Source organism: Saccharopolyspora taberi (assembly GCF_039534165.1).
GTDB classification, from domain to species: domain Bacteria; phylum Actinomycetota; class Actinomycetes; order Mycobacteriales; family Pseudonocardiaceae; genus Saccharopolyspora_D; species Saccharopolyspora_D taberi.
In genome coordinates this window covers 110619-158710 of the sequence record NZ_BAAAUX010000013.1, presented here as the reverse complement: position 1 = coordinate 158710, position 48092 = coordinate 110619, and the positions used below count along the sequence as shown (strand labels likewise).

Here is a 48092-nt window from a genome sequence, read left to right as displayed (position 1 = left end):
CCCCGGCCTGCGCGGCGAAGCCTTCCATCCCCGTAGTCAACGTGCCCCCTCCACGGCCATGACCAGCGATGACCACCAGTGAAGATTACAACCGCGTCAAGTCCCCCGGATGGGGTTCGCGAACATCTCGCGCGAATCACCCGGACAGTGCAGTGAACGCGATTTTCCCAGAACTGCCCGGAAAACCGTCAATCCAGCCCCGCCAGGACGTCGGCGGCCTGCTCCGGGTGGATCAGGAACCCCACGTGGCTGCTGTCCAGCGAGTGCACGTCGAACGGGTTGTCCGGCGTCAGCGCGTCGGCCTCCTCGATGAACCGGTCCTGCAGCTCGATCGGCAGGGAGCGGTCCCCGGTGAGGCGGACGTAGGTGCGCCGAACCCGGCCCCACGTCTCGGCTTTCGCCTGCGCGTCACCGACGTCCAGGCCCTCGTCCGGTTCCAGCGTGTTGAGGAACGCCCGGAACTCGTCGTCGGTGCCCTCGGCCAGCATCGCGGTCTTCAGCGTCGCGAGCAGGTCGGGATCGGCGGTGCGCCAGTTCAACCTGAGGGCGCCGAGCGCGGCGGGCTCGGCCACCAACGCGCCGCCGGTCGAGTGCAGCACGCTGGACGCGTTCTCCGGCGCCGCCAGGTACTCGGGCAGCGGCAGGTCGACGCAGCACCAGGCCGAGATGTAGACGATCCGGTGCAGCAGCTCGGGGACCTCGTTGGCCACCCCGGTGACGGTGACGCCGCCGCGGCTGTGGCCGACCAGCGTCACCGGCCCCAGCTCGGCCGCCCGGCGGACCACGCCGATCACGTGCTCGACCGCCTCGGCCGCGGTGACCCGGGCCATCCCGGACGGCGACCCGGCGAGCCCGGTCGGATCCTGCGGCGCCTGGTAGGAGACCGGGAACGTCGCGCCGAAGCCGTGTCCCGGCAGGTCCACCGCCACCACCCGGTGGCCGCGAAGGGTCAGTTCGCGTTGCAGCGCCGCCCATCCGAACGAGTTGCTGTTGGACCCGTGCACGAGAACGAAAGTTCGACTCACCCGATCATCTTAAGCACGTCATCAGTGCTCCAAGGAGCGCAAAGCCTCCCTGACGTGCCCGTCCGACACCGCGAGCGCGGCTGCCGCGCGCTCCACGCCGACCCCCGCCAGCAGGTGCACGAGCGCGGTCTTGAGATCGCCGTCGGCCGCGGTCAGCGCCGCCTCGCACACCTCGTCGGGCTCGTTGGTCGCCTCCCGCAGGATGCTGATCGTGCGCCCGCGCAGCTTCGCGTTGGTCGCGAGCATGCTGACCATCAGGTTCGAGTAGGTCCGCCCGAGCTTGACCATCACCGCCGTCGAGAACGACGTCAGCACCAGCTTCTGCGCTGTGCCCGCCTTCATCCTGGTCGATCCGGTGATCGGCTCCGGTCCGGTGTCCACCGCGATCACCACGTCGGCCGGCGCGCTGCGCGCCGCCTCCGGGTTCGCCGAGACCAGCCCGGTCCCCGCGCCCAGCCGCTGCGCGGCGGCCAGCGCGCCCAGCACGAACGGGGTCCGGCCGGAGGCCGCCAGCCCGAGCACGAAGTCCGCTCCGCTCGCGTGCTCCTCGATCGCCGCGGCTCCCGCCTCGGCGTCGTCCTCGGCGTTCTCCACCGCCCGCTGGAACGCGCTCGCCCCGCCCGCCTGGTGCGCGACGAACCAGGTCGGCGGCACGTTGTAGGTCGGGATCAGCTCGGCTGCGTCGAGCACGGCGAGCCTGCCGGAGGTGCCCGCGCCGACGTAGTGCACCCGGCCTCCCGACCGCAGCGCCGACACCGCCATGTCCACCGCCTTCGCCAGCTCCGGCAGCACCCGGCCGACGGCCTCCGGGACCGTGCGGTCCTCGGTGTTGAGCACGTGCAGGATGTCCAGCGTCGGCAGCAGGTCGATGTCGGCGGTCCTGGGATTGGTGCGCTCGGTCGGCGCGTCCACCCGGACCGCGTCGGTCGCACCAGGTTGCGCGCCGTTGGCGCTCTCGGTGCTCATGCCCCCTCCTTGCCGGAGCGCCTGCGGTCCGGCCGCGAGCCCAGCCGGTGCCCGCCGACCGCCTCGTAGGTCGCCTCCAGCGCGGACTTGGTCTGGTCGAGGTGGCGCTGCGCGACCCCGATGAACAGGCAGTCGATCACGGTGAGCTGGCCGATCCGGCTGGCCATCGCGCCCGACCGGTAGGTGGTCTCGCGGACCGCGGTGGTCAGCACGTGGTCGGCGACCTCGGTGATGGGCGAGCGGGCGAAGTTGGTCAGCGCGGCCGTGGTCGCACCGCGCTTGCCCGCCACCTGCAACGCCTCCACGGTCTCGGTGGTGGCGCCGGTGTGCGAGATGCCGACGGCGACGTCGCCGGGGCGCAGCACCGCGGCGGAGGTCAGCGCGTTGTGCGTGTCCGACCAGGCGAAGCAGGTCAGCCCGATCCGGTGCAGCTTCTGCTGCAGGTCCAGCGCGACGAAGGCGCTGGCGCCGACGCCGTAGACGTCGATCCGGCGGGCCTGCGCGACGGCGTCGACCAGCCGCCGCAGGATCTCCGAGTCGAGCTGGTCGGCGGTCTCCTCGACCGCCTTGGCGTCGGCGTAGGAGACCTTCTCGATGATCTTGCCGATGTCGTCGTCCGGGCCGATGTCGCTGCCGAGGTCCCGGTCCCGGCTGGAGGTCCGCGCGGTGTCGGCCGCCAGCGCGATGCGCAGGTCCGGGTAGCCGCCGACCCCGATCGCCTTGCAGAAGCGGGTCACGGTGGTCTCGCTGGTGCCTGCCGCCTCGGCGACCTCGGTGATGCTCCGGCGGGCGACCGACGCCGGATCGGCCAGCACGATGTTGGCCACCCGCTGCTCGGCCCGGGCCAGCCCCGGGAGCAGGGAGCGGATCCGGATCAGCGGGCTGGCGTCCCCGGGCTCTGGGAGGTTCTCGTCGGTTGCCATGTGGGAAACTTACTAACCGATATATGTGCAGGTCAATCCGCATCCGCTGTGCGACGGTCACGGGTGGGTATCGCGGCTCGTGAAGGTCGTGCAAGACGGAACACGGCTACTCCAGGGTTGCACACTTTGGCGACTACGCTCGAAATGATGAGTGGCGCCCGGGAGCTTGACACGGACCGCGACCAGCCGCCCGAAACCGTCCCACCCGGGGCCGTCCCGCCAGCGGTGTTCCCGGCGGTGGGGTGGTCGCCGCGCTCGGTGCTGGAGCACGAGGAGTTCCTGGTGCGGCAGCACGAGGCCGGGGCGCTGCGGCTGTTCGACCGGGGAAGCCTGCCGGGACTGCGCCGGTGGCGGATGACCTGGTCGCGCGACGGCGAACCGGTGCACGCGGTGCTCGCGCTGACCGACCTCCCGGACCGGCACGACGCGGTCGGCGTCTCCTTCGCCGCGCGCTGCGACCTCGGCTGGGGCTGGCCGGAACCCTCGCCGCTGGTCCGGGTCGGGCTCGGTCAGCAGGTGCTGCTCGACTCCGCCAGCGCACTGCCCGCCACCGGATCGACCCTGATCAGCGGCTCCGAACCGCTCGACCGGGTCGTCGCCGTGCTCCGCGACCGCATCGCCCGGATACCCGTGTTGTTGCGACATGTGGGTGAACCCGATCCGGTCTGGGCGCAGACGTTCCGCACGACCACGCTCGGCGCGGCGGCGGTGCTCGGACTCGACGACGAGGCGGCTGCGAAGCTCGACGCCCTGGTGCCCCCGGACCTGCGGATCCCCGAGCGCGGCGCGCGTCTGGTGCTGCCGAGCTGCTGGGCCGGCCGGATGCCGGACGTCTGCGTCGGCGAGCTCGACGAGCCCGCCTGGCGAGACCTCGCCGACTCGGCGCTGCGCGCTGCCCGCTGGCGGGACTCGACGCCCTCCGACGACGAGCAGTGGCAAGCGCTGTTCGACGAGCCGTGCAACGACGAACGCGTCGCAGGCGCCTCCGGCTGGTACCCGCTCCGGGACGACGTCGACAAGGCCGAGCTGCGCCAGCGCATCCAGGGCGCGGGCGACAGCGTCGCCGAGCTGCGCAACGTGCGGTCGCAGCGCGCGAACACCGCAACCGAACTGGATCGCGAACTCGAACAAGCACGTGCCGAACTCGCGGACCTCACGCGCTCGCGTCGCAACCTCGCCCGCGGCGCCCTGCGCCTCCGCGCGGAGCGCGACGAGGCGAGGGAAGCGCTGGCGCGGACCTCGCTGGGCGCGGCGATGCGCCGGAAGCACGCCGCGCAGCGGCTTGTGCGGGCCCGCGCGGCGGAGCTGCGGCGGCGGGAGGAGGGCGGCAGCCCGACGGCCGCGGCACCGGCGGAAGTCCGGTTCGGACCGGGGGTCCGGGAGGAGGTCGACCGGCTCGACGCGGAGCGGCGGCGGCGCTGCCTGCGGCTGGTGGACCTGCTCGGCGACCCGGACGCGATCCCGCCCCTGCTGAGGGGCACCGCGCCCGGCCCGGACCCGGCGCTGACGTTCCGGACCTCCCCGGACCGCTGGGAGTTCTTCCCGGACCACGTCCTGCTGGACCACAGCGGGCGGTACGTCCTGCACTACCTCCGCGAGGGCGGCGTCGTGCACGTCGGATACGTGGGGCCCGCGCTGTGACGCCCGAACCGCTGCCCACGACGTCGTTCTGCGCCGCGGGCCACGCCGCGCCGTCCCTGCGCGACCACGAGCGCGTCCTGGTCGGCCTGCACGAGTCCGGCGCGCTGCGGCTGATCGACGGCGGCCGGGACGGCGCCGCGCTCCGCTGGCGGATGTCCTGGGGGAAGGGCTCCTCGGCGGTCCGCGCGATGCTCGGGGTCAGCGCGACCGCGACGGACGGCGAGGTCGCGTTCTGGGTCCACGCCGAGGCTCGCCGCCCGTGGTCGATCCGCGACCAGCGCAACCCGGTGGAAAGACTGGGACTGCTCGACCACGGCCTCAAGGACCCGAGTTCGGCGTACTCGCTGACCCAGCAGAACCCGCTGGTCGGGCTCGACGACGTCGGGTTCCTGGAGCGCACCTTCAACGGCGGTGCCCGGGACACCCCGGTGCTCGTCCACAACGGCACCCGGATCGGCCAGGAGATGCTGCGCTTCCGCAACGCCACCCGGGGCATGTGCGGGCTGCTGCCGATCGACGACTCCGCCCGGGAACGGCTCAACGCGCTGTTGCCCGCCGACCGCCAGGTCCCGCACCGCGCGGTCCGCCTCTACCTGCCTCCCTGGTGGGCCGGGCACCTCGACGACATCACCGCCGACGCCGACCGGCTCGACCGGCCCGGCCTCTGGCGGCAGATCGTCGACACCGTGATCCGGGTGAGCTCGTGGCGCCCGGGCGGCAAGATCCCCGCCACCGCGCGGGAATGGCGAGCTCTGCTCGACGACCCGATGCATGACGTGCGGATCGTGCCCACGACGCCCGGCATCCGCTGGCTGCCCGCACCCGACGACGCTGGCAAGCGCATCCTGCGACAGCGCCTCGACTCCGTCACCGAGCAGGCCAGAACCGCCCGGCACGAAGCCGAGGACGCCGCGGAGCGGGTCTCCCGGCGACGCGCCGAACTCGACGAGCTGACCGCCGGAATCGCCCGCGCCCGGCGCTCCCGGCTCCGCCTCGCCGAGCTGGTCGGGCGGTTGCGGCGGGAGCGCGACAGCGCGGAGTCCGCGCTGCGCAACGGCGTGGTCGCCGAGGCGTGGCGCGAAGCGCGCGAGGCGGAGCTGGAAGCGGAGCTCTACGCCGAGGAGCTCGACCGCGCCGACGACCGGGCGGAGCCCGGGCCGGAGGCGGAGCCGCCACCGGAGGCGGAGCCGGAGGTGGTGGCGTTCGGGTCGTTCGCGGAGCTGCTGGCGACCGCGGAGCGGGAGCTGGCGGGGCTGCGGCTGGGGCCGCAGGTGGCGGCGGCCGGGGAGCTGGACGGGCACCAGCGGTCGGGGCTGTGGCTGCGGAGGTGCTGGGGTGTGCTGGAGCTGCTGTCGGAGTACGCGCTGGCCCGCCGTTGCGGGGACGGAAGTGCGCCCTGGCTGCGCGGTTTTTCCCACTACGTGCGGGAGTTCGGCGGGTCGCGCGGGCTGAGCCCGAGCCTGGTGGCGTCCGGGGAGAGCGAGCTGGTGGTCAACACGCCGCGCTTCCGCAACGCGCGGACGTTTCCGGTGCCGCCGGAGGTGCACCCGTCGGGCTGGGAGTTCTTCGGCGCGCACGTGAAGATCGACCGCGGCGGCGGGGTCGCGCCGAGGCTGCACTACTTCGACGACAGCCGGGGCGCGACCGGGTGCGTCCACATCGGATACATCGGGCCGCACCTGCCCGGCCCGGAGAGCAACTGAACGTGTCGATCACGTTCAGCCAGGTTGGAAGAACGCGAGCAGCCTCCGGCTGGCGTCCGGCGACATCAGCAGTTCGTGCAGGTCCGCGGACATCCGGGCGGCAGCGCCGGTGCGTTCGAACATCTCGCGTTCGTACTCTTCGACGGCGGCGGGAAAGTCGTCCGGGTGCGCGGCCAGCGCGAGGCCGAGCAGGGCGCCGTCGAGCAGCGCCATGTTGGCACCTTCCCCCACCGGTGGCATCAGGTGCGCGGCATCGCCGAGCAGCGTGACGCCTGGCGTCGACGGCCAGGTCAGGCCGACGGGGAGAGTGGTGAGCGACCGCGGCACGATCGTGTCGTCGCTGGCTTCGATCAGCGCGGTGAACCGGGGGTCCCAGCCGGTGAACTCCTCGACCAGCCGCGCCCGCGCGGCGGCCGGATCGTCGAACGGGATCCCGCTGGTGGCAAACCAGTCCTCGGCGGTGTTGTAGAAGTTCAGGCCGATGCGTACGCGGCCGTCGCCGTTGCGCTGCGCCGCCAGGGATCGTCCGTCGCCGAGCACCCAGAAGTTGCCGCGCCCGACCATCGCCGCGAGGTCCGGGTAGGTGCGGTCGATGTCGGAAATGCAGAGCTCGACGATGTTTTGTCCGATGTGCGCTGGTCGAGCGTCGGTGAGCAGTGCGCGGACCCGGGAGTTCGCGCCGTCAGCTCCGACCAGCAGGTCGTACGTCGCACTGCTGCCGTCGGCGAAATGCAGCACGCCGTTGTCGGCGGATTCGAACGCGTGCCCCCAGCGCACCGCGTGTTCGGGAAGGGAGTCAAGCAGCAGGTCGCGCAGATCGGCACGGTCCACCTCGGGACGCTCAAGCGGCGCGTCGTCGGGCGTGTCCTCTTGGAGCAGCAGGGTGCCGTCCGGCTCGAGAAGCCGCATGTCCTGGCCTTCACCACGGGCGATCGCGTAGAACTGGCCGATCAGACCGGCCTCGCGCAGCGCCCGCTGTCCCGAGTGGATGTCGAGCATGCCGCCCTGACCGCGCACATGGCGCGACGATTCGCGTTCGTACACCACGGCGTCGATGGCGTTCATGTGCAGCACCCGGGCGAGGGCCAGGCCACCCAGTCCGGCTCCGACGATGGCGATGGTTGCCCCTGCTTCACCGTAGTTGTCCGGCATGGGACCAATTCTGCCCGCCGAACGGCTACCGTGGAGCGCATGCAGCGCGCTGCCGTGACTACGACGCCGGAGGACGTCCCGGCGCGCTGACAGCTGTCCTAGTCCGAAGCCCCGGGGCGAGTGCCCCGGGGCTTCGTCGCGCGGTCGCTCGCTCCAGTGAGGAGACCACCGTGCACGACCACCGCAAACTCGGCCGCGAACTCGACCTGTTCGACACCGATCCGCTGATCGGCGCCGGCCTGCCGTACTGGCTTCCCGACGGCGCGGTAGTGCGGCACGCCCTGGAGGAGTACATCCGCGGCGCGGAACTCCGCGCCGGCTACCGGCACGTGCACTCGCCCGTGCTGGGCAAGCGCGAGCTGTACGAGATCTCGGGCCACTGGTCGCACTACAGCGAGGACATGTTCCCGCCGATGGATCTCGGCGGTGAACAGCTCGTCCTGCGCCCGAGCCTGTGCCCGCACCACGCGCTGATCTACCGCTCCCGCTCGCACAGCTACCGCGAACCCCCGCTGCGCATGGCAGAACTCGGCGGCATGTACCGCTCGGAGTTGTCAGGCGTGCTCGGTGGTTTGACCCGCGTGCGTGCGATCCAGCTCAACGACGCGCACATCTTCTGCACCCTCGACCAGGTCGCGGCCGAAGCCAGGGGAGCGCTGGAACTCATCCGCGACGCCTACGCCGCCCTCGGCATCGAAGCCGCCCGCTACCGGCTCTCGCTTCCGGGACCGGGCGGGAAGTACGTCGCCGATCCGGAGTTGTGGCGGCGCTCGGCGGACCTGCTCGCCGAAGTCCTCGACGGGGTGGATCACGAAGCGGTGGAAGGAGAAGCGGCCTTCTACGGCCCCAAGATCGACGTCCAGATCGCCGACAGCGCGGGCCGGGAGTCGACCCTGTCCACCATCCAGGTCGACTTCCACCAGCCGTCCCGGTTCGACCTGCACTACATCGGTCCCGACGGCGCCAGGCACCGGCCGGTCATGGTGCACCGCAGCATCATCGGCAGCGTCGAACGCGCCGTCGCCCACCTCGTCGAGCGGCACGGCGGCGCCTTCCCCGCTTGGCTCGCGCCGACCCAGCTCGTCGCACTTCCCGTCTCCGAAGGTGAACTGCCGCAGGCCGACGCCCTCGTCCGGCGCTGCGCGGAGCGCGGACTGCGCGCCGAGATCGCCCGGCCGGAACGTGGAAGCCTGGGCGCGCGCGTCCGGGACGCCCGGCTCGTGCCGTACCAGGCGGTGATCGGCGCGAAGGAAGCCGCCGCTGGTCAGGTCGCGCTGCGCCTGCGGGACGGTCGCAAGCTCGACCCGATGCCGGCCGCCGAAGCGGTCGACCGCATCAGCGCGTCGGTCGGCGCCCACCGGACCGAGCTCTGGGACTAGGTGCGGGCACACTGGCGTCAGAGGAGGGCGACAGAAAAGGAGCCGGGATGCCGGGAGGCCGCCTGAGCTACGAGGACCGCGAGCACATCGCGGCGGGGCTGGCGGAAGGGCTCGGCTACGCCGAGATCGCCCGCAGGCTCCAGCGTCCGACATCGACTGTCAGCCGCGAGGTGCTCCGCAACGGCGGCCCGGGACGCTACCGGGCCGACCGGGCGCACGAGACCACCGCGCAGCGCGCCCGCCGCCGCCCGGCCAGGACACCGGACGAGCCGGGCGGCGGCCAGGTGCGCGACTTCGAGGAGCGGTTCACCGAGATGCTCGTCCGGACCGGCTTCCCGCGGATGATGTCGAGGGTGCTGGTCTGCCTGTTCACCACCGACAGCGGCAGCCTCACCGCCGCCGAGCTCACCGGGCGGCTCCGGGTGAGCCCGGCGTCGGTCTCCAAGGCGGTGGCCGGGCTCGAACGGTTCGAGCTGGTCCGCCGCGAGCGGGACGCCGCCGGGCGCCGCGAGCGCTACGTCGTCGACGACGACGTCTGGCACCGCGCGTGGACGCTGCGGGCGCGGTCCGTCGGGGTCTGGGCGGAGGCGGCCCGGGACGGCGCCGAAGCGCTCGGGACCGGCAGCCCGGCCGGTGCGCGGCTGGAGGAGATGAGCCGGTTCTTCGAACTCGTCCAGCAGGACATGGCCAGGACCACCGAGCACTGGTGCCGGATCCGCCAGGAGCAGTGAGCTAAACAGCTTTGTAGAAGAACGTCGTCGGCTCCGGCACGCCCTTGGTGTCGGCGGCGTACCCGGGCACGGTCCCGAACGGGGTCCAGCCCGCCGACCGGTACAGGCTGTCGGCAGGGCTGCCGGTCACGGTGTCCAGCAGCAGCAGGCGCACCCCGGCCTCGACCGCACCGCGCTCGGCGACCGCCAGCAGCTCCCGCCCGAGACCGCGACCGCGGGCGTCGCGGTGCACGAGCAGCTTGACCACCTCGGCGCGGTGGCGGCCGTTCTCCTTGTCCTCGAACCGGATCTGGACCGTCCCCGCGATCCGGCCGTCCACCCGGGCGGCCCACACCACGGTCCCGCCCGCCGCGACCCCTGGCGCGACAGCGGTCCACCACGCCGTCGCCGCCGCGTGGTCGAGCGGCGCGAGGAAGCCCACGGACGCGCCGCTGTCCACCGTGTCCACGAGCAGGGAGCCGAATTCTTCGGCGGAGGCGAGGAGTTCGTCGGCTGTCAGACGGCGGATGTCGTTCATACCGATGATCCAACGCCATCCGACCGTCCGCCGTCCCCGATGTCATGCGCTGGAAACGAACACGGATCTTGCAGGCAACAACGGTCACCAACACTCCGGGCACGCGACGGGAGGAGAGTCGGATGTCCCAGGTTGCCGAGAAAGCGCAGGCCGTGCGGGAAACGCTGGAGGACTACACGCTGCGCTTCGCGCCGCGCGGCTACCGGCGCTGGCGGCCGGGAGTGGTGGCGACGACCGCGCTCGGCGGCATCGCCTACCTCGCCGACTTCTCCATCGGCGCCGGGATCGGGCTCAGCTACGGCACCCTCAACGCGCTGGTCGCGATCCTGGTCGCGGCGGCGATCATCTTCGTCACCGGCCTCCCGCTGGCCTACTACGGCGCCCGCTACAACATCGACCTGGACCTGATCACCCGCGGCTCCGGGTTCGGCTACTACGGCTCGGTGCTGACCAGCGTGATCTTCGGCAGCTTCACCTTCATCTTCTTCGCCACCGAGGGCGCGATCATGGCGCAGGGCCTCGAAGCCGGGCTCGGCGTCCCGCTCTGGCTGGGCTACCTGATCACCACGCTGGTCGTGGTGCCGCTGGTCGTCTACGGCATGAAGGCGCTGAGCAAGCTCCAGGTCTGGACGACACCGCTGTGGCTGCTGCTCATGGTCGGCCCGCTCGGCTACCTCGTGGTCGTCGACCCTGGTTCGGTGTCGGCGTGGCTGGCCTTCGCGGGCGCGGGCGGCGGCGGGCTGAACGCGGCGTCGGTGATGCTCGGCGCGGGCGTCGCGCTGTCGCTGATGGCCCAGATCGGCGAGCAGATCGATTACCTGCGCTTCATGCCGCCACGCACCCCGCAGAACCGCCGGGCGTGGTGGACCTCGGTGGTCGTCGCCGGTCCCGGCTGGGTGTTCTTCGGTGCGATCAAGCAGGCCACCGGAGCGTTCCTGGCCTTCTACATCATGGGCGTCGCGGGTGCGGCGGCGACCGAGCCGGTGCAGCAGTTCATGGGCGTTTACGGGCTGTTCCTCCCCGCCGCGCTGGCGATCCCGCTGGCGGTGGTGCTGGTCGTGACCAGCCAGCTCAAGATCAACGTCACCAACGCCTACTCCGGTTCGCTGACCTGGACCAACTCGTTCACCCGGATCGCCAGGCGGTACCCGGGCCGGAACGTGTTCGTGCTGCTGAACCTGGCGGTCGCGCTGGTGCTGATGGAGGCGGACATGTTCGCCTTCCTCAACGGGGTGCTCAGCTTCTACGCCAACTGCGCCATCGCCTGGGTGGTCACGGTCGCCACCGACATCCTGGTCAACAAGTACCTGCTGGGGATCTCGCCCCGGGAACCGGAGTTCCGGCGCGGCATGCTGCACGCGGTCAACCCGGTCGGGGTCGTGGCGTTCCTGGCCTCGGCGCTGATCTCGATCGCGATGTACTTCGGCGCCTTCGGCTCCGCGCTCCAGCCGTACTCGCCGATCGCGGCCGTGCTGATCGCCGCGGTGCTCACACCGGTGATGGCGGTGCTGACCGGTGGCCGCTACTACCTGCGCCGGACCGACGACGGCATCGCCGAACCCCGGTTCGACGCGGACGGAACGCCGGTCGACACCAGCTACCGGTGCCACGTCTGCGAGCAGGACTTCGAGCGCCCCGACGTGCTCGCGTGCTTCGCCCACGACGCGGTGATCTGCTCCCTGTGCGTCACCACGGACCGCACCGGCGAGCACGTGCTGCCCGCGGGCTGAGCTACTGCTTGGTCGTGTGCTCCGGCTCGACGTAGACGATGATGCGCTCGTCGCCGGGCTGGTCCCACGGGTAGACGTCCTCGTCCAGGTACTTCTTGGCCATGCTGTTGATGAAGGCGTTGCCCTCGTCGTCCTCGACCCGCGCGACCCGGCCCCGGACCTCGACGTAGCGGTACGGCTGGTCCGGGTCGTGCACCGAGATCGCGATCCGCGGTTCCCGCTGGAGGTTGCGGTACTTCTGCCGGGTCTTGGTCTGGCTGAACTTGAGGTGGGTGCCGTCCCAGCCGATCCACACCGGGCTCGACTGCGGTTCCCCGTGCGGCCCGATGGTCGCGACGTGGGCGAAGGCCCGCTTGTTCAGGATGTCCTCGCGGTCTTGCGGAATCGCGGACACGGCGCTTCCTTCCGTCGAAACGGGTGGTCCGCGGCCATTGTCGCTCGGTTCGGCTACTCCGACAGCGCGCGCCGCAGCAGCCGGGACAGCGCCTGCTGGTCGTCCTCGTCCAGCGCGCCGAGCGGGGTGTTCACCGAGAACCGGGAGATCAGCGCGGTCCGCTGCTGCTCGCCGTCGGCGGTCAGCACGAGCGTCTTGGCCCGCCGGTCCTGCGGGTGCGGCTGGCGTTCGACCAGCCCGAGCTTCTCCAGCCGGTCCACCACGAAGGTCACGTTCGAGGTCGCGCAGTGCATGCGCCCGGCGAGCTCGCGCATGGTCAGCGGCTCGCCCAGCTCGCGCAGCGCGATGGCCTGGGACGCGGTGAGGTCGGTGCCGGACACGCAGGAGCGGACGTGCTCGTCGATGCGGTGGGCGAGTTCGTCGATCAGGCTGCACAGCTCCCGCGCGTCGGTCATCCGCCAAGGTTAGCGCAACTCGAACAGTTGCAATTAGAAAGATTCTAGTTGTAATCTTCCGTCGCTGTTCGAACGAAGGAGTGACCGATGACGGCAGTTGTGCAGCGCTGGAACCAGGTCGCGGGCATCCGCTCGATCCGGCTCGGCGACCTGCGGGTGAGCTACGTGCCCGACGGCGCGGTGCGGCTCAAGCCGCGCGGGTGGTTCCCGGAGTCCACCGCGCAGGACTGGCGGGAGCGGACCGAACACCTCGACGAGACCGGCAGCCTGGTCGCGAGCATCGGCGCGCTGCTGGTCGAGCACGGCGACCGCGCGATGCTGATCGACGCGGGCTACGGCCCGAGCCACCAGCCCGACGATCCGTCCAACGAGATCATCGGCGAGCTGCGTGCCGGCGAGCTGATCGACAACCTCGCCCGCCTGGGCCGCCGCCCGCACGAGATCGAGTCGGTCGCGATCACCCACCTGCACACCGACCACATCGGCTGGGCCTGCCGGCCGGGCGTCTTCCCCGGCGCCCGCTACCTGATCTCCGAGCCCGAGTGGACCCTCCGCGACCAGCACGCCGCCGACGTGTCCGACGAGATGCTCGAACGGCTCGCGCACCAGGTCGTCCCGGTCGCCGACGGCGAGGAGGTCTTCCCCGGTGTTCGGGTCCGGCTCTCGCCGGGGCACACGCCGGGCCACGCCTCGTTCGTGGTGACCTCCAAGCAGCGACGGCTGATCGTCCTCGGCGACGCCCTGCACAACGCGGTCCAGATCGCCCAACCGACCTGGCCGGTCCGGATCGACGTCGACCGCGAGCAGGCGATCCGCTCCCGCCAGGAGCTCGTCGCCGAACTGCTGGAACCCGACACGCTCGGCTTCGGCGGGCACTTCGCCGACGTCGTGTTCGGTCGCGCCGTCCGCGACGGCGGCACCGCGCGCTGGAGCCCGGAGCTGTGAGCTAGCGGCGGGTCGGCACCCAGCCCTCGGATGTCAACCGGTCCGCCTCGCGTTCACCGTCGAGCAGCGTGCCCGCCCGGTCGGCCACCAAGATCCCGTCGACGTTCACGCCGCGGCCGGTGTACTGCGCGTCCGGCGCGTAGCGCCAGCGCAACCGCACCGGCTGCGGGGACTCGGGCACCGAACCCGACACCCGCCACCACGCCCGGTGCCCGGCGCCGGCCAGCGCCGGCTGCGGCCCTACGGGCGCGCCGGGGCCTTCGGCCACGAGCTCGACGGGACGCCAGGTCGCGCCGTCGTCGCCGCTGAACTCGACGGTGAGCGCGTCGGTCCCGTCGGAGTCCTTCTGCGTGTCGACGAAGGCGTCGAAGGACACCCGCGCGGCCCCGGTGACCGGCCCGAGCGGGTCGGTGGTCAGCGTCGCCGGAGCTGCCGCCCGGGCGAACCACGACCTCGACCCGTGCGTCGGCCGCACCGCCATCGCTTCGGCCAGACCCTGCGCGAGCGCTTGGCGCGCGGGGTTGTTCGATCCCCAGCTCCGCGACGGGTGCACGCGGTTGGTCAGCAGCACTGCGATCGACCGGGATGCCGGGTCGAGCACGAGCGAAGTGCCGGTGTAACCGGTGTGCCCGGCGCTGCGCGGACCGCTCAGCCCGGCCATGTACCAGCGCTGGTCCAGCTCGAAGCCCAGACCATGCGAGTTGCCGGGGTAAGCGCCGTTGAAGTCGGTGAGCATCTGCTCGACGGTGCGCTCGTCCAGGATCCGCTCCCCGGCGTAGCTGCCCCCGTTGAGCAGCGCCTGGCCGAGCACGGCGAGGTCGCTCGCGGTGGAGAAGACCCCGGCGTGACCGGAAACCCCGCCCAGCGCCCAGGAGTTCTCGTCGTGCACCTGGCCGCGCACCATCCCGCGCGGCGGATCGGCCTGGAACTCGGTCGCGGCGATCCGGTCCAGCTCCGCCGCGGGCGGGTTGTAACCGGTGTCGTCCATGTCCAGCGGCTCGGTGATCCCCTCGGCCACCACCTGGTCCAGCGGAGCCCCCGCGACCCGCTCCACCAGCACGCCCAGCGTGATCATGTTCGGGTCGGAGTAGGTGTAGCCGCTGCCCGGCGGCTGCTCCGGGGTCAGCTCCATGACCGCCGGGATCCGCCGCTCCGGCGGCAGCGTCCACAGCTTGACCTCGGCCTGCAGGCCGGACGTGTGCGTCAGCAGCTGCTGGACGGTGATCCGGTCCTTGCCGTTGACGCCGAACTCCGGGAGGTATTCGGCCACCGGCGCGTCCAGCCGCATCCGGCCCTGCTCGACCTGCTGCAACGCGGCGATCGAGGTGAACAGCTTGCTGATCGAGGCGATGTCGAAGATCGTGTCGCGGTCGGCGGACTCGCGCTGGTCCGCCGGGAGTTCGGTGCCGTTGCCGTCGGCGTAGCGGACCTCGTCGCCCACCGCGTCGTGGCTGACGACGATCCCGTTGTGCACCAGCAGGCTCACCGCGCCCGCGTACATCGGGTGCTCGCGGCCCGGGACCACCTCCGTCCACGCCTCGATCTGCTCCAGCGCGGCGTCGATCGGCCCGGAACGGAGCCCCGCGTCGGACGGGTCGCCGTCGTGCAGCTCGGTCGAGGCCGGGGCGAAGCCGTCCCGCGGCCGGTCGAACCGGCCGTCGCCCACGGGGGAGGCCGACGCCGATCCGGCGCTCAGCGCCGCGACCGAGACCAGCGCGATCGCCAGAATCGTCTTGCCCATGCGGCCCACCTTCAGCTGTAGAGCAGGTACGGCTCCCGCGTGCGGCGGAAGCCCGCGAGTTCCTCCTGCCACGATCCGACGATCGCGGCCACGTCCGCCCCGCTGTCGACCATCGTGCGCAGCCGGTCCGAACCGGACAACTTGTCGATCATCAGGTCCTCCCGCCAGCCGAACGGGTACTGCCTCCTGGCGGTGACCAGCATGGCGACCGCGACCTCGATCGAGTCGATCTCCCCGCTCCGGTAGATCTGCACGCCGCCGCAGGTCGCGCCGGTGTGCTTGGAGAAGGTGGGCACGAAGTAGGTCTCCCGGAACCGCACTCCGGCCAGCCCGGCGGCGTTGAGGTCCTCGGCCCACCGCCAGTCCACCCCGGGCGCGCCGATGATCTCGAACGGCCGGGTGGTGCCCCGGCCCTCCGACCAGGTGGTGCCCTCGAACAACCCGGTTCCCGGGTAGACCGCGGCGGTGTCCGGGGTCGGCATGTTCGGGCTCGGCGGAACCCACGGCAGCCCGGCGTCGGCGTCGCGTCCGCGCCAGCCCTCCACCTGCACCACGTCCAGCTGCAACGGCGCGCCCAAGTGCTCGGCGGCGAACAGCTTGGCCAGCTCCCCGACGGTCATCCCGTGCTGCAGCACGATCGGCAGGCGGCCCACGCCCGACGCGAACCGCGGGTCCAGCGTCGGCCCGGCGACCCGCGTGCCGCCGAGCGGGTTCGGCCGGTCCAGCACCAGGAACGACGCGCCGGTCCGCGAAGCGGCCACCATCGCGTCGTACATGGTCCAGATGTAGGTGTAGAAGCGGGCGCCGACGTCGGCGATGTCGAACACGACCTGCTCGACCCCGGCCTTGCGGAACATCTCCGCGATCTTGTCGGCGCTCGCGCCGTAGGTGTCGTACACCGGGAGCCCGGTGCGCGGATCGGCGTAGTCGCCTTCCGAACCGCCGGCCTGCGACGTGCCGCGGAACCCGTGCTCCGGGCCGAAGACCGCGGCGATGTCGACGTCCCCGCCCGCGTGCATGGCGTCGACGACGTGCACCAGCGACGAGAGCACGCCGGTCGGGTTGGTCACGACCCCGATCCGGCGGCCCGAGATCCGCTGCCAGTTCTCGGCGGCCAGCACGTCGGCGCCGGTGCGCAGCCCTTCGGGCTTCGGCGCCGCGCAGGCGGCGTTGGCGGCCATCCCGGCCGTGGACGCCGACAGCGCGGAGGTGATCAGGAAGCTGCGGCGGTCCATCCCGGTCACCAGCTCAGGCCGTGTCCGAACGGATAGCGGTCGGTGCCGGGCGTCTTCGGGTCGGGCACCGGCACCGGCAGCTTGCCCGCCGGGGCGGACTCGCCGAACAGGACCTTGGTCAGCGACTCCATGGCCACCGCCTTGTCCGAGTAGGTGGTCAGCCAGGTCGGCACTTCCTCGACGTGCGCGGCGTCGTAGGGATCGCGGACCGCGACCGCGACGACCGGCTTCCCGGCCTGCTGCAACGCCCGGACCAGGTCCAGCTGGGACGCGTTGGACTCGCTCCACGCTGCGTTGGTCAGCACCACCGTGAGGTCGTTGCCCTTCGACTGCTCGACCGCCTGGTTGATCTGCTCCGGCGTCGGCTTGAGCCCGGTCTCCAGCGCGGTCGCCTTCGGCCCGCGCGCGCTGATCCGCTCGGCCAGCGACTTCGTCGCACCGGCGCCGGCTCCGGTGACGAACACGCGCTTCTGCTTCTCCCGCAGCGGCAGCAGGTTCGCATCGTTGCGCAGCAGCGTCGTGGAGCGGTCGGTGATCGTCTGCGCGTCGCCGGTGTTCTTCGGCGAACCGACGATCTCGTCCACCTTGGACACGTCGACGAACGGGTTCTCGACGACCCCGCGGCGGGCCTTCATCTCCAGCACCCGCCGCACGCTCTCGTCGATGCGCTGCTCGGTCAGCCGGCCGGTGCGCACCGCGTTGAGCACGCCGTCGATGCCGACCTGGAGGTTCTGCGGCATCAGCAGCTGGTCGACACCGGCCTCCAGGGCCAGCACCGGGATCTCGCCGTCCGGGTGCATCTGCCGGACCCCGTCCATCTGGAGCGAGTCGGTGACGACGACGCCCTGGTAGCCCAGCTCCTCCCGGAGCATCCCGGTGATCACGTTGCGGGACAGCGTCGACGGCTCACCCGAGTCGTCCAGCTTGGGCACCACGATGTGCGCGCTCATCACCACGTCCGTGCCCGCGGCGATCGCCTCCCGGAACGGCGGCGCGTCCAGCTGCTCCCACTGCTGGCGGTCGTGCTCGATCACCGGCAGCGCGGTGTGGCTGTCCTGGTTGGTGTCGCCGTGCCCGGGGAAGTGCTTGACGGCGGCGGCGACGTTGGAGTCCTCCTGGTAACCGCGGACCTGGGCGGCGCTGAACTCGGCGGCAAGCCCCGGATCGGAGGAGAACGAGCGAACTCCGATCACCGGGTTCGCCGGGTTCACGTTGACGTCCCCGCTGGGCGCGAAGTTCTGGGCCAGGCCCATCGCCCGCAGCTCCTCGCCGGTGATCGCCGCCGAGCGGCGCGCGTCCTCTGCGCTGCGCCCGGCTCCCAGCGCCATGTTGCCGGGCAGCTGGGTCGCGGGCTCCTTGATCCGGGTGACCTGGCCCTGCTCCTGGTCGGTGGAGATCAGCAGCGGCACCTTCGCGCCCGAGTTCACCGCGGCGTTCTGCAGGCCGTTGGAGTGCTCGGCGATCTGCTTCGGGTCGTGGAGGCTGTCGGTCCAGGAGAAGTGGATCATGCCGCCGAGGTGGTACTTCTGCACCACCTGCGCCGGGGTGTCGACGCCGAACTCCTCGCGGTTCTGGGGGTGCGGGGTGTCGGCGGAGCGGCCGTAGGTGTAGGTGACGAACAGCTGTCCGACCTTCTCCTCCAGCGTCATCCCGTCCAGGGTCGCATCCGCCCACGCGCGGGCGGGATCGGGCGGCACGGCGCTGCCGGTGGTGGCCAGGCACGCGGAGACGACGGCGACTGCGCTGATCGTGGCCGCTACGAGGCGGCTGGTCCTGCCCACTCTGCCTCCAGGGACGGCGTCCGCCCGGCAACCTCCGGTCGGAAGTTCACGTCGATATCGGTCGAATTGGGAAACTACCCACGTCAACGCCGCTGGTCAACGCTGCGCGACCGCTCCGTCACGACCTGGAGACATACGGCGGCGCCCGCCAAGCCAGTTGGCGGGCGCCGCCCCTCGCGCGAGATCTCGGGTTACCAAGCGTGCAACTCTTGTCGTAACTTTCGGGCTCGGCGTCCGGCGTCCCGGTACGCAACCCTGGTGGACGACCAGCCTCCCGCGGCGGCTGCGCGTGGGTGCTCCGGTCTCGCGCACGGAGCCTTAAGGGGTGGACGCCACTTCTCCTCCGTGACGTCCCTGGCCGTTCAGGTTCCGCACTTCCCTTTGTAGTCCGTGACGGGCGTCACTGCAAGAGGTTGCTGACCTACGTGGCAGTGCTGATCACCTGCGGTTTTTCAGCGGTGGCGGCGCCAGTAGCGCAGCCCCCACCATGCGGCGCCCGCCGCGGCGACCGCACCCATCCCGACTCCGGCGGCGGTCACGGCGGCGCGGGACGGAGTCGGGATCCGGGCGCGCAGCGAGACCGGGTGGTCGAAGGCCAGCGCGGGCCAGCCGCGCTGCACGGCCTCCTTGCGCAGCCCGCGATCAGGGTTGACGACGGTGGGGTGGCCGACCGTCTCCAGCAGCGGAAGGTCGGTCACGGAGTCCGAATAGGCGTGGCATTCCGAGAGGTCGTAGCCGTACTTCTCGGCCAGCTCGCGGGCGGCGGCGGCCTTGTTCTCCGCCGAGCAGTAGAACTCGACCTCGCCGGTGTAGCGGCCCTCGCTGACGACCATCCGCGTCCCGGCGGCGTGCGTCGCGCCGAGCAGCTTCGCGATCGGGGCGACCACTTCCTCCCCGGAAGCGGAGAGCACGACGATGTCGTGGCCCTGTTCCTTGTGCTCGTTGATGAGTTGCGTGGCCTCTTTGTAGACCAGCGGGTCGACGATGTCGTGCAGCGTCTCCTCGACGATGGCGTTGACCTGCTCGACGTCCCACCCGGTGCACAGCGAGGTGATGTGCGCCCGCATCCGGTCCATCTGGTCGGCGTCGGCGCCGGCCAGCATGAACACGAACTGCGCGTAGGCGCTCTTGAGCACCGCGCGCCGGTTGATCAGCCCCTCCTGGAAGAACGGGCGGCTGAACGCGAGGGTGCTGGACTTGGCGATGACCGTCTTGTCCAGGTCGAAGAACGCGGCCACGCGAGACTGCTGGGCTGCCGGGTGGTTCGCGGGGTCTGTCACGTCGCACAGCATACGAGTCCGTCCTGGCCGGTCGCCGTCGCCGCAATGACGCAGCGGCTTTGACGTCCTGCTTGCTCTCCGGGTTGGGATTCCATTGAGTGGGAAGCATTTCTTGACCCAAATGGGTGGTGATGACCACGGAAATGGCAGCACGGTGCAAGGACGTTCCCTCTAATGGACGGGGCGCGTCGCTGGGGACGGGGGCGATACAGTGTGGGAGTCCGGTTCTGCCGGATGGGTTCAGCTCGACCCCCCGGAGCTGAACCGTTGGCGACCCCCGTCCCTCCCCCCTGGCGGGGGTCGTCCCCTTTCCGGTGATGTTTTTCCCGAATTGCTTTCCGGTTATAACGCGCCTAAAGCCGAGTTATCCACAGGCCGGGTAGTTGTCCACAGTTCTGGGAATTGACCCTTGGCGGGCTTGGCTCGGGCGGCCACTGTGGATTTCAGCAGGCCGCCCGGTGCGGGTTCGGTGAAACCGGCGGCCGTCGCTTTCCCCAGCGCACGAGTCCGATCGGAGTTCGCCATGTCCACGTCCCCCTTGCTGATCACCGCCGACGCCGAGCTGGCCGAAGATGTCCTGCGGTTGGCAGCGGTATCCGGTTGCGAACTGGATCGCGCCCCGGACGCGTTGTCGGTGGGCGACCGATGGCGCACAGCACCATTGGTCGTCATCGACCCGCCCAGCGCCGAAGCGGGTGCCGAGAGCCAGCTGCCCAGAAGACCGGGGGTGCTGATACTCGCTCGCGGTCCCAGCGACGACCTGTACCGGTCGGCGTTCCGCATCGGGGCCGACCTGGAGATCCGGCTGCCGGCCGATGAGGACCACCTGATCGAACTGTTCGCCGAGGTGGTGGACCGGTCCGCCCCGAGATCGGGCCGGGTGCTGGCCGTCGTGGGCGGCTGCGGTGGGGCGGGCGCGTCCGTGCTCGCCACCGCGGTCGCGGTGACCGCGGCGCGCCGCGGCGAGCAGTCGCTGCTGGTCGACTGCGATCCGTTCGGCGGCGGCCTGGACCTCGCGGTCGGTGCCGAGCGCGCCGGAGGAGCGCGCTGGTCGGGCCTCGACGTGAGCGGCGGCCGGGTCGCGGTGAGCGCGTTGCACGACGCGCTGCCACGGCGGCGCGTCGGTTCGGGCGCGATGACCGTGCTGGCGTGCGACCGAGACGGACCGTCGTCCGGGCTCACGCCGCAGGCCGTGCACGCGGTGATCGCGGCGGGCCGCAGAGCGGGCGAGACGGTCGTGTGCGACCTGCCGCGAGCCCTGTCCGAACCGGCGGTCGCCGGGCTGCGGCAGGCCGATCTAACCCTCGTGGTCGTGCCCGCCGAGGTGCGCGCCTGCGCGGCGGCGGCTCGCCTGTCCGCCGTGCTGCGGGATCGATCGGCGGGATCGCTGCGGCTGGTCGTGCGCGGTCCGGCGGCGAGCGGTCTGCGACCCGCGGATGTCGGCCGTGCCGTCGGTGTCGACGTCCTCACCTCGGTGCGCACCCAGCCCGGCCTGCCGACAGCGCTCGACCGGGGCGGTTTCTGCTCGATGCGAGCGCACCAGCGGCGATCGGTGGAGCGCAGCGCCCGCGACGTGCTGGGCGCTCTTGAGTCCACTGTGGTGGGTGCGTCATGACCGGCGAGCTGATCGACCGGGTGCGCAACCGGCTGGCGGGCAGCGGAGCGCCGCTGACGTCGTCGGCGGTGGCCACCGCGGTCCGGGAGGACGCGGGCGGGCTGGTCGGCGACGCCGACGTGCTGGACCGGGTCCGCGTCGTGCAGCGGGAGTTCCTGGGTGCTGGCGTGCTCGAACCGCTGCTGCGCGACCCCGCCGTCACCGATGTGCTCGTCACGGCGCCGGACGAGGTGTGGGTCGATCGCGGCGACGGGCTGCGCCGGGCGCCGGAGGAGTTCCCCGACGAAGACGCGGTGCGCCGCCTCGCCCAACGGCTCGCGCTGGCCACCGGCCGCAGGCTCGACGACGCGCAACCGTGGGTCGACGCCTGGCTGCCACGCGCGGTCGGAGCGGTCCGGCTGCACGCGGTGCTGCCACCGGTTTCCGAGGGCACGTGCCTGTCGCTGCGAGTTCTCCGGCCAGCGGTGCACGACATCGACGCGCTGCGCCGGAAGGGCGCGTTCGACGAGCCGACCGCCGCGCTGTTGCGGTCGATCGTCGCGGCGCGGCTGGCGTTCCTGGTCGTGGGCGGTGCCGGTGTGGGGAAGACGACGATGCTCGCCGCGATGCTGGGCGAGGTCCCGTCGACCGAACGCATCGTCTGCGTCGAGGAAGCCGGCGAACTCCACCCGGCGCACCCGCACGTCGTCCGCCTGCTCACCCGCCCGCCCAACGTGGAGGGCGTCGGTGAGATCCAGGTCCGCGACCTGGTCCGGCAAGCCCTGCGGATGCGGCCGGACCGGCTGGTCGTCGGCGAGGTCCGAGGGGCCGAGGTCTGCGAGCTGCTGGCTGCGCTGAACACCGGTCACGACGGCGGTGGGGGAACCCTGCACGCCAACTCGCCGCAGGAGGTCCCGGCCCGGATGGAGGCGCTGGCCGCGCTGGGCGGTCTGCCCCGGGCAGCTCTGCACAGCCAGCTCGCGGCAGCGGTGCAGGTCGTGCTGCACGTCCAGCGCACGCCGGGTGCCCGGCGGCTGGCGGCGATCGGAGTGCTGCGGCGCAGCGGCGATCTGGTCGAGGTCCAGACGGCGTGGTCCGTCCACAGCGGATGGGGACCGGGCGGAGAAGCGCTCGCGAACCTGCTTTCCGAGCGGGGAGGTGCGTTGCCGTGCTGACCTTCCTCCTGCTCGCAGCCGCGTTGCTGTGCTGGCCGGTGATCGGGGCCCGGCACCGGCTGAAGGCGCTTCGCCCGCACCGGGGCCGATCCGTTGCTTTGCTGGGACGAGTCCGCGTCTGGTACCCGGTCGCAGCGGCGGCCGGGGCGGTGGTCGCCGGCGTCGGCGGGGTGATCGGCGCGCTGGCGCTCGGCGTGCTCGTCCGGGGCTACCGCCGATCCCGGCGGGACCAGCGGAACCGGGCTGAGCGGACGGCGGAGCTCGCCGCCGGAGTCCGGTTGCTGGTCGCGGAACTCCGGGTCGGAGCGCACCCCGCGGTGGCAGCCGAAGGAGCCGCGCGGGACGCGGCTCCGGGAGTGGCCGGGGTGTTCCGGGACATGGCCGTGACCGCCAGGCTCGGCGGGGACATCGCTTCCGCGCTGCGGGCCCACGATTCGGCAGCGCTGCGGGAACCGCTCGGCCGGATGGCACGCGCCTGGGCGCTCGCGGAGCGGCACGGCGTGGCACTGGCAGACCTGCTGGAGGCGGTCCGGCGCGATCTGGAGCATCGCGGAGCGTTCGTCCGCGACCTGGAAGCGAAGATGGCCGGACCGCGCGCGACAGCGGCGATGCTCGCCGGGCTCCCGGCCCTCGGGCTGCTGCTGGGCCAGGCGGTGGGCGCCGCGCCGTTGGCATTCCTGACCGGCCACCTCGCCGGTCAGGTGCTGCTCGCGACGGGCGTTGCCCTGCTGTGCGCCGGAATGCTGTGGACGCTCCGCCTGACCGAAGGGGCGGTGCCGCCATGATCCCGCTGTTCCTCCTCGCCACGGCGGTGTTGCTGCTGCCGGTGCCGACAGCGCGCTTCCGGCTGCGGGAACTGTCGGGCGGAGCACGGAAACCCGCGATCCCGAGGTCGCGCCGGCCGGTCAGACGAAGACCGGAGCGGACGGAGCCGCTGGTGCTGGCCGCGGGCTGGGACCTGCTCGCCGCTGGCATGCGAGCGGGACTGCCGGTGCCGGTGATCCTGCGCGCTGTCGCGGCGGAGTTCCGCGGTGCTCCGGCCCGCGTCCTGCACGAGGTCGCTCGCCAGCTCGCGCTGGGCGCGGACGCGGGGTCGGCCTGGGAGCCCGCGTTGCGGCACGCGGACACCGCCGACCTCGCGCGGGCCGCGCGGCGGACCGCGCGCAGCGGCTCCGGCCTGGCCGAGGTGGCGCAGGCGCTCGCGGCGGACGCCCGGTCGTCGGCCGACGCACGGGCGCAGGAGCGCGCCCAGCGCGCGTCCGTGTGGGTCGCGATGCCGCTGGGACTGTGCTTCCTGCCCGCGTTCCTGTGCCTCGGGGTCGCGCCGGTGGTCGCCGGCATGGTCCACCGGCTGGTGGTGCAGTGGTGAATCCACTGTGGACCCTGCGTTCGATGCGCCGATGCGCCGATGCGCCGATGCGCCGATGCGCCGATGCGCCCATGCCGCCGATGCGACCGATGCGAACCGATGCCGCCGACACGGAAAGGAAGCCCAGTGACCGTCATTCCGAGCCGGGCCCGCGGCCCACCAGCAGGACGACCCGACCAGACCCGAACAACATCAACTTCTGAGGAGTGAACATGACTGTCCAGAACGTTCTCCGCCCGTTGCTCGCCCGGCGTCGCTCGAACCCACGGCGACTGAGAGCGCTGCTCCGCGGTGACGGGGGAATGAGCACTGTGGAGTACGCGCTCGGAACGCTGACCGCGGCGGCGGTGGCCGGAATCCTCTACGCCGCAGTCCAGAGCGACGTGATCAAGAACGCCGTGACCGCCCTGCTCGAACGCGGATTCTCGGGAACGTTCTGATGCCGAGCGTGGAGATCGCCCCGGCGCCGATCAGCGGCGCCGGGGCCCGCGACCGCGGCGCGGTGACCGTGGAGGCCGCGTTCGGGATCTGCGCGCTGGCGGTGGTGTTCGCACTGGCCGTTGGCGGGTTGTGCGCGGTGATCGGCCAACTGCGGTGCACCGACGCCGCAGTGGAGGCAGCGCGGCTGGTCGCCCGCGGCAGCCAGCCGCAGGCGACCGGAGCCGTGGAACGGCTCGCGCCGCACGGCGCGAAGTTGGCGGTGTCGATCGTCGGCGACCAGATCACGGTCGAGGTCAGCGCGCCGTTTCCCGGCGGCTTCCTGCCCGGCGACTGGCTCAGGAGCACCGCGCTGGCGGTGCTGGAACCGGGAGCGGGAGCCCCGAAGCCGGGAGGACCGCCATGACCGGAGACGCCGCCATGACCGGAGGACTGCCATGACCGGGGACAAGGGCCTGCCCGGAGACAGTGCCATGACCAGCCGCAGAAGCCTGCCCGGAGGCAACGCCATGACCAGCCGCAGGGGCATGACCAGGGGCACGGCCGTGCCCCAGGACAGCGGCACGTCCGGTGGCAGGGGCACGTCCGGCGGCAGCGCCGTGACCGGAGCCAGCGCCAGGACCGGCGGCGGCATAACCGGGGACAGGGGAGCGGCCACGGTGCTGGCGGCTGCGCTCTCGGGCGCCTTGATCACCGTTCTCTGGGTCGGAATCCAACTCGGTTCCGCCGTGGTGAACCGGCACAGAGCGGAAGGCGCGGCCGATCTCGCGGCTCTCGCGGCGGCGGCCCACGTGCCGCAGGGCCAGGAGTTCGCGTGCGGCCGGGCCGGCTGGGTCGCGCGCGGGATGGGCGCCGAGATCGCGAGCTGCCGGCTGGACGGCTCCGACGCGCGGGTGGAGCTGCACGTCCCCGGGCTGTTCGCGGTCATCGACGCGCGGGCGCGGGCCGGTCCGGTTCGCGGTGGGTGACAACCGGAGGTGGTCGTACGACGAACGGTCCGTCCGCGAGGACAAGAGGTTCGGAAGCGGCGGTGTCGAGGCGCTTGTTGCCATCGGATCGCGACTGGCGTGCTGTTCGCAGGCCGCTCGTCCGATTGATCTTTCGGCTGGCCTTCGCGGCGGGCTGCGCTCGTCGCCGCCAAATGACCGGTCGTCGACCTGGGGCTGTACTCCGGCTGTTCCCCTGACGTTCATTGGAGGTGTGAGCACGAACACCCCGACGGTCCGGACAACGTGGTCCGAACCGAGGTGATCTCCCCCGGATCACCTCTCGTGCTCACCGTGGAACAAGGAGGCGGAGAACAAATGGATTGGTCGGCGGATGAGTGGCAGGACACCTTCGGCGGTGTCCGGGCTCTCCAAGCCGGGCTGCTGAACAACCGGATCGAGCTGCGGGTGGAGGCGATCGGATTCGCCTCTCGCGGCTGGCCGGTGCTGCCCGGGACCTATCCGGTGGGCACCCGTTGGATCGGCCGCGACGGCACCGACGCCGAAGGCCCGATGCCGGTGCACCAGGACTGGCAGGAACGGCTCGGAACCAACCCCGACCAGGTCGCTGCCTGGTGGTCCGGCCGTCCCTACAGCCTGCTGGTGGCGACCGGCACCGCGATCGGAGCCGTCGAGGTCGACGCCGCGCTCGGCTACCGCGCCGCGGTCGCCCTGCGGGCACTGGGATTCCCGGTGCCGATCGTGGCGATTCCCAACGGGCGCTGGTACTTCCTGACGTCCGGTGAAGGTCGGCTCGCCCCCGAACTGGCCGAGCTCGCCGACGTCAGGTCGCACGGTGCCGGAAGCTGGGTCCCCATGCCGCCGACCACCTTCCCGCACGGCGCCGCGCACTGGAGGGTCAAGCCCGAGGTGTGCGGATGGACCCTGCCCTCGATCGAATTCGTACAGGACGCCCTGCTCGAAGGGCTCCACCAGAGCAAGAACGTGGCAGAACTCGTCGCAGCCGGCTGATGGCGGCAGGTCGACCGTGAACGAGTCGCGCGGATCGGCACCGCGCCCAGGGCTCTCCGATGTCGCGACCGGCGGTACGGGCGGCGCGCGCTTCCCACACGAGCGCGCTTTCCGCCCGGTCCCGCTACCGCCGGTCGTGCAGCCCAGCCGATCCGCCGGCTTGCCGCCCTGCGGTCGACACCGCGTCGAGAACTGCCACCGCCCCCGCCTTGTCCAGCGGTTCGTTGCCGTTCCCGCACTTCGGCGACTGGACGCAGGACGGGCACCCGGCCGGGCACTCGCAGGAAGCGATCGCCTCCCGCGTCGCGGCCAGCCATGGGAACAACGCGGCAAAGCCGCGGTCGGCGAATCCGGCCCCTCCCGGATGACCGTCGTGCACGAAAACCGTCGCCTCCCCGGTATCGGCGTGCATGGCGGTGGAGACACCGCCGATGTCCCATCGATCACAGGTCGCGAACAGCGGTAGCAGGCCGATCGCCGCGTGCTCGGCGGCATGCAGCGCACCGGGGATGCGCGCCGGTTCCAGCCCGGCGCCCCCCGGTGCGCTGCCACTGAGCAGCTCCTCGCCGATCGTGTACCAGACCGCTCTGGTCACCAGCTTGTGCGCGGGGAGGTCCAGCGGAACCTGGTCCAGCACCCGGCCCGAGGGCAGCGTGCGCAGGTAGCCGACGACCTGCGACATCACCTCCACATCGCCCAGGCACACCGACACGTGCGGGCCCGCTTCCCGGCGCTCGACCGTCCGCAGCACCGAGATGTCGATGGCTTCGCGGGCCGAAGTCGTCCAGTCCGGACTTTCGGCGTGCACCAGCGCGAGTCCCGTGTCCAGGTCCAGCTCGTCCACCACGAACGACTGCCCCTGGTGCAGGTAGACCGCGCCCGGGTGCACCGTGGCACACGCCGAGTCCGGGTCGACCGTTCCCAGCATCCGCCCGGAATCGCCCTCCACGACGGCGATCTGGGCGCCTCCGGAGCCCCGCAGCTCCACACTCCTGTGTGGACGTTCGCGCGCCGTCCAGTACCAGCCGTGCGGGCGTTTGCGCAGCACGCCTTCCGAGGTCAGCGCCTTGACCGCGGTCTCGGCGGCGGTTCCGCCGAAGGCGTCGAAGGACTCCTCCTTCAACGGCAGTTCCGCCGCGGCGCAGGCCAGGTGCGGTTCGAGCACGTACGGGTTCGCCGGGTCCAGCACAGTCGCTTCGACCGGGCGTTCCAGCACCGCGGGCGGGTGGTGCACCAGGTAGGTGTCCAGCGGATCGTCGCGCGCGACGAAGACCACCAGCGCGCCTTCGCCGTCCCGCCCGGCGCGCCCGGCCTGCTGCCAGAACGAGGCCAGCGTCCCCGGGTAACCCGCCACGACCACCGCGTCGAGGCCCGCGATGTCCACCCCCAGCTCCAGCGCGTTGGTCGTCGCGACCGCGCGCAGGTCGCCCACGAGCAGCGCCCGTTCCAGCGCCCGGCGGTCTTCGGGCAGGTAGCCGCCCCGGTACGCCTTGACCTTCCCGGGCAGGCTGGAGTCCACTTCGGACAGCGAGCGCTGGGCCGACAGCGCGGCGAGCTCCACCCCGCGGCGGGACCGGACGAACGCCAGCGTGCGCGCGTCCTCGATCACCAGCTCGGTCATGATCCGGGCCGTCTCGGCTCCCGCCGACCGCCGGACCGGCGCGCCGTTCTCGCCGACCACGTCCTCCAGCAGCGGCGGTTCCCACAGCGCGACCGTGCGGGCGCCGCGCGGCGAACCGTCGTCGATGATCGCGCGGCACGGGGTCCCGACGAGCCGTTCGCCCAGGTCGCCGGGGTCGGCCACGGTCGCGGAGGCGAGCACGAACACCGGATCGGCGCCGTAGTGCCGGGCGACCCGCCGGAGCCGGCGCAGCAGCAGCGCGACGTGCGAGCCGAAGACGCCGCGGTAGGTGTGGCACTCGTCGATCACCACGTAGTGCAGGCTCCGGAAGAACCGCGCCCACCGGCTGTGGTTGGGCAGGATCCCGATGTGCAGCATGTCCGGGTTGGTGAACACCCACCGGCCGTGGTTGCGGACCCAGTCCCGCTCGACCTGCGGGGTGTCGCCGTCGTAGCTAGCCGCGCGGACCCCGTCGAGCTCCAGCTCGTCGATCGCGCGGAGCTGGTCGGCGCCCAGCGCCTTGGTCGGCGACAGGTACAGCGCGGTCGCCCGCCCGTCCTGGAGCAGCCGCGACAGCACCGGCAGCTGGTAGACCATCGACTTCCCGGACGCGGTGCCCGTCGCGACCACGACGTTCTCCCCGGACCGCACCGCGTCGGCGCCCTCGGCCTGGTGCGCCCACGGCCGCTCCGCGCCGCGCGCGCGAAGCGCCTCGACCGCCTCGGGCGCGGCCCACGCGGGCCAGTCCGCGTGCCGCGCCGGGCGTTCGGGCAGGTGGGCGACGTGGCGCAGCGGTGACTCGCCCACCGGAATCCCGGCCAGCACGCGTTCGAGCAAGTGCCGACCCCGGTCCTCACGCTCCGCGTTCACCCTTCGAGCCTTGCACAGGCCGCGGAACCCGAACCCCGGCCGGGTGAGCGAAACATCGTTTCGCGCCCGATCGTCCGTCCTGCGGAACGGTTCACCGGACCGGCGTCCGGCGATCGGGTGATCTTTGCGCGCAGGGCTGGAAGCCGGTCAAAATCGCCCACTACCTCATGTCCCCCGTTTGGGCCAAATCGAGATCTCCCTGAACGGGTGATCAAGTACCTTTCTGAATCGATTCTCGATAACAAATCCGCACGTCGATGCGAGTCTCATATCACACCGTGAGGTAAGCCACTCGTGGTCTGAATAGACTTCCCGGCCACGACGTCGTCACGTTTCGACCGCCAGGCCGAGCGGGGCGAGGCCGCCTAACGCGCGTCGGGGAGCCGACCGTGGGTCGGCGCGATCACCGGCGCAGAACCGAGCACAAACCAGGAGGACGGATGTCCCTGCTCACCCCGGTCCAGCAAGGCTGGGCCCAGGGCACTGCACCACCGAGCTCGCCGCACCGGATGGACCTCGCCCAGCACGCCGCGGGCATCGAACTCGGGGGCGCCGACATCGCCGTGGTCGGCGTGGTGATGGTGATCGCCCTGGCCGCGCTGGCCTTCGGCTACGTACTGATCAAGGAAGTCCTCGCCGCCGGTCAGGGCACCACGAAGATGCAGGACATCGCCAAGGCCGTTCAGGAGGGCGCGTCGGCCTACCTCAGCCGCCAGTTCCGGACGCTGGCGGTCTTCGCGGTCGTGGTGTTCCTCGTGCTGTTCGCGCTGCCCGCGGAGACCACCGCCGAGCGCATCGGCCGGTCGATCTTCTTCCTGTTCGGCGCCGCGTTCTCCGCGGTGATCGGCTACCTCGGCATGTGGCTGTCGACCCGGGCCAACGTCCGCGTCGCGGCTGCCGCCAGGGAGAAGGGCGAGGGCCGGGAGAAGGCGATGCGCGTCGCCTTCCGCACCGGCGGCGTGGTCGGCATGACCACGGTCGGCCTCGGCCTGTTCGGCGCCGCGCTGGTGGTGCTGGTGTACGCGGGCGGCGCTCCGCGCGTGCTGGAGGGCTTCGGCTTCGGGGCCGCCCTGCTGGCGATGTTCATGCGGGTCGGCGGCGGCATCTTCACCAAGGCCGCCGACGTCGGCGCCGACCTGGTCGGCAAGGTCGAGCAGAACATTCCGGAGGACGACCCGCGCAACGCCGCCACGATCGCCGACAACGTCGGCGACAACGTCGGTGACTGCGCGGGCATGGCGGCCGACCTGTTCGAGTCCTACGCCGTCACGCTCGTCGCCTCGCTGATCCTGGGCACCGCGGCGTTCGGCCTCCAGGGCCTGCTGTTCCCGCTGATCGTGCCCGCGATCGGGGTGGTGACCGCCGTGATCGGCGTCTACATCACCAAGGCGCGGGCCGGGGAGAGCGCGCTCACCGCGATCAACCGCTCGTTCTTCGTCTCGGCGGGGATCTCGGCCGTGCTCTGCGCGGGCGCGGCGCTGCTCTACCTGCCCAGCTCGTTCGCCGGGCTGACCGGCGTGTCGCCGGAGATCGCGGCGACCCAGGGCAACCCGGCGGTCATCGCGCTGGTCGCGGTGATCATCGGCATCGCGCTGGCCGCGGTCATCCTCAAGCTCACCGGCTACTTCACCGCCACCGAGCACCGGCCGGTGCGCGACGTCGGCAAGTCGTCGCTGACCGGTGCGGCCACCGTGATCCTCAGCGGCATGTCGGTGGGCTTCGAGTCCGCCGTCTACACCGCGCTGGTGATCGGCGCGGCCGTGTTCGGCGCGTTCCTGCTGTCCGGTTCGCTCGCGGTGGCGCTGTTCGCGATCGCGCTCGCCGGCTGCGGCCTGCTGACCACCGTCGGCGTCATCGTCGCGATGGACACCTTCGGCCCGGTCAGCGACAACGCGCAGGGCATCGCCGAGATGTCCGGTGACGTCGAGGGCGAGGGCGCGCAGATCCTCACCGAGCTCGACGCGGTCGGCAACACCACGAAGGCGATCACCAAGGGCATCGCGATCGCGACCGCGGTGCTGGCGGCTACCGCGCTGTTCGGGTCCTACCGGGACGCCATCACCCAGGCGCTGGCCAGCGCGGGCGGTGCGCTGGCCGAGATGGAGTTCATCGTGTTCGCGCCGAACGTCCTGGTGGGCGTGGCCATCGGCGCGGCCGTGGTGTTCTTCTTCTCCGGCCTGGCCATCAACGCGGTGTCCCGCGCGGCCGGTGCCGTGGTCTACGAGGTCCGGCGCCAGTTCAGGGACAAGCCCGGGATCATGGACGGTTCGGAGCGCCCCGAGTACGGCAAGGTCGTCGACATCTGCACCCGCGACTCGCTGCGGGAGCTGGCCACGCCGGGTCTGCTGGCGGTGCTGGCGCCGGTCGCGGTCGGGTTCGGCCTCGGCGTCGGCCCGCTGGCCGGCTACCTGGCGGGCGCCATCGCCACCGGCACGCTGATGGCGATCTTCCTGGCCAACTCGGGCGGTGCCTGGGACAACTCGAAGAAGCTGGTCGAGGACGGCCACCACGGCGGCAAGGGGTCCGAGGCGCACGCGGCCACGGTCATCGGCGACACCGTCGGCGACCCGTTCAAGGACACCGCCGGTCCGGCGATCAACCCGCTGCTGAAGGTCATGAACCTGGTGTCGGTGCTGATCGCGCCCGCCGTGGTGACCTTCGCGGTCGGGGAGGCCGCCTCCCCGGCGGTCCGCTTCGCGATCGCCGGGGTCGCCACCGCGGTGATCATCGCCGCGGTCGTGGTGTCGAAGCGGCGCAGCACCGCGATCACCGACACCCCGGCCAACGACGAGGAGGGCAAAATAGCCACCGCCTGATCTCGCGGTAGCGGGGGTGTCCGGAACGTCCGGGCACCCCCGCTCTTTCATTCCGGAGGGTGAACTCGCGTGAGATGCTGGTCATTTTCGAACGGCAGTTCTACGATTGTGCGCCGTGGACCAGCTGTCCTTCTTCTCGGCTGAGGCCCGGCACCCCCGCGTGGCCGATCTCGCGGGGCTGCTGTGCGGGCCGGGGCAGGCGGTGGGGTTCGGGCGCGGTACCGCGGCGCGGCTCTCGGTCGTCGTCGACGAGCACTGGCGGGCCCGATCCCTGGTCCGCGCGTGCGCCGACCGCGGCGTCGAGGCCGAGCTGGGCAGCTCGGACGAGGGCAGGCCGCTGGTGCGCACCGCCTTCCGCTCGGACCTGACCGGCCTGGCCGGTCGCTGGCTGCGCGGCGCGGTCAAGTCCGTGCCCGCCGACTTCGCCCCGGACGGCTGCACCCTGCGCCTCTGGGCGCTGACCGCGGGCAGGCTCGAACCGGGCGGCTACCTCCTCGGCCTCGACCCGCACGCCCCCGAGACGCACGAACCGCTCGCCGCGGCGCTGGCGCGCAGCGGGCTGCCCGCCAGGTTCCTGGGCGCCCGCGCGGGCGGACCGGCGCTGCGGGTCACCGGCAAACGGCGGATAGCCCGCCTGGCGGAGCTGGTCGGCCCAGTGCCCGATGGTGCGATCGAGCGAACGTGGCCGCTGGTGTCCTGACCGGTTTGACGCACATCACGCCAGGTCAAGCAACGGAACACAGCCGGTAGCCGATACGTTTCCCAGAGACGACGGGCGCGAGTGCCGTTGTGTTGTATGCGACGCTGTCCGTCCCCGGCACGGCGTAATCGGCTGTGCACGGTGCACACTTAGGAACCTTGGGCACCATTGAGGAACCTTGGGCATCACCGAGGTACTCGGGTGGGACCTGAGTCCCTGGGCATTTCCTCGGACCTCGGGTATCACCTGGAACTCGGACAACACGACGAACGGGCGCCTCCGCGAGTAGAGAGCAGGTAAGCGTGGCTGGGTCGACACGGACGAAGAAGAACGGCGGCACTGGCCGGTCTTCGGGGTCCGCCAACGGGGCGGGCGCCGGAGTGCGGCGGCTGGTGATCGTCGAGTCGCCTGCGAAGGCCCGCAAGATCGCTTCCTACCTCGGCTCCAACTTCGTGGTGGAGTCGTCCAAGGGCCACATCCGCGACCTCCCGCGCGGCGCCGCCGAAGTGCCCGCCAAGTACAAGGGCCAGCCGTGGGCCCGGCTCGGCGTCGACGTGGAGAACGACTTCGAGCCGCTGTACCTGGTCACCGGGGACAAGAAGGCCACGGTCAACGACCTCAAGGACAAGCTGAAGGAAGTCGACGAGCTCTACCTCGCCACGGACGGCGACCGCGAGGGCGAGGCCATCGCCTGGCACCTGATGGAGACGCTCAAGCCGAAGGTGCCGGTGCGCCGGATGGTCTTCCACGAGATCACCGAGTCGGCGATCCAGGCCGCCGCGGCCAACCCCCGCGACCTGGACCAGGACCTGGTCGACGCGCAGGAGACGCGGCGCATCCTGGACCGGCTCTACGGCTACGAGGTCAGCCCGGTGCTGTGGAAGAAGGTCATGCCGAGGCTGTCGGCGGGCCGCGTGCAGTCGGTGGCGACCCGGATCGTGGTCGAGCGGGAGCGCGAGCGGATCAGGTTCGTCCCGGCCGAGTACTGGGACATCTCGGCGACCATGGACGCGGGCGAGGACGCCGACCCGCGCCGCTTCGGCGCGCGGCTGGTCAGCGTCGACGGCACCAGGCTGGCCACCGGCCGGGACTTCGGGCCGGACGGCAGGCTGAAGAACTCCGACGTGCGGCTGCTCGGCGAGGCCGAGGCCCGCCGCCTGGCTGCCGGGCTCACCGACGCCGGCCTGGCCGTGTCCAGCGTCGAGGAGAAGCCGTACACGCGGAAGCCGTACGCGCCGTTCATGACCTCGACCCTCCAGCAGGAGGCGGGCCGCAAGCTGCGGTTCTCGGCGGACCGGACGATGCGCACCGCGCAGAAGCTGTACGAGAACGGCTACATCACCTACATGCGAACAGACTCCACGACGCTGTCGGAGACGGCGATCACGGCGGCTCGCAACCAGGCCATGGACCTCTACGGCGACGAGTACCTCTCGCCGCAGCCCCGGCAGTACAACCGCAAGGTCAAGAACGCGCAGGAGGCGCACGAGGCGATCCGCCCGGCGGGCGAGAGCTTCCGCACCCCCGGCCAGGTGGCCGATGAGCTCGACGCCGACGGCTACAAGCTCTACGAGCTGATCTGGCAGCGCACCATCGCCTCCCAGATGGCCGACGCCAAGGGCACCACGCTGTCGGTGCGGATCACCGGCACCGCGGCCGACGGCGAGGAGTGCACGTTCGCCGCCTCCGGCCGCACGATCACCTTCGCCGGGTTCCTCAAGGCCTACGTCGAGGCGGTCGACTCGGAGGTCGGCGGGGTCGCCGACGACGCCGAGTCCCGGCTGCCGCGGCTGTCCCAGGACCAGCCGGTCACCGCGCCGGAGCTGTCGCCGGACGGCCACAGCACCAACCCGCCGCCGCGCTACACCGAGGCCAGCCTGGTCAAGGCGCTGGAGGAGCTGGGCATCGGCCGCCCGTCGACCTACGCCTCGATCATCAGCACCGTGCAGGAGCGCGGCTACGTCTGGAAGAAGGGCTCGGCCCTGGTCCCGTCGTGGGTGGCGTTCGCGGTCATCGGGCTGATGGAGAAGCACTTCGGCAGGCTCGTCGACTACGACTTCACCGCCGCGCTGGAGGACGAGCTCGACCGCATCGCCGAGGGCAGGCAGCAGCGCACCAAGTGGCTGTCGGGCTTCTACTTCGGCGGCGAGGTCGGGCCGGACGACTCGATCGGCCGCGCTGGCGGGCTGAAGAAGCTCGTCGGCTCCGGGGTCGAGGAGATCGACGCCCGCGAGGTGAACTCGATCCCGATGTTCACCGACGACGAGGGCCGCACGGTCTACGTCCGGGTCGGCCGGTACGGCCCGTACCTGGAGCGTCCGCTGAGCGACAGCGAGTCGCAGCGGGCGAACCTGCCCGACGACCTGCCGCCGGACGAGCTGGACATCGGTGTCGCCGAGAAGCTGTTCGCGACCCCGATGGAGGGCCGCAGCCTGGGCACCGACCCGGAGACCGGCCACGAGGTGGTGGCCAAGGAGGGCCGGTTCGGCCCGTACGTCACCGAGGTCCTGCCCGAGGGCAACAAGAACAAGCCGCGCACCGGCAGCCTGCTCAAGTCGATGTCGCTGGACACCGTGACGCTCGACGACGCGCTCAAGCTGCTGTCGCTGCCGCGCGTGGTCGGCACCGACCCGGAGTCGGGCGACGAGATCACCGCGCAGAACGGCCGCTACGGCCCGTACCTGAAGAAGGGTTCGGATTCGCGGTCGCTCGACACCGAAGAGCAGATGTTCACGGTGACCCTGGAGGAAGCGCTCAAGATCTACGCGCAGCCCAAGCAGCGGGGCAGGCGGGCCGCCGCGGCGCCGCTGCGCGAGCTGGGCGACGACCCGGACTCCGGCAAGCCGCTGGTGATCAAGGACGGCCGGTTCGGCCCGTACGTCACCGACGGGGAGACCAACGCGTCGCTGCGCAAGGGCGACGACGTCGAGTCGATCACGATCGATCGGGCGACCGAGCTGCTGGCCGAGCGGCGGGCGAAGGCCCCGGCGAAGAAGAAGACGACGTCCAGGGCCAAGAGCACGAAGTCGACGGGGACGAAGTCCACCGCGTCCAAGAGCACGGCCGCGAAGAAGAAGACCAGCGCGACCAAGCAGTCCTGACCCTGGCGTTCGCGGGGTGTCCGGCGGACACTTCAGCTGACACCCCGCGGACACTGGGGAGGCTGCGATGCGCGACGCCCTTTCCGGCCGGGACGGCACCCAGCCGCTGCCCGCGTCGACGGTGTACCCGGACGTGCTCAGCGGCCTGACCACCGCATATCCGCCGCTGCGGCCCGCGGAGCCGGTGCCGCCGGCCGAGCTGAGCGAGGAAGCGCGGCGGGCGGTGCGGTCGAAGCGCAGGTCGCGTTCGACCGAACCGGAGTGGTCGGTCCCGGCTGCCTACGGCAACGCCGAGCAGGCGTCGGTGGCTCCGGCGCAGAACCTGCCCGCCCAGCGCAGGAACATCGGCGGCAGGATCGTCGGAGTCCTGATCATGCTGGTCATCTTCGGCTCGCTGGCGATCGGAATCGTCCGCGCCCTCCTGGAGGAGTTCGGCGTCCTCGGTCCGTGAGGGCGGTCGGGGCGGCCCCGTACAGTGCCAGGTGTGGACGTGACCCCGGAGCTGAGCGCCGGAGTGTGGGCTGACGTGGTCGGCCAGCCGGACGCGGTGCGGACGCTGCAGGCAGCTGTGCGCGCGGCGGATCTCCTGGCCCGCGACGAACCCGCGCCCGCGGGCGCGATGACTCACGCCTGGCTGTTCACCGGCCCGCCCGGCTCGGGGCGCTCGGTCGCCGCGCGGGCGTTCGCCGCCGCACTGGAATGCACCTCCGGCGTGGGCTGCGGGCAGTGCTCGGCGTGCCGCACGGTGCTCGCGGGCACCCACGCCGACGTGCGCGTGGTCGTGCCGGAAGGGCTGTCGATCTCGGTCGCCGAGATGCGTTCGCTGGTGCAGGCCGCGGCCCGCCGCCCGACCACCGGGCAGTGGCGGGTGGTGCTGATCGAGGACTCCGACCGGCTCACCGAGGGTGCGGCGAACGCCCTGCTCAAGGCCGTGGAGGAGCCGCCGGACCGGACGGTGTTCCTGCTGTGCGCGCCGTCGGACCACCCGGAGGACGTGTCGGTGACGATCCGGTCCCGCTGCCGGGTCGTGCAGCTCAAGACTCCGATGGCGGGATCGATCGCGGAGGTCCTGCACGAGCGGGACGGCGTGGACGCGGAGCTGGCGCAGTGGGCGGCGTCGGTCAGCGGCGGGCACATCGGGCGAGCCCGGCGGCTGGCTTCCGACGCCGAGGCGCGGGAGCGGCGGGAGGCGGTGCTGAGCATCCCGCTGGGGCTGCGCCGGTTCTCGGACGTGTTCACCGCGGCGAGCGGGCTGGTGAAGTCGTCGGAGACCGAGGCGGTCGCGGCCAACGAGGACCGCAACGAGGCCGAGAAGGACGAGCTGCGCACGGCGATGGGCGCGGGCGGCACCGGCAAGGGCACGGCGTCGGCGACGCGCGGAGCCAACGCGGCGCTGCGCGAGCTGGAGAAGCGGCAGAAGTCGCGCGCGACCAGGTCCCAGCGCGACGCGTTGGACCTCGCCCTGGTGGACCTGGCCGGCTTCTACCGGGACGTGCTGGTGACCCGCTCCGGCGCGTCAGCTCCGCTCAACCACCCGGACTTCGCACGCTCGGTGTCGAAGGCCGCGGCCGAGTGGACGTCGGAGTCGACGCTCCGGCGGCTGGAGGCCGTGCTGGAGTGCCGGCTCGCGCTGACCCAGAACGTCAAGCCGATCATCGCCGTGGAGGCGATGGTCGCCGCGCTGCACCGCGGCTGAGCAGGCGGCGTCCCCGGGGAAGCGGTGGCGTCTCTCAGGACCGCCGACGCGGAACGGCTGCGACGAGGATCGAGCCGAGCAGCAGCAGCCCGGTGCCGGTCCAGAACAGCGGGATCGCGCTGTACGCGCCGTCGGTGACGGCCAGCGGTGGGGCCTTCGGCCCCTCGGCCACGGCCGCCGGAGCGGGCGGAGCCGCCGCGCGGCAGACCACGCCTCCGGCGGGCGCGCCGGCGCGCGCGATCTGCTCGCCGAAGGAGATCTGCGCCAGCGAGGTCTGGATGCCGATCTTGTCGGCGGGCAGCACGTGCAGGTCGAACATCCGGGCCGCGGCGCGGACTTCCGCGCCCGCCACGTCCTGGCGCAGCTTCCCGACGCTCATCCGCAGCACGCCGAGGTCGAGCTGGTCCTGGCTGAACGGCACGTCCAGCTGCGGCTTCGCGGCGTCGAGCACGCCGAGCACCTCGTCGCCGCGGCTGACCCGCAGCACCGGCGCCTGGTAGTCCACAGTGGACGTGGCCGGGTCGCCGGTGGAGGTCGCGGTCAGCTTGGGCTGGCTGACGACCTCGACGCGGAGTTCCTGCGGCGTGCCGGAGAACAGCCTGACGTCGCCGAGCCGCATCGACGAGGTCGCGCGCACGGCCTTGCCCTGCTGCCCGGCGACGTCGACCAGCTCGACGTTCGAGTGCGCTTCGAGCGAGTTGGACGCGTCGAGCAGCGCGCCGTCCACCCCGGGCAGCGCGTTCAGCACGGACAGCCCGCCCAACGACGTCTTCGCATCGGAGATCGGCTGCACGCAGGGCCCGAGCACGTCGTCCCACCGCGCGTGCGCGCTGCCGTTCATCGCGCCGAGCTTGACCACGCCGTCCAGCGGTGACGCGGGAGGGTGCAGGCCGCCCGCGGTCGGCGCGTCGTGGTCGGGCGAGGCGGTCTGGCTCAGCCCGAGCGGCGTCCGAGGTGTGGTGCCCTGGAAGCTGAACCCGACCGGATCGGAGTCGGCGATGGCCCGCTCATGCCCCAGGTAGGCGTCGGAGTTGGCCTGCGCGGTCGCCAGCCCCATGCCCATCTCGGCGATGGCCTGCTTGGGTAGCTTCTCCTCGAACTCGGGGTCCTCGACCACCGAGTCGGTGGGAACGGTCTTCGGGAGGATGCGGATCAGCCCGATGCCGGTACCGGCGTCGGCGACGATCGGCCCCGGGTGGTTCGCCGGCACCGATTCCGGGGGCTGCCCCGGGTTCTCCGGCGACGGCCGCGGCGTGGTCGGCAGGGTCGATTCCTGCGCCAGCGCGGCGGGCAGTCCCAGTCCGGCGACAGCGGCGGAGACGGTCGCGCAGACCGCCAGGCGGCGCAACGGGCGGCGTGGTCGCATCCAGCATCCCTCCGGTCGCAGTGATCGCCATCACTGCTCCTGTAACGACGCTCACATGCCGGAGTAACGCGTCGTTTCTTCCGGAGGGTGCGCGCGGACGGCCATGCCGTGGCCGCTACACTCGTAGCCGCAACGCCGCCTTAGCTCAGTCGGCTAGAGCGACGCACTCGTAATGCGTAGGTCGAGGGTTCGATTCCCTCAGGCGGCTCCGTCGGGAAACCGCAGGATCACCCACGTGACCTGCGGTTTTTCTTTTGGGACGGTCGATGCGGGGTAGCGCAGCCTCCCCCGCGAACGGCCTTTGCGTGCCCGATGCGTGCCCATCGGTACCGGTGCGCGCCCTTGGAACCAGCCGGACGGCTGCCTCGGCAGCCTCACGCGCGACCTGCGGGAGCACGCTCGTGTAGGTGTCAGAGGTGATCGTGATCGAGGAGTGGCCGAGCATCTCCTGAACCACCTTGAGATCAGCGCCGCCGGCCAGCGCGAGGGTCGCCGCGCCGTGCCGTAGATCGTGCAGTCGAACCGGCGGTAGACCAGCGGCCCGGACAGCACGCTCGAATGCCTCGGACAGCCAGCCGGGATGCACCCACGTTCCGTCCTCGCGCGTGAACACGCGGCCGGAGTCGACCCACGCGGGCCCCCACTCCATCCGCTCGGCGAGCTGCCTTGCCCGATGCGTCCGCAGGACGTTGATCGTCTCCGTGTCGAGTGCGATCACGCGGGCCCCACTCGCCGTCTTGGGATCACTCTCGACGACGGACCATCCGTCTTGCACGAGCTGAGTTGCCACGGTCAACGTCCCTGCGTCGAGGTCGACGTCCGTCCAGCGGACGCCGCACGCTTCTCCGCGCCGGAGTCCTCGAAAGGCGATCAGGTGATACATCGCGTAGAGCCGGTCGGCGGCGACGTGATCGAGGAACCATCCCGCCTGCTCCGGAGTCCAGACCATTACCGGAGACGGCTTCTCGCCGGTCTGCTGCCACTGCTCTACCCGCCGAGGTGTCCAGACGAGCGCCTTCGGACGTTTGCCCGGCTCCAACTCCACATGAGAAGCGGGGTTGAACGTGATGAGCTGCTGCGCGATCGCGTCGTTGAGCGCGGCCCGCAGCGTTGCACGGATACGCTGCTGCGTCGCTGGTCCGGTCGTTCGCCGGAACGGCGGCAGCGCGCGCAGTTCGGCGCGTGCGGCCCGTTGCTCGGCTCGCCTCATGGCTGCCTTGCGCTTGGCCTCGACCTGGCGGCGTACCGCATTCGCGGCCTCGATCTCCTCGTTGGTCTCATTGATCCCCTCGAACATCTCGTTGAGGTGCGCGACCCGAAGACGGTTGAGCGGGATCGAGCCGATACGCGGCTTGAGGTGAACGCGGATGTCGGTCTCGTACCGCGCAATGGAGGACTTCCGTGTGCGCTTGCCCGTGAGCCACTCGTCCAGCCACTCGGCGACGGTCATTCGAGTGGTGAGGCTCTGACCAGTGCCGAGCCTCCGCTTGGTCTCGTCGTAGTCCGGGATTGGAGCCTTGTTCTCCGAGATCGTGACCAGCAGCTCGGCAATGCGTTCCCGGTTCTCGGCGTCGTCTTGCTCCGGAATCGCCAGCAGCGCCCGAACTTTGTCCAGGTCGCTCCGCGCCGTTTCAGCCGAGTCGTACCCGGAGCGGCGGAAGGTCCGACGGTCTCCGTCCTGTGTGGACGGTAATTCTTGTCGGATCGAGTAGACGCCGTGGTTCTTGCGCTTGAGCTTCGGGCACGACTTGCCGAGGGCTCGCCCGCTGTCATCACGGCAGTAGCAGCGTCGGGTTACGCTTCCCGCTTTCACTCGGTGGCCTCCCTCGAATTGCGCCGACGAGCCGAGCGCAGCTCCGCTTCGCGTTCATTGGCGCGCTTGATCAGGGTTGCCTCGCCGTCGGTGCTCAGTTCCGGCGGTGTTACCCCAGCTTGTAGGAGTTCCACCCGGGCATCGAGGATCCATCCCTCGATGGCGTCGATTCGCCATTCGTCCTCAAGATCGGCCGCAGCGAGTAGCTTTTCCCGCGTGTCCGCCGACTTGACCTTCTCGGCTCTTTCCTCCCACGACTGGGATCGCATGTAGGACTGCCACCAGTGGCCTTGCCAGTCCTCGTGATCGTGGTACGCCTCAAGTGGGGGGCGCATCCTGTCCGGCCGGTGCTCAGAACGCTGGTCAGGCGCGGGCTTTGCGCCACTGAGCCACTGGATTGCCGACCAGGGATTCGTCCTTGCGTCGGGGGACCAGGTGACCTCTTCCTCCGAGTCGATCGGGAAGAGCAACAGCGCAGGGGGAACGTCGAGTGCGCGAGCCAGTACCGCGAGCTCGTCGACCGTCACGTCTCGGCGTCGACGACCGGTTTCGTCGCGCCGCCCCGTCTCGATACTCGTGATGGCGGCGAAGGTTAGATCTGGGTCCCCAAGTCGTTGGCATTCCTCGGCGAGCTGCTTCCGAGTCCACTGGTGGCGTCTGCGGTGACGCTGGACCTGCTCGCCGATCATCTCGCTGATGTCGTGCAAAACGCACTCTCCGGCATTGTTCGATCTGCAAGTTGCAACGCTTGTTCGAGATCGGTACCGTTCAACCTCGAACGGCATCATTGTGCCATTGCTAGAGTGCAAATTGCAACATATCTAGCAGGCAGGAAGGCAAAAGGAACCCTCATGGCCGGAACTTCGGACTCGGAGCTCGTGATCACGGTCGGCATGAGTGCCGAGACTGTGCGCCAACTACCGCCGTCCCTGGACCTCGTCAGCGCAGCTCGCACGTTCGGCATCGGCCGGACGAAGGCGTACGAGCTCGCGCGGTCCGGGGAGTTTCCCGTTCGGGTGCTGCGCCTTGGCAACGCCTACCGCGTCCCGACAGCCGAGGTGCTCGCCGTGCTCGGCATCAGCCCAGCCGTGCAGAGCGGCGACGCGGCGTGAACCTGAGTTCAGCATGAACAGTCGCGAAAACCCTATCCAGGCAAGGAAAGCGGCGGCCCTCCCCACCACAGAGAACACCGCCGCTGACGAGAGAGGCCCTCGCGTGACCAGTCCCGCACCCACTATCCCAGACGCCCGCAGGGAAGCAGCCCCGACCGCTCGGGTTGTTCTCACCCGCGCACAGTTCGACCAGCTTCGTCGTGATGCCGAGCTCGGCGCGACGTTCCGTGAGTGGCACCGGAGGTGCCTCGCCTCCGAGTCGTCCAAGGCGATCTCAGCGGCCGAAAACTGGGCGCGCATCGCCGCGTCGCCCACGTACGCCGAGCTTGAACGTCGCCGCGCCCAGCCCGGCCCAATGGCAGGCCGCCGCATGGACCCCGACGCGGTCGCTCGCTGGGTCGCCACTGGTTACAGCAACCCGCAGGAGTACGCCGCGTGATGCTGACCCACCAGCACATCGGGTCGGTCGACATCGACCAATACGACGAGGCCGGCATGGACCAGGCAGGCGGGACCAGACGGCGCGTCCGGTCCCGTGCAGTGTCGGCTATCCCGCTGAAGCGGCGGCAGTACCTGTGGGACCAGCGGCTACCCCTCGGGGAGATCACGTTGTGGGCTGGTCACGCGGGTATCGGCAAGTCACAGGGGGCTGTGTGGCTCGCCGCCCGCGTAACACGCGGCGAGTTGCCCGGCGAGCTGCACGACACGCCGTCGCCGGTGCTGTATCTCGGCACCGAGGACGCCTGGTCGTACACGCTCGCGCCGCGCTTCGTCGCCGCAGGGGCCGACCTCGACCTGGTGCGCAAGCTCTACGCCGAAACCGACGAAGGCCACGAAACCACGGTCTCGCTCGTCGTCGACCTCGACGAGTTGCGCGAAGAGATCGCCGAGACGGGTGCGCGCCTGGTCGTGCTCGATGCTCTGCTGTCGACCATGACAAGCTCGGAGCTCACCAAACAAGGCGTCGTGCGTCGGGGGCTCGAACCGCTCGCGCGGCTTGCGCAAGAGCTCAACATCGCGGTCGTGGGTGTCGTCCACTTCCGCAAGGCGGGCGACGCCAACCCACTGCACATGATCTCCGGGTCCGCTGAGTTCGGGCAGGTGGTGCGCTCGGCCATCGGGTTCGCCGCCGACCGCGAAGCCGAAGACGGATCGTGCGTGCTGTCGCTGATCAAGACGAACATCGCGCCGTCGGGTCTGCCGAGCATCCGTTACCGCGTCGAACCCGCAGTCGTGGACACCCCGGAAGGTCCTACCGATGTCGGCCGCTTCGTCATTCTCGGCGAAACCGACCAGAACGTCGGCGACTTGCTGAACCAGGACACCGGATCGGTCGAGGAACGGTCCGAGCGCAACGAGGCCGCCGAGTGGCTCGTGAGCTACCTCGCCGACAACGGCGGCAGCGCCAAGGCCGCCGACGTCTTCAAGGCCGCCAAAGCCGACGGTATCGCCGAGGCCACCCTCAAACGCGCTCGCAAACGTGCCGGAGTTACCAGCGAGCGCCAAGGATTCGGCCAAGGCTCCATGTGGTTCCTCAACCCGTCTGGATCACGTTTAGCTCAATCAGATCAGCGCACATGAGCTGATCCCAATGAGCCGAATGGTGCCCCAAACCGGGACAGCGACCGGACGCCAACCCCTTCGCGCGCACGCGAGTGGGCGCGGGCTGGAACGTGCCCGCCGTCGATCAGCGGTTCACCGGTAGTGATCTCCCCGATACGCTCGATGCCGACTCTGCCCCAGGAGTTCACCGCCCCCGGCTGATCACCGGGGGCTCTGGGGCAGGGCGGTTCTGACACCAGGGGCAGAGGACAACTCCATGAACAGCACCACGTTTGGCGACGAGTTGTGCCGTCTACGGAAGGCTGCCCGGCTCACTCAACGGGAGCTCGCGCAGCGGCTCTACGTCGTGCGCACCACGGTCGGCAGGTGGGAAAGCGGCGAAGTCACGCCCGACTCCGCGACGGTCGCGAAGCTCGACGCCGCGCTGGGAGCAAACGGGCACCTTCGCCGGGTGCACGCCACCGCCGCCATCCCGGCGGTGACCACGCCCCAACTTGATGCCGGCCAACCCGCAAGCGCCGACTACGTCGCGGGTCTGCACGCCTCCATGCAGCGCCTCGTCGCCCTCGACGGCCAGCATGGCGGGGGCGAACTTGCCCCGCTCGCGGCCCGGCTGTTCCGCTCCGCCAATCGGCTGCTCGCCGCCGGGCGCTACGACTCCACTGTGGAATCTGACTTCACCGCCGTGACCGCCGAGCTCGGCGAGGTCGCCGGGTGGCTGGCGTTCGACGCATTGCAGTTTGACCAAGCCCGTAATCACTGGCTCGAAGCGCTGCATCTCGCCCAACTCGCCGGCGATACCGCGATGGAACTGTTCTGCCTGGGCAACATGGCCTTGGTCGCCCAAGAGCAACGCCGCCCGGCCGAGGCGCTGCGCACCTGCACTCGCATGACCCAGGCGTACCGGCTATCACCCCGGCTGAAGGTGATGGTGGCGATGCGCCACGCTCGCGCCGCAGCCGACCTCGGGAACGACGGGGCCGTCGAGTTGATCCAGCGCGCGAGAGTTGCTGCCGACGACAGCATCGCCCCGACCGACCCGTCGTGGTCCTGGTGGATCACCGGCAGCGAGGTTGCCGCGCACGAAGCGGGGATCTACCGGGCACGGGGGGACTGGTCGACGGCAGTCGACCGCTACGCCGCTGCGCTCGACACGGTGCCCGCCGGCTACCGGTGGTTCCGCTACATCGGCAACGCGAACCTTCTTGATGCCCTGGTCAACGTCGAGGATTGGGGCGAAGTTGAACGAGTTGGCACCACGGTTCTCGCGCTCTCCGAGGACATCCACTCGGCGCGAGCGGGTCGCCGTATACACAACGCGGCCACCGCAGCGAAGCGCCGCGCCGCACCGCCCTCGGTCGAGGGACTCATGAGCGCGCTTACCTCCGCCTCCTAGGGGTGCGCCAGGGGTGCGTACCAGGGTGTGCACCCTGCACCTACTACACGGCACGTAGTCGAACGACGACGGTAAGGAAGCACGCCGCGAAAGCCCCTCGCACGATCCGGCCCGTCCCCGTGGGCGCGGAGCGCCTGGGACTGCTGGAGCGGCGGCAGGGTGGAGGCCCCTCTCGATCAGCATCCGGCCCGATGGGCCTCCACCCTCGACCTGCCCGTCGTCGACGTTGGGGGACAGATGCCCACCGAGGTGAAGCCGCACATGCGCCGCAGGCCCGGCGAGACCATCGAGCAGTACCACGCCCGCCTGGGAAGGTCCTGTTACCGCTGCGGCACCGAGATCCACGACAGGGCCGAGCTCAACGAGCACGAGGACAACTGCACAGGCCCGAAGTCGGGGCGGGGGGCATCGTGACCGCGCTGCCGACCCGCACACCTGGCGCGCACTTCACCGCGCCACCGACGACCAAACCGTCGAACTCGACGAGCACCAGGCCCCCGCGCATCCTCCGGCCCACGCCGGGCCTCGCCGCCCAGGTGCGGCAGGGCCACCGTCGGGCGCTCGCTGAGCTCGGCCGCTGTCGTCGCCGTTGACCGCCGACCGGCGCGGCAGTAGCCCCCCGACCCGCGCCGGTCGGTGTACCACCCGCGTGGAGGTACAGGCCCCACGTGGACACACCGAGGATCACCAAGGGATCGCAGGAAACGAGAGGAACAAAGACATGAGCGCACCTGTGACCGCGTTCGGGCTCGACGTCGCCGCCCGCGAGCCGATTCCGGTAAGCGAGGTCGACCTGTCCAAGCTCATTTACGACCCGCAGCAACAGATCATGCTCACCCCTGGCGAAAACGGGGTGAACACGCCGTGGTGCAAGCACTCGGACGGGCAGACTACGACCGATTCGAACACTGATGGGCACGGCGGACGTGAGACCGATACCGATTGGACCGAGGACTGAGCCCACATGGCGGTTCTCGTTCTGACCCAGCGTTTCGACGCCACAGCCGATGTGGTGATCGACGAACTCAACCGGCGCGGCGTGCCGTTGGTGCGGGCCGACCTCGGCGACCTCACTGTGTCCGCCGAGCTCGACGGTCCGCGCTGGACGGGTGTTCTCGCCGCCGAGCACCACGCCGTGAAGCTCGACGACATCACCGGCATTTACTACCGGAGACCCACCAACCCCACCGCGCCGGACGGGGTGAGTCGGGAGGTCGCCGAGTGGATCGAAGCGGAACAGCGGTGGGGGCTGCGGGGCCTGCTCGCAGCCCTTACCCGCGAGACGTGGGTGAACTGGCCCCCGGCGATTCATGCCGCCGAGCACAAGCCCTACCAGCTCGCCCAGGCCGCCGACGTGGGCCTGTCCGTTCCGGAAACCCTGATCACGAACGACCCGGACACGGCCGCGGAATTCGCCCGCCGCGCGAAACCGGTGCTCTACAAGGCTTTCCGGGGAAATCCGGTCGAGATCGATGGGGAGCCGCGTCTCGTCTACGCCACCGAGGTCACCGCCGAGCAGTGCCGCGCCGAGTCGGTGCGCGTCGCCCCGGTCATGCTGCAACACCGCATCGACAAGGCATTCGACGCGCGAGTCACCAGGGTTGATGACCACGTGTTCGCGGTGATCCCACGAACAGAATCCGGCGCGGCCCCGCTGGACTGGCGGATCGACCACGCCGCGAACACCTGGCACCCCGTCGAGGTACCCGCCGACGTGCGCGCCGGCCTGCTACGGCTGCTCGATCGTCTCGACCTGCGGTTCGCCGCCTGCGACTTCTCCGTTGACCACGCCGGTCGGTGGCGGTTCCTCGAAGCGAATCCCGCTGGTCAATGGGCCTGGAACCACCTGTTACGTGATCAGATCACCGCCGCGCTCGCCAACGCCCTTACCCAGGAGACGACTCCGTGACCACCACGACCGATACCGAAGCCCTACGCGCCCGCCTCGTCGCCCAACTCCAGGACGACGGCATCCTGCGTGATCCTTCGTGGATCGCCGCGTTCAGCGACACCCCACGCGGAGTGTTCGTCCCGTACTACTTCGAAACCCGCACCGACCGGCCCGGATGGCGGCTCATCGAGCGCACCGACGAATGGCGAGACGGGGTGTACCGCAACACCGCGCACACCACCCAGCTCGACAACACGACCGACGCACTTCACGCGGCCCGGCGGGGCGAGATCGTCAAGGGACAGCCCACGTCGTCCAGCTCCGCGCCGTCGTTGATGGCGCTCATGCTCGAAGCTCTCGACGTCCACGACGGACACCGGGTCCTGGAGATCGGCACCGGTTCGGGCTACAACGCCGCTCTGCTCTGCCGCCGGTTGGGGGCGGATCACGTGACGAGCGTGGATGTCGATCCTGCGCTTGTGGATCTCGCACGTGACCGGCTCGCGAAGCTCGGCTATACCCCGCACCTTGCCGCCGTGGACGGCCGCGACGGGTGCCCCGAGCGGGCACCGTTCGACCGGATCATCGCGACCGTCGGCCTGCACCGCGTCCCGGGTGCGTGGATCGACCAAACCGCGCCGGGCGGCCTCATCCTGGTCCCGCTTTTGGTCGGGGGGCTGCTGGCGCGTCTGACCGTCGATATCCAAGGCCACGCCGAGGGCATGTTCTTGCCGGATGCGGGGATGTTCATGCCTACCCGAGATCAGCAGACGCCGGCCGCCACCATCCCGCACCGCGACGCCGCCACCACCGAGCCCGAAGCTTCCGCCCTTCCTGCCAAGGTCGCCACGGGGCGTGAGTTCGAGTTCTTCGCCACCCTGCACACCGGCCCGTACAGCCGGATCGGGTTCACCCCCGTTGACGGGACACCGTCCGAAACGTGGCTCATCAGACCCGACGGGTCGTGGGTTTGCCACACCGCGCCCGAATCCGATCAGTACGTCGTTCGCCAAGGCGGACCTGCGCGGCTGTGGGACACCATCGAGAAAGCTCACCAGCAGTGGGACACACTCGGCAGACCACCGCGAGAGCGCTTCGGCCTCACCGTCGATGGCGGTGAACACCGCGTGTGGCTCGACGAACCGTCGAACGTGATCACCTCGCTGTAGCGGGGATCGGGTGGTTGAGGTGCGCGCCCGATGCGTGCCCATTGCGTGCCCGGACGCCGCGTAACTCTGCGACATCCGGGCACGTGAGGCGGACGGATCAACGTCCTGACCTGGACGGGACGGGCTCTAGCGACCCGTCGAATCAGTGTTCGTCTTGATCACTACGGAACTCGTAATGCGTAGGTCAAGGGTTCGATTCCCTTAGGCGGCTCTGCTGCGGTTCAACCCGCTGACCTGCGGCGGGAGGCGAGATCGATGATCTTGGCTCCCGCCGCAGTGTCGTCTGCATGGAGCACGTATGAAGCAGGTTGCGCCAACCACTCCTTCGCAACCGGCTTCCGGGTGTGCGCCGCGCGGATCGCGTCCCACTGGGTGTAGGCCAGATGCCCGTAACGTTCGGTGACGATCACGGAGAAGTGGCCGCCTGCGGCTGATGCGCGAGCGATGCGGTGAGGCTGTGATCCTCTTCGCTTTGGCGGCTGCCGCCATCATTGCCGAGAACACCGCATAGATTCGATGAACGGTCGCTGGAGCCAAGAGCGGACTGCCGTTCTCGTCCGTGAGTGAGACAAGTTTGTCGACCCACTTCTGGACCCCATCGGTGTCGATTGCGTCGAGCCAGGTCGACCGCCAGTACGGCAGGATGTAGTGCATCTGAAAAGTTCAGTCAAGGCCTTAGCGGATTCGGTCAACCGGTCGCCCTTGAATGAGCCCCTGCTTCGAGGGATTCTCGCGGAGCAGCTGGACGGCCCGCTGGTGCGGCTGCGGCGCCCGGGCCTCGGTGTCGGCCGCACCACGCCGTGCGTCAGCAAGGATCTCCTGTGCGGTGTCGTCGGCGATGGTCAC

41 protein-coding genes, 1 tRNA gene and 1 pseudogene are annotated in these 48092 nt (G+C 70.8%); 27 read left to right on the top strand and 16 right to left on the bottom strand.

The genetic code is table 11. The annotated features are described in order from the left end of the window. Window positions 1-188 precede the first annotated feature (188 nt). The 3 genes from ABD691_RS14070 to ABD691_RS14060 are packed head-to-tail and all read right to left on the bottom strand — an operon-like array spanning window position 189 to window position 2914. Window positions 189-1025, bottom strand: a complete 837-nt coding sequence (locus tag ABD691_RS14070) for an alpha/beta fold hydrolase (RefSeq protein ID WP_344680101.1) — start codon at window positions 1023-1025, stop codon at window positions 189-191. Between the two features lie 21 nt (window positions 1026-1046). Next, window positions 1047-1991, bottom strand: coding sequence for an N-acetylmuramic acid 6-phosphate etherase (gene murQ / locus ABD691_RS14065; protein WP_344680100.1), 945 nt, complete (start codon window positions 1989-1991; stop codon window positions 1047-1049). Then, window positions 1988-2914, bottom strand: coding sequence for a MurR/RpiR family transcriptional regulator (locus tag ABD691_RS14060; protein WP_344680099.1), 927 nt, complete (start codon window positions 2912-2914; stop codon window positions 1988-1990). The genes murQ and ABD691_RS14060 overlap by 4 nt, the downstream gene beginning before the upstream one ends. Before the next feature lie 147 nt (window positions 2915-3061). On the opposite strand from ABD691_RS14060, the gene ABD691_RS14055 reads away from it, so the two are divergent. Both ABD691_RS14055 and ABD691_RS14050 read left to right on the top strand, forming a co-directional pair. Further along, window positions 3062-4555, top strand: coding sequence for a coiled-coil domain-containing protein (locus tag ABD691_RS14055; protein ID WP_344680098.1), 1494 nt, complete (start codon window positions 3062-3064; stop codon window positions 4553-4555). After that, on the top strand, window positions 4552-6258 hold the full coding sequence (locus tag ABD691_RS14050; RefSeq protein ID WP_344680097.1) for a hypothetical protein: 1707 nt from the start codon (window positions 4552-4554) through the stop codon (window positions 6256-6258). The genes ABD691_RS14055 and ABD691_RS14050 overlap by 4 nt, the downstream gene beginning before the upstream one ends. Window positions 6259-6273: 15 nt before the next feature. Here ABD691_RS14050 and ABD691_RS14045 read toward each other — a convergent pair whose 3' ends face one another. Then, a complete protein-coding gene (locus tag ABD691_RS14045; protein WP_344680096.1) occupies window positions 6274-7410 on the bottom strand; it encodes an FAD-dependent oxidoreductase in 1137 nt (378 codons plus the stop codon). Here ABD691_RS14045 and thrS point away from each other — a divergent pair. Both thrS and ABD691_RS14035 read left to right on the top strand, forming a co-directional pair. Beyond that, entirely contained in the window at window positions 7380-8789 is a 1410-nt protein-coding gene (thrS, locus tag ABD691_RS14040; RefSeq protein ID WP_344680095.1) for a threonine--tRNA ligase, read from the top strand. The genes ABD691_RS14045 and thrS overlap by 31 nt on opposite strands. Before the next feature lie 47 nt (window positions 8790-8836). Further along, entirely contained in the window at window positions 8837-9520 is a 684-nt protein-coding gene (locus ABD691_RS14035; RefSeq protein ID WP_344680094.1) for a GbsR/MarR family transcriptional regulator, read from the top strand. Window position 9521: 1 nt separating this feature from the next. Here ABD691_RS14035 and ABD691_RS14030 read toward each other — a convergent pair whose 3' ends face one another. Next, complete coding sequence (locus ABD691_RS14030) at window positions 9522-10037, bottom strand: GNAT family N-acetyltransferase (RefSeq protein ID WP_344680093.1); 516 nt, start codon at window positions 10035-10037, stop codon at window positions 9522-9524. A gap of 122 nt (window positions 10038-10159) precedes the next feature. Between ABD691_RS14030 and ABD691_RS14025 the strand changes: the two genes are divergently transcribed. Further along, on the top strand, window positions 10160-11767 hold the full coding sequence (locus ABD691_RS14025) for a purine-cytosine permease family protein (protein ID WP_344680092.1): 1608 nt from the start codon (window positions 10160-10162) through the stop codon (window positions 11765-11767). A 1-nt stretch (window position 11768) separates the two neighbouring features. Here the strand turns inward: ABD691_RS14025 and ABD691_RS14020 are convergent, their stop codons facing one another. Beyond that, window positions 11769-12161 (bottom strand): PPOX class F420-dependent oxidoreductase, encoded by a 393-nt coding sequence (locus tag ABD691_RS14020; RefSeq protein WP_344680091.1) that lies wholly within the window; start codon window positions 12159-12161, stop codon window positions 11769-11771. 53 nt (window positions 12162-12214) lie between these two features. Beyond that, window positions 12215-12616, bottom strand: coding sequence for a MarR family winged helix-turn-helix transcriptional regulator (locus ABD691_RS14015; protein WP_344680090.1), 402 nt, complete (start codon window positions 12614-12616; stop codon window positions 12215-12217). An 87-nt stretch (window positions 12617-12703) separates the two neighbouring features. On the opposite strand from ABD691_RS14015, the gene ABD691_RS14010 reads away from it, so the two are divergent. Further along, the gene (locus ABD691_RS14010; RefSeq protein WP_344680089.1) at window positions 12704-13561 is read left to right on the top strand and encodes an MBL fold metallo-hydrolase; all 858 of its coding nucleotides are present in this window, start codon (window positions 12704-12706) and stop codon (window positions 13559-13561) included. Window position 13562: 1 nt separating this feature from the next. Here ABD691_RS14010 and ABD691_RS14005 read toward each other — a convergent pair whose 3' ends face one another. The 4 genes from ABD691_RS14005 to ABD691_RS13990 all read right to left on the bottom strand — a co-directional run bounded on the left by ABD691_RS14005 (window position 13563) and on the right by ABD691_RS13990 (window position 19610). Continuing rightward, entirely contained in the window at window positions 13563-15302 is a 1740-nt protein-coding gene (locus tag ABD691_RS14005) for a serine hydrolase domain-containing protein (RefSeq protein ID WP_344680088.1), read from the bottom strand. An 11-nt stretch (window positions 15303-15313) separates the two neighbouring features. After that, window positions 15314-16537, bottom strand: coding sequence for an exo-beta-N-acetylmuramidase NamZ family protein (locus ABD691_RS14000; RefSeq protein WP_344680086.1), 1224 nt, complete (start codon window positions 16535-16537; stop codon window positions 15314-15316). Window positions 16538-16542: 5 nt separating this feature from the next. After that, window positions 16543-18318 (bottom strand): glycoside hydrolase family 3 protein, encoded by a 1776-nt coding sequence (locus tag ABD691_RS13995; RefSeq protein WP_344680085.1) that lies wholly within the window; start codon window positions 18316-18318, stop codon window positions 16543-16545. A 452-nt stretch (window positions 18319-18770) separates the two neighbouring features. Continuing rightward, complete coding sequence (locus ABD691_RS13990) at window positions 18771-19610, bottom strand: HAD-IB family hydrolase (RefSeq protein ID WP_344680084.1); 840 nt, start codon at window positions 19608-19610, stop codon at window positions 18771-18773. Window positions 19611-20121: 511 nt separating this feature from the next. Between ABD691_RS13990 and ssd the strand changes: the two genes are divergently transcribed. The 8 genes from ssd (at window position 20122) to ABD691_RS13950 (ending at window position 26132) form a co-directional block, all read left to right on the top strand. Beyond that, a complete protein-coding gene (ssd, locus tag ABD691_RS13985; RefSeq protein ID WP_344680083.1) occupies window positions 20122-21213 on the top strand; it encodes a septum site-determining protein Ssd in 1092 nt (363 codons plus the stop codon). Next, complete coding sequence (locus tag ABD691_RS13980) at window positions 21210-22367, top strand: TadA family conjugal transfer-associated ATPase (protein ID WP_344680082.1); 1158 nt, start codon at window positions 21210-21212, stop codon at window positions 22365-22367. Before ssd ends, ABD691_RS13980 begins: the two co-directional genes overlap by 4 nt. Next, entirely contained in the window at window positions 22361-23152 is a 792-nt protein-coding gene (locus ABD691_RS13975) for a type II secretion system F family protein (RefSeq protein WP_344680081.1), read from the top strand. The genes ABD691_RS13980 and ABD691_RS13975 overlap by 7 nt, the downstream gene beginning before the upstream one ends. Continuing rightward, window positions 23149-23736, top strand: a complete 588-nt coding sequence (locus ABD691_RS13970) for a type II secretion system F family protein (RefSeq protein ID WP_344680080.1) — start codon at window positions 23149-23151, stop codon at window positions 23734-23736. The genes ABD691_RS13975 and ABD691_RS13970 overlap by 4 nt, the downstream gene beginning before the upstream one ends. A gap of 212 nt (window positions 23737-23948) precedes the next feature. Continuing rightward, the gene (locus tag ABD691_RS13965; RefSeq protein ID WP_344680079.1) at window positions 23949-24176 is read left to right on the top strand and encodes a DUF4244 domain-containing protein; all 228 of its coding nucleotides are present in this window, start codon (window positions 23949-23951) and stop codon (window positions 24174-24176) included. Next, complete coding sequence (locus tag ABD691_RS13960) at window positions 24176-24580, top strand: TadE family type IV pilus minor pilin (RefSeq protein WP_344680078.1); 405 nt, start codon at window positions 24176-24178, stop codon at window positions 24578-24580. Before ABD691_RS13965 ends, ABD691_RS13960 begins: the two co-directional genes overlap by 1 nt. A 67-nt stretch (window positions 24581-24647) precedes the next feature. Further along, window positions 24648-25142 carry an Rv3654c family TadE-like protein gene (locus ABD691_RS13955; RefSeq protein WP_344680077.1) on the top strand — a complete coding sequence of 165 codons (495 nt, stop codon included), beginning with the start codon at window positions 24648-24650 and terminating at the stop codon, window positions 25140-25142. 336 nt (window positions 25143-25478) lie between these two features. After that, window positions 25479-26132: a bifunctional DNA primase/polymerase gene (locus ABD691_RS13950; protein ID WP_344680076.1), complete on the top strand. Its 654-nt coding sequence runs from the start codon at window positions 25479-25481 to the stop codon at window positions 26130-26132. A 124-nt stretch (window positions 26133-26256) separates the two neighbouring features. Here ABD691_RS13950 and ABD691_RS13945 read toward each other — a convergent pair whose 3' ends face one another. Further along, window positions 26257-28623: a DEAD/DEAH box helicase gene (locus tag ABD691_RS13945; RefSeq protein WP_344680075.1), complete on the bottom strand. Its 2367-nt coding sequence runs from the start codon at window positions 28621-28623 to the stop codon at window positions 26257-26259. Window positions 28624-29063: 440 nt separating this feature from the next. Here ABD691_RS13945 and ABD691_RS13940 point away from each other — a divergent pair, with 440 nt between their 5' ends. From ABD691_RS13940 to ABD691_RS13920, 5 genes are all read left to right on the top strand, one after another. After that, on the top strand, window positions 29064-31439 hold the full coding sequence (locus tag ABD691_RS13940) for a sodium-translocating pyrophosphatase (protein WP_344680074.1): 2376 nt from the start codon (window positions 29064-29066) through the stop codon (window positions 31437-31439). A 115-nt stretch (window positions 31440-31554) separates the two neighbouring features. Beyond that, entirely contained in the window at window positions 31555-32139 is a 585-nt protein-coding gene (locus ABD691_RS13935; protein WP_344680073.1) for a hypothetical protein, read from the top strand. 302 nt (window positions 32140-32441) lie between these two features. After that, window positions 32442-35240 (top strand): type I DNA topoisomerase, encoded by a 2799-nt coding sequence (gene topA, locus ABD691_RS13930; RefSeq protein WP_425565078.1) that lies wholly within the window; start codon window positions 32442-32444, stop codon window positions 35238-35240. A gap of 67 nt (window positions 35241-35307) precedes the next feature. Continuing rightward, complete coding sequence (locus ABD691_RS13925; protein ID WP_344680072.1) at window positions 35308-35691, top strand: hypothetical protein; 384 nt, start codon at window positions 35308-35310, stop codon at window positions 35689-35691. A 39-nt stretch (window positions 35692-35730) separates the two neighbouring features. Next, on the top strand, window positions 35731-36936 hold the full coding sequence (locus tag ABD691_RS13920) for a DNA polymerase III subunit delta' (RefSeq protein ID WP_425565081.1): 1206 nt from the start codon (window positions 35731-35733) through the stop codon (window positions 36934-36936). 34 nt (window positions 36937-36970) lie between these two features. Here the strand turns inward: ABD691_RS13920 and ABD691_RS13915 are convergent, their stop codons facing one another. Then, window positions 36971-38302, bottom strand: a complete 1332-nt coding sequence (locus tag ABD691_RS13915; RefSeq protein ID WP_344680070.1) for a hypothetical protein — start codon at window positions 38300-38302, stop codon at window positions 36971-36973. Window positions 38303-38436: 134 nt separating this feature from the next. Between ABD691_RS13915 and ABD691_RS13910 the strand changes: the two genes are divergently transcribed. Further along, window positions 38437-38510: transfer RNA gene (locus ABD691_RS13910), tRNA-Thr, on the top strand. A 195-nt stretch (window positions 38511-38705) separates the two neighbouring features. Here ABD691_RS13910 and ABD691_RS33745 read toward each other — a convergent pair. Together ABD691_RS33745 and ABD691_RS13905 are read right to left on the bottom strand one after the other, a co-directional pair. Further along, window positions 38706-39752, bottom strand: a pseudogene (locus tag ABD691_RS33745) (site-specific integrase); the annotation flags it as partial. A gap of 359 nt (window positions 39753-40111) precedes the next feature. Then, entirely contained in the window at window positions 40112-40822 is a 711-nt protein-coding gene (locus ABD691_RS13905) for a helix-turn-helix domain-containing protein (RefSeq protein ID WP_344680069.1), read from the bottom strand. Window positions 40823-40966: 144 nt separating this feature from the next. Here ABD691_RS13905 and ABD691_RS13900 point away from each other — a divergent pair, with 144 nt between their 5' ends. The 7 genes from ABD691_RS13900 (at window position 40967) to tgmC (ending at window position 47246) form a co-directional block, all read left to right on the top strand. Continuing rightward, the gene (locus ABD691_RS13900) at window positions 40967-41227 is read left to right on the top strand and encodes a helix-turn-helix domain-containing protein (RefSeq protein WP_344680068.1); all 261 of its coding nucleotides are present in this window, start codon (window positions 40967-40969) and stop codon (window positions 41225-41227) included. 438 nt (window positions 41228-41665) lie between these two features. Then, window positions 41666-42808, top strand: a complete 1143-nt coding sequence (locus ABD691_RS13895; protein ID WP_344680107.1) for an AAA family ATPase — start codon at window positions 41666-41668, stop codon at window positions 42806-42808. A gap of 238 nt (window positions 42809-43046) precedes the next feature. Continuing rightward, window positions 43047-44186, top strand: a complete 1140-nt coding sequence (locus ABD691_RS13890; protein WP_344680067.1) for a helix-turn-helix domain-containing protein — start codon at window positions 43047-43049, stop codon at window positions 44184-44186. A gap of 237 nt (window positions 44187-44423) precedes the next feature. Further along, the gene (locus ABD691_RS13885) at window positions 44424-44600 is read left to right on the top strand and encodes a hypothetical protein (protein ID WP_344680066.1); all 177 of its coding nucleotides are present in this window, start codon (window positions 44424-44426) and stop codon (window positions 44598-44600) included. A gap of 307 nt (window positions 44601-44907) precedes the next feature. Then, window positions 44908-45144 (top strand): hypothetical protein, encoded by a 237-nt coding sequence (locus tag ABD691_RS13880; protein ID WP_344680065.1) that lies wholly within the window; start codon window positions 44908-44910, stop codon window positions 45142-45144. Window positions 45145-45150: 6 nt separating this feature from the next. Continuing rightward, window positions 45151-46095 carry an MvdC/MvdD family ATP grasp protein gene (locus ABD691_RS13875; RefSeq protein ID WP_344680064.1) on the top strand — a complete coding sequence of 315 codons (945 nt, stop codon included), beginning with the start codon at window positions 45151-45153 and terminating at the stop codon, window positions 46093-46095. After that, on the top strand, window positions 46092-47246 hold the full coding sequence (gene tgmC / locus ABD691_RS13870; protein WP_344680063.1) for an ATP-grasp peptide maturase system methyltransferase: 1155 nt from the start codon (window positions 46092-46094) through the stop codon (window positions 47244-47246). The genes ABD691_RS13875 and tgmC overlap by 4 nt, the downstream gene beginning before the upstream one ends. A gap of 221 nt (window positions 47247-47467) precedes the next feature. On the opposite strand, the gene ABD691_RS13865 is transcribed toward tgmC, so the two are convergent. Further along, window positions 47468-47656 (bottom strand): hypothetical protein, encoded by a 189-nt coding sequence (locus ABD691_RS13865; protein WP_344680062.1) that lies wholly within the window; start codon window positions 47654-47656, stop codon window positions 47468-47470. Window positions 47657-48092: the final 436 nt, after the last annotated feature.

Coding starts and splice junctions, on each gene's coding strand:
- murQ (WP_344680100.1), bottom strand. CDS start 1,991: ATGAGCACCGAGAGCGCCAACGGCGCGCAACCTGGTGCGACCGACGCG.
- ABD691_RS14060 (WP_344680099.1), bottom strand. CDS start 2,914: ATGGCAACCGACGAGAACCTCCCAGAGCCCGGGGACGCCAGCCCGCTG.
- ABD691_RS14055 (WP_344680098.1), top strand. CDS start 3,062: ATGAGTGGCGCCCGGGAGCTTGACACGGACCGCGACCAGCCGCCCGAA.
- ABD691_RS14045 (WP_344680096.1), bottom strand. CDS start 7,410: ATGCCGGACAACTACGGTGAAGCAGGGGCAACCATCGCCATCGTCGGA.
- ABD691_RS14035 (WP_344680094.1), top strand. CDS start 8,837: ATGCCGGGAGGCCGCCTGAGCTACGAGGACCGCGAGCACATCGCGGCG.
- ABD691_RS14030 (WP_344680093.1), bottom strand. CDS start 10,037: ATGAACGACATCCGCCGTCTGACAGCCGACGAACTCCTCGCCTCCGCC.
- ABD691_RS14025 (WP_344680092.1), top strand. CDS start 10,160: ATGTCCCAGGTTGCCGAGAAAGCGCAGGCCGTGCGGGAAACGCTGGAG.
- ABD691_RS14015 (WP_344680090.1), bottom strand. CDS start 12,616: ATGACCGACGCGCGGGAGCTGTGCAGCCTGATCGACGAACTCGCCCAC.
- ABD691_RS14010 (WP_344680089.1), top strand. CDS start 12,704: ATGACGGCAGTTGTGCAGCGCTGGAACCAGGTCGCGGGCATCCGCTCG.
- ABD691_RS14005 (WP_344680088.1), bottom strand. CDS start 15,302: ATGGGCAAGACGATTCTGGCGATCGCGCTGGTCTCGGTCGCGGCGCTG.
- ABD691_RS14000 (WP_344680086.1), bottom strand. CDS start 16,537: ATGGACCGCCGCAGCTTCCTGATCACCTCCGCGCTGTCGGCGTCCACG.
- ABD691_RS13990 (WP_344680084.1), bottom strand. CDS start 19,610: ATGCTGTGCGACGTGACAGACCCCGCGAACCACCCGGCAGCCCAGCAG.
- ssd (WP_344680083.1), top strand. CDS start 20,122: ATGTCCACGTCCCCCTTGCTGATCACCGCCGACGCCGAGCTGGCCGAA.
- ABD691_RS13980 (WP_344680082.1), top strand. CDS start 21,210: ATGACCGGCGAGCTGATCGACCGGGTGCGCAACCGGCTGGCGGGCAGC.
- ABD691_RS13970 (WP_344680080.1), top strand. CDS start 23,149: ATGATCCCGCTGTTCCTCCTCGCCACGGCGGTGTTGCTGCTGCCGGTG.
- ABD691_RS13965 (WP_344680079.1), top strand. CDS start 23,949: ATGACTGTCCAGAACGTTCTCCGCCCGTTGCTCGCCCGGCGTCGCTCG.
- ABD691_RS13960 (WP_344680078.1), top strand. CDS start 24,176: ATGCCGAGCGTGGAGATCGCCCCGGCGCCGATCAGCGGCGCCGGGGCC.
- ABD691_RS13955 (WP_344680077.1), top strand. CDS start 24,648: ATGACCAGCCGCAGAAGCCTGCCCGGAGGCAACGCCATGACCAGCCGC.
- ABD691_RS13950 (WP_344680076.1), top strand. CDS start 25,479: ATGGATTGGTCGGCGGATGAGTGGCAGGACACCTTCGGCGGTGTCCGG.
- ABD691_RS13940 (WP_344680074.1), top strand. CDS start 29,064: ATGTCCCTGCTCACCCCGGTCCAGCAAGGCTGGGCCCAGGGCACTGCA.
- ABD691_RS13925 (WP_344680072.1), top strand. CDS start 35,308: ATGCGCGACGCCCTTTCCGGCCGGGACGGCACCCAGCCGCTGCCCGCG.
- ABD691_RS13915 (WP_344680070.1), bottom strand. CDS start 38,302: ATGCGACCACGCCGCCCGTTGCGCCGCCTGGCGGTCTGCGCGACCGTC.
- ABD691_RS13900 (WP_344680068.1), top strand. CDS start 40,967: ATGGCCGGAACTTCGGACTCGGAGCTCGTGATCACGGTCGGCATGAGT.
- ABD691_RS13895 (WP_344680107.1), top strand. CDS start 41,666: ATGCTGACCCACCAGCACATCGGGTCGGTCGACATCGACCAATACGAC.
- ABD691_RS13890 (WP_344680067.1), top strand. CDS start 43,047: ATGAACAGCACCACGTTTGGCGACGAGTTGTGCCGTCTACGGAAGGCT.
- ABD691_RS13885 (WP_344680066.1), top strand. CDS start 44,424: ATGCCCACCGAGGTGAAGCCGCACATGCGCCGCAGGCCCGGCGAGACC.
- ABD691_RS13880 (WP_344680065.1), top strand. CDS start 44,908: ATGAGCGCACCTGTGACCGCGTTCGGGCTCGACGTCGCCGCCCGCGAG.
- ABD691_RS13875 (WP_344680064.1), top strand. CDS start 45,151: ATGGCGGTTCTCGTTCTGACCCAGCGTTTCGACGCCACAGCCGATGTG.